The sequence below is a fragment of the Vagococcus lutrae genome (assembly GCF_003987555.1).
Classification (GTDB): domain Bacteria; phylum Bacillota; class Bacilli; order Lactobacillales; family Vagococcaceae; genus Vagococcus_A; species Vagococcus_A lutrae.
In genome coordinates, this window is the sequence record NZ_NGJW01000008.1 from 1 (window position 1) to 57,671 (window position 57,671).

General features: G+C 38.3%; 51 protein-coding genes (1 of these 51 running past the window's edge). 13 read left to right on the top strand and 38 right to left on the bottom strand.

Annotated elements, in window-relative coordinates; all coding sequences use genetic code 11:
* Positions 1 to 439 precede the first annotated feature (439 nt).
* From CBF33_RS06560 to CBF33_RS06585, 6 genes are all read right to left on the bottom strand, one after another.
* Positions 440 to 883 carry a Fur family transcriptional regulator gene (locus CBF33_RS06560; protein WP_023606534.1) on the bottom strand — a complete coding sequence of 148 codons (444 nt, stop codon included), beginning with the start codon at positions 881 to 883 and terminating at the stop codon, positions 440 to 442.
* Between the two features lie 100 nt (positions 884 to 983).
* Complete coding sequence (locus CBF33_RS06565; RefSeq protein WP_126762674.1) at positions 984 to 5,321, bottom strand: PolC-type DNA polymerase III; 4,338 nt, start codon at positions 5,319 to 5,321, stop codon at positions 984 to 986.
* Between the two features lie 94 nt (positions 5,322 to 5,415).
* Positions 5,416 to 7,119, bottom strand: coding sequence for a proline--tRNA ligase (locus CBF33_RS06570; protein ID WP_126762676.1), 1,704 nt, complete (start codon positions 7,117 to 7,119; stop codon positions 5,416 to 5,418).
* Positions 7,120 to 7,148: 29 nt separating this feature from the next.
* Complete coding sequence (gene rseP, locus CBF33_RS06575) at positions 7,149 to 8,441, bottom strand: RIP metalloprotease RseP (protein ID WP_126762678.1); 1,293 nt, start codon at positions 8,439 to 8,441, stop codon at positions 7,149 to 7,151.
* Positions 8,442 to 8,518: 77 nt separating this feature from the next.
* Positions 8,519 to 9,325 (bottom strand): phosphatidate cytidylyltransferase, encoded by an 807-nt coding sequence (locus CBF33_RS06580; RefSeq protein ID WP_126762680.1) that lies wholly within the window; start codon positions 9,323 to 9,325, stop codon positions 8,519 to 8,521.
* On the bottom strand, positions 9,322 to 10,137 hold the full coding sequence (locus CBF33_RS06585; RefSeq protein ID WP_126762682.1) for an undecaprenyl pyrophosphate synthase: 816 nt from the start codon (positions 10,135 to 10,137) through the stop codon (positions 9,322 to 9,324). The genes CBF33_RS06580 and CBF33_RS06585 overlap by 4 nt, the downstream gene beginning before the upstream one ends.
* A gap of 216 nt (positions 10,138 to 10,353) precedes the next feature.
* Here CBF33_RS06585 and CBF33_RS06590 point away from each other — a divergent pair, with 216 nt between their 5' ends.
* The gene (locus tag CBF33_RS06590; RefSeq protein WP_126762684.1) at positions 10,354 to 11,934 is read left to right on the top strand and encodes a ClC family H(+)/Cl(-) exchange transporter; all 1,581 of its coding nucleotides are present in this window, start codon (positions 10,354 to 10,356) and stop codon (positions 11,932 to 11,934) included.
* Between the two features lie 22 nt (positions 11,935 to 11,956).
* Here CBF33_RS06590 and frr read toward each other — a convergent pair whose 3' ends face one another.
* The 6 genes from frr to CBF33_RS06620 all read right to left on the bottom strand — a co-directional run bounded on the left by frr (position 11,957) and on the right by CBF33_RS06620 (position 16,510).
* Complete coding sequence (gene frr, locus CBF33_RS06595; protein WP_023606541.1) at positions 11,957 to 12,514, bottom strand: ribosome recycling factor; 558 nt, start codon at positions 12,512 to 12,514, stop codon at positions 11,957 to 11,959.
* Between the two features lie 2 nt (positions 12,515 to 12,516).
* Complete coding sequence (pyrH, locus tag CBF33_RS06600; RefSeq protein ID WP_023606542.1) at positions 12,517 to 13,239, bottom strand: UMP kinase; 723 nt, start codon at positions 13,237 to 13,239, stop codon at positions 12,517 to 12,519.
* 134 nt (positions 13,240 to 13,373) lie between these two features.
* The gene (gene tsf / locus CBF33_RS06605; protein WP_126762686.1) at positions 13,374 to 14,252 is read right to left on the bottom strand and encodes a translation elongation factor Ts; all 879 of its coding nucleotides are present in this window, start codon (positions 14,250 to 14,252) and stop codon (positions 13,374 to 13,376) included.
* A gap of 125 nt (positions 14,253 to 14,377) precedes the next feature.
* Complete coding sequence (gene rpsB, locus CBF33_RS06610; RefSeq protein WP_023606544.1) at positions 14,378 to 15,157, bottom strand: 30S ribosomal protein S2; 780 nt, start codon at positions 15,155 to 15,157, stop codon at positions 14,378 to 14,380.
* Positions 15,158 to 15,336: 179 nt separating this feature from the next.
* On the bottom strand, positions 15,337 to 15,942 hold the full coding sequence (locus CBF33_RS06615; protein ID WP_126762688.1) for a class I SAM-dependent methyltransferase: 606 nt from the start codon (positions 15,940 to 15,942) through the stop codon (positions 15,337 to 15,339).
* 1 nt (position 15,943) lies between these two features.
* Positions 15,944 to 16,510, bottom strand: a complete 567-nt coding sequence (locus tag CBF33_RS06620) for a DUF459 domain-containing protein (protein WP_126762690.1) — start codon at positions 16,508 to 16,510, stop codon at positions 15,944 to 15,946.
* A gap of 97 nt (positions 16,511 to 16,607) precedes the next feature.
* Between CBF33_RS06620 and CBF33_RS06625 the strand changes: the two genes are divergently transcribed.
* The 3 genes from CBF33_RS06625 to guaA all read left to right on the top strand — a co-directional run bounded on the left by CBF33_RS06625 (position 16,608) and on the right by guaA (position 19,733).
* Positions 16,608 to 17,138 carry an acyl-CoA thioesterase gene (locus tag CBF33_RS06625; RefSeq protein ID WP_023606547.1) on the top strand — a complete coding sequence of 177 codons (531 nt, stop codon included), beginning with the start codon at positions 16,608 to 16,610 and terminating at the stop codon, positions 17,136 to 17,138.
* A 95-nt stretch (positions 17,139 to 17,233) separates the two neighbouring features.
* A complete protein-coding gene (gene coaA / locus CBF33_RS06630; RefSeq protein WP_023606548.1) occupies positions 17,234 to 18,157 on the top strand; it encodes a type I pantothenate kinase in 924 nt (307 codons plus the stop codon).
* Positions 18,158 to 18,173: 16 nt separating this feature from the next.
* Positions 18,174 to 19,733: a glutamine-hydrolyzing GMP synthase gene (guaA, locus tag CBF33_RS06635; protein ID WP_126762692.1), complete on the top strand. Its 1,560-nt coding sequence runs from the start codon at positions 18,174 to 18,176 to the stop codon at positions 19,731 to 19,733.
* 52 nt (positions 19,734 to 19,785) lie between these two features.
* Here the strand turns inward: guaA and CBF33_RS06640 are convergent, their stop codons facing one another.
* From CBF33_RS06640 to CBF33_RS06655, 5 genes are all read right to left on the bottom strand, one after another.
* Positions 19,786 to 20,991: a dihydrolipoamide acetyltransferase family protein gene (locus CBF33_RS06640; protein WP_126762694.1), complete on the bottom strand. Its 1,206-nt coding sequence runs from the start codon at positions 20,989 to 20,991 to the stop codon at positions 19,786 to 19,788.
* Between the two features lie 16 nt (positions 20,992 to 21,007).
* Positions 21,008 to 22,030 carry an alpha-ketoacid dehydrogenase subunit beta gene (locus CBF33_RS06645; protein ID WP_126762696.1) on the bottom strand — a complete coding sequence of 341 codons (1,023 nt, stop codon included), beginning with the start codon at positions 22,028 to 22,030 and terminating at the stop codon, positions 21,008 to 21,010.
* A 30-nt stretch (positions 22,031 to 22,060) separates the two neighbouring features.
* Positions 22,061 to 23,026, bottom strand: a complete 966-nt coding sequence (locus CBF33_RS09590; protein WP_023606556.1) for a thiamine pyrophosphate-dependent dehydrogenase E1 component subunit alpha — start codon at positions 23,024 to 23,026, stop codon at positions 22,061 to 22,063.
* Between the two features lie 12 nt (positions 23,027 to 23,038).
* Positions 23,039 to 24,376, bottom strand: a complete 1,338-nt coding sequence (lpdA, locus tag CBF33_RS09595; RefSeq protein WP_211329531.1) for a dihydrolipoyl dehydrogenase — start codon at positions 24,374 to 24,376, stop codon at positions 23,039 to 23,041.
* Between the two features lie 163 nt (positions 24,377 to 24,539).
* The gene (locus tag CBF33_RS06655; RefSeq protein WP_126762698.1) at positions 24,540 to 26,330 is read right to left on the bottom strand and encodes a sigma-54-dependent Fis family transcriptional regulator; all 1,791 of its coding nucleotides are present in this window, start codon (positions 26,328 to 26,330) and stop codon (positions 24,540 to 24,542) included.
* 347 nt (positions 26,331 to 26,677) lie between these two features.
* Here CBF33_RS06655 and CBF33_RS06660 point away from each other — a divergent pair, with 347 nt between their 5' ends.
* Positions 26,678 to 27,724: an MATE family efflux transporter gene (locus CBF33_RS06660; protein WP_126762701.1), complete on the top strand. Its 1,047-nt coding sequence runs from the start codon at positions 26,678 to 26,680 to the stop codon at positions 27,722 to 27,724.
* A gap of 42 nt (positions 27,725 to 27,766) precedes the next feature.
* Here CBF33_RS06660 and CBF33_RS09565 read toward each other — a convergent pair whose 3' ends face one another.
* Complete coding sequence (locus CBF33_RS09565; protein WP_170167764.1) at positions 27,767 to 27,898, bottom strand: putative metal homeostasis protein; 132 nt, start codon at positions 27,896 to 27,898, stop codon at positions 27,767 to 27,769.
* Positions 27,899 to 27,912: 14 nt separating this feature from the next.
* The gene (gene rpsN, locus CBF33_RS06665; protein ID WP_126762703.1) at positions 27,913 to 28,182 is read right to left on the bottom strand and encodes a 30S ribosomal protein S14; all 270 of its coding nucleotides are present in this window, start codon (positions 28,180 to 28,182) and stop codon (positions 27,913 to 27,915) included.
* 171 nt (positions 28,183 to 28,353) lie between these two features.
* Here rpsN and CBF33_RS06670 point away from each other — a divergent pair, with 171 nt between their 5' ends.
* Positions 28,354 to 29,733: a polysaccharide deacetylase family protein gene (locus tag CBF33_RS06670; protein WP_126762705.1), complete on the top strand. Its 1,380-nt coding sequence runs from the start codon at positions 28,354 to 28,356 to the stop codon at positions 29,731 to 29,733.
* 47 nt (positions 29,734 to 29,780) lie between these two features.
* Here the strand turns inward: CBF33_RS06670 and CBF33_RS06675 are convergent, their stop codons facing one another.
* On the bottom strand, positions 29,781 to 31,085 hold the full coding sequence (locus tag CBF33_RS06675; RefSeq protein WP_126762708.1) for a murein hydrolase activator EnvC family protein: 1,305 nt from the start codon (positions 31,083 to 31,085) through the stop codon (positions 29,781 to 29,783).
* Positions 31,086 to 31,219: 134 nt separating this feature from the next.
* Positions 31,220 to 32,611, bottom strand: coding sequence for a glycoside hydrolase family 1 protein (locus tag CBF33_RS06680; RefSeq protein WP_126762710.1), 1,392 nt, complete (start codon positions 32,609 to 32,611; stop codon positions 31,220 to 31,222).
* A 135-nt stretch (positions 32,612 to 32,746) separates the two neighbouring features.
* On the opposite strand from CBF33_RS06680, the gene CBF33_RS06685 reads away from it, so the two are divergent.
* The gene (locus tag CBF33_RS06685; protein ID WP_126762712.1) at positions 32,747 to 33,460 is read left to right on the top strand and encodes a GntR family transcriptional regulator; all 714 of its coding nucleotides are present in this window, start codon (positions 32,747 to 32,749) and stop codon (positions 33,458 to 33,460) included.
* A gap of 345 nt (positions 33,461 to 33,805) precedes the next feature.
* On the opposite strand, the gene CBF33_RS06690 is transcribed toward CBF33_RS06685, so the two are convergent.
* The 5 genes from CBF33_RS06690 to CBF33_RS06710 form a co-directional block, all read right to left on the bottom strand.
* Positions 33,806 to 34,615 carry a metallophosphoesterase family protein gene (locus CBF33_RS06690; protein WP_126762714.1) on the bottom strand — a complete coding sequence of 270 codons (810 nt, stop codon included), beginning with the start codon at positions 34,613 to 34,615 and terminating at the stop codon, positions 33,806 to 33,808.
* Entirely contained in the window at positions 34,616 to 35,398 is a 783-nt protein-coding gene (locus CBF33_RS06695; protein ID WP_126762716.1) for a PhnE/PtxC family ABC transporter permease, read from the bottom strand.
* The gene (gene phnE / locus CBF33_RS06700; protein ID WP_126762718.1) at positions 35,395 to 36,174 is read right to left on the bottom strand and encodes a phosphonate ABC transporter, permease protein PhnE; all 780 of its coding nucleotides are present in this window, start codon (positions 36,172 to 36,174) and stop codon (positions 35,395 to 35,397) included. Before phnE ends, CBF33_RS06695 begins: the two co-directional genes overlap by 4 nt.
* The gene (phnC, locus tag CBF33_RS06705; protein ID WP_126762720.1) at positions 36,164 to 36,937 is read right to left on the bottom strand and encodes a phosphonate ABC transporter ATP-binding protein; all 774 of its coding nucleotides are present in this window, start codon (positions 36,935 to 36,937) and stop codon (positions 36,164 to 36,166) included. Before phnC ends, phnE begins: the two co-directional genes overlap by 11 nt.
* Positions 36,938 to 37,006: 69 nt before the next feature.
* The gene (locus CBF33_RS06710; RefSeq protein ID WP_126762722.1) at positions 37,007 to 37,936 is read right to left on the bottom strand and encodes a phosphate/phosphite/phosphonate ABC transporter substrate-binding protein; all 930 of its coding nucleotides are present in this window, start codon (positions 37,934 to 37,936) and stop codon (positions 37,007 to 37,009) included.
* Between the two features lie 402 nt (positions 37,937 to 38,338).
* Between CBF33_RS06710 and CBF33_RS06715 the strand changes: the two genes are divergently transcribed.
* Positions 38,339 to 39,025 carry a cyclic nucleotide-binding domain-containing protein gene (locus CBF33_RS06715; protein ID WP_126762724.1) on the top strand — a complete coding sequence of 229 codons (687 nt, stop codon included), beginning with the start codon at positions 38,339 to 38,341 and terminating at the stop codon, positions 39,023 to 39,025.
* 359 nt (positions 39,026 to 39,384) lie between these two features.
* Here the strand turns inward: CBF33_RS06715 and CBF33_RS06720 are convergent, their stop codons facing one another.
* The 6 genes from CBF33_RS06720 to CBF33_RS06745 form a co-directional block, all read right to left on the bottom strand.
* Positions 39,385 to 39,969: a histidine phosphatase family protein gene (locus CBF33_RS06720; protein WP_126762726.1), complete on the bottom strand. Its 585-nt coding sequence runs from the start codon at positions 39,967 to 39,969 to the stop codon at positions 39,385 to 39,387.
* Positions 39,970 to 39,973: 4 nt separating this feature from the next.
* Complete coding sequence (locus tag CBF33_RS06725) at positions 39,974 to 40,342, bottom strand: MerR family transcriptional regulator (protein ID WP_126762728.1); 369 nt, start codon at positions 40,340 to 40,342, stop codon at positions 39,974 to 39,976.
* 98 nt (positions 40,343 to 40,440) lie between these two features.
* The gene (locus CBF33_RS06730) at positions 40,441 to 40,848 is read right to left on the bottom strand and encodes a DUF4430 domain-containing protein (RefSeq protein WP_126762731.1); all 408 of its coding nucleotides are present in this window, start codon (positions 40,846 to 40,848) and stop codon (positions 40,441 to 40,443) included.
* Positions 40,849 to 40,863: 15 nt separating this feature from the next.
* Positions 40,864 to 41,532, bottom strand: coding sequence for an ECF transporter S component (locus CBF33_RS06735; RefSeq protein WP_126762733.1), 669 nt, complete (start codon positions 41,530 to 41,532; stop codon positions 40,864 to 40,866).
* Positions 41,529 to 43,142, bottom strand: a complete 1,614-nt coding sequence (locus CBF33_RS06740; RefSeq protein WP_126762735.1) for an ATP-binding cassette domain-containing protein — start codon at positions 43,140 to 43,142, stop codon at positions 41,529 to 41,531. The genes CBF33_RS06735 and CBF33_RS06740 overlap by 4 nt, the downstream gene beginning before the upstream one ends.
* Complete coding sequence (locus tag CBF33_RS06745) at positions 43,082 to 43,972, bottom strand: energy-coupling factor transporter transmembrane component T family protein (RefSeq protein WP_126762737.1); 891 nt, start codon at positions 43,970 to 43,972, stop codon at positions 43,082 to 43,084. Before CBF33_RS06745 ends, CBF33_RS06740 begins: the two co-directional genes overlap by 61 nt.
* 242 nt (positions 43,973 to 44,214) lie before the next feature.
* On the opposite strand from CBF33_RS06745, the gene treP reads away from it, so the two are divergent.
* Positions 44,215 to 45,642, top strand: a complete 1,428-nt coding sequence (gene treP, locus CBF33_RS06750; RefSeq protein ID WP_126762740.1) for a PTS system trehalose-specific EIIBC component — start codon at positions 44,215 to 44,217, stop codon at positions 45,640 to 45,642.
* 17 nt (positions 45,643 to 45,659) lie between these two features.
* A complete protein-coding gene (gene treC, locus CBF33_RS06755; protein ID WP_126762742.1) occupies positions 45,660 to 47,321 on the top strand; it encodes an alpha,alpha-phosphotrehalase in 1,662 nt (553 codons plus the stop codon).
* Positions 47,322 to 47,390: 69 nt separating this feature from the next.
* On the opposite strand, the gene treR is transcribed toward treC, so the two are convergent.
* Positions 47,391 to 48,101 carry a trehalose operon repressor gene (gene treR, locus CBF33_RS06760; RefSeq protein ID WP_023606574.1) on the bottom strand — a complete coding sequence of 237 codons (711 nt, stop codon included), beginning with the start codon at positions 48,099 to 48,101 and terminating at the stop codon, positions 47,391 to 47,393.
* A 147-nt stretch (positions 48,102 to 48,248) separates the two neighbouring features.
* Between treR and CBF33_RS06765 the strand changes: the two genes are divergently transcribed.
* Positions 48,249 to 48,722, top strand: coding sequence for an Rrf2 family transcriptional regulator (locus tag CBF33_RS06765; protein ID WP_126762744.1), 474 nt, complete (start codon positions 48,249 to 48,251; stop codon positions 48,720 to 48,722).
* Between the two features lie 15 nt (positions 48,723 to 48,737).
* A complete protein-coding gene (locus tag CBF33_RS06770; RefSeq protein WP_023606576.1) occupies positions 48,738 to 51,440 on the top strand; it encodes a YhgE/Pip domain-containing protein in 2,703 nt (900 codons plus the stop codon).
* A gap of 38 nt (positions 51,441 to 51,478) precedes the next feature.
* On the opposite strand, the gene CBF33_RS06775 is transcribed toward CBF33_RS06770, so the two are convergent.
* Positions 51,479 to 51,823 carry a DsrE family protein gene (locus CBF33_RS06775; protein WP_023606577.1) on the bottom strand — a complete coding sequence of 115 codons (345 nt, stop codon included), beginning with the start codon at positions 51,821 to 51,823 and terminating at the stop codon, positions 51,479 to 51,481.
* 16 nt (positions 51,824 to 51,839) lie between these two features.
* A complete protein-coding gene (locus tag CBF33_RS06780) occupies positions 51,840 to 52,421 on the bottom strand; it encodes a xanthine phosphoribosyltransferase (protein WP_023606578.1) in 582 nt (193 codons plus the stop codon).
* A gap of 170 nt (positions 52,422 to 52,591) precedes the next feature.
* Here CBF33_RS06780 and rlmD point away from each other — a divergent pair, with 170 nt between their 5' ends.
* Positions 52,592 to 53,965 carry a 23S rRNA (uracil(1939)-C(5))-methyltransferase RlmD gene (rlmD, locus tag CBF33_RS06785; protein WP_126762746.1) on the top strand — a complete coding sequence of 458 codons (1,374 nt, stop codon included), beginning with the start codon at positions 52,592 to 52,594 and terminating at the stop codon, positions 53,963 to 53,965.
* A gap of 49 nt (positions 53,966 to 54,014) precedes the next feature.
* On the opposite strand, the gene CBF33_RS06790 is transcribed toward rlmD, so the two are convergent.
* The 3 genes in view from CBF33_RS06790 to CBF33_RS06800 are tightly spaced (at most 16 nt apart) and all read right to left on the bottom strand, a layout consistent with a single transcriptional unit that may run on beyond the window.
* The gene (locus CBF33_RS06790) at positions 54,015 to 54,872 is read right to left on the bottom strand and encodes an ROK family protein (RefSeq protein WP_126762748.1); all 858 of its coding nucleotides are present in this window, start codon (positions 54,870 to 54,872) and stop codon (positions 54,015 to 54,017) included.
* Between the two features lie 16 nt (positions 54,873 to 54,888).
* A complete protein-coding gene (locus CBF33_RS06795) occupies positions 54,889 to 56,883 on the bottom strand; it encodes a putative glycoside hydrolase (protein WP_126762750.1) in 1,995 nt (664 codons plus the stop codon).
* 15 nt (positions 56,884 to 56,898) lie between these two features.
* Positions 56,899 to 57,671: the 3' portion of a glycosylasparaginase gene (locus tag CBF33_RS06800; protein ID WP_170167765.1), read on the bottom strand. 184 nt of this gene lie beyond the right edge of the window; only the last 773 of its 957 coding nucleotides appear in the window; the start codon falls outside the window, past its right edge — the gene reads right to left on this strand; the stop codon is at positions 56,899 to 56,901.

The window sequence follows — 57,671 nt, forward strand, 5'->3', positions numbered from 1 at the left end:
TTGCTAGCGAATTGACTTCACTATCAGTTTTTATAAAAAACTGTAAAATTGTGTTTGTTTTTACACTTGTAAAAACGCCCTACACATTTGGTTCGTCTTACTTTGTTCAGTTTTCAAAGGTCTACTTCGTTGCCGTTTGCGACAACTTCTAAATAATATCACAGTTGGTTGACTGTGTCAACAACTTTTTTGAAATTATTTTTTATTTTTTTTTTCGTTGTCGTTTGTGACAACTTCTAAATAATATCACGATTAGTTGAATCCGTCAACTATCTTTTTAAAAAATATTATTTATTTTTTGTCGTCTCTTTTAAAAGCGACAACTTTTATATCATATCATCGCCTCATATAAATGTCAACATATTTTTAAAACATGTTTATCATTCGTTATCGGCATTAATTACTATAGCAACTTTAAATTTAAAAAGCAAGTCTTATTTTACATTAATTGGCTTTTTTTAGCCTGACATTCTGGACAGACACCATATAGCTCCATTCGGTGTTCATGTATCTTGAAGCCTGTTAGTTGCTCAGTCGCTACTTCGACGTCCTCTAACCCTGGATAGTAGGTATCGACAATTTTTCCACATTCTTCGCATATGGCATGATAATGCGGCTTGCTTGCAAAGTCAAAGCGACTAGATGCATCTCCATATGCCATTTCTTGGACAAATCCAATTTTTGTGAATAAGCGTAAGTTATTGTAGACTGTCGCAACACTCATATTAGGAAAGCGATCGACTAATGCTTGGTATATCTCATCAGCTGTTGGATGAGCATGACTTTCAATTAAATACTCTAAAATTGCATACCGTTGTGGTGTAATACGAATGTCATTATGTTTTAACTCTGCAACAGCTTCCATTACTTTATGATTTTCCATTGAAGTCTCTCCTCCTTTCATTCTTCTATATAATATACACCAATCTACTATTTTTTTCCAATAGCAAAACCAAAAAAATAAGCCTAGAAATTTTCTAGGCTTATAGCATATCGAATAAAGATAGTTGGTTTTCATCTGGAAGTCCTTTTAAAACTCCATTTTCATCCAAATATTCAATCACCGTCTTAGATACTTTTCCTCTCGTTGCTAAATCCTCTTTAGAGAGAAATTCTCGTTCTTCTCGTGCGGCCATTATTTGTTTCGCAACGTTATCTCCTAAACTCGGTACTGCTCTAAATGGTGCAATTAACGTATTTCCTTCTATAACAAAGTCATTAGCGTCTGATTTATACAAATCTACCATTTTAAATTCAAATCCACGTTCTAACATCTCATTGCACAACTCCAAAACAGTTAGGAGGTTTTTTTCTTTCGCAGAGGCGTCCATTCCTTTGTGAGTAATTTCTTTCATTTTTTCTTTCACAGCCTCTTTTCCGTTTGCCATGGCGACTAAATCAAAGTCGTTTGCACGAACGGAAAAATAAGCAGCATAGTAAAGAATTGGGAAGTGGACTTTAAAGTAAGCAACGCGCAACGCCATCAAAACATAAGCGGCAGCGTGAGCTTTCGGGAACATATATTTAATTTTTAAACATGAATCAATATACCACTCTGGAATACCGACTTCTCGCATTTCTTTTTGCCATTCATCGGGTATACCTTTCCCCTTTCGGACGCTTTCCATAATTTTAAATGCCAACCCATCTTCCAAGCCGTTATGAATGAGGTACACCATGATATCATCACGACACCCGATAACTTCGGATAAAGTCGTTGTTCCTTGACGAATAAGCTCTTCAGCATTTCCTAACCAGACATCTGTTCCGTGTGATAGTCCAGATATTTGTAGCAATTCAGCAAAGGTTGTTGGATGCGTCTGTTCTAGCATTCCTCTAACAAACTTTGTTCCAAATTCGGGAATACCTAGCGAACCGGTTTTAGAGTTTATTTGATCTGGAGTCACACCTAATACTTCCGGTCCTGAAAAAATCTTCATTACTTCCGGGTCATCTGTTGGAATCGTGGTTGGATCGATACCTGATAAATCTTGCAGCATACGAATCACTGTAGGATCATCATGACCGAGAATATCTAGTTTTAAGACGTTGTCATGAATCGAGTGGAAGTCAAAGTGGGTCGTTTTCCATTCCGAATCTTGATCATCTGCTGGATACTGTATTGGAGTAAAATCATAAACATCCATATAATCAGGTATAACAATTATCCCACCCGGATGTTGACCGGTGGTTCTTTTAACACCTGTCGACCCCTTAGCCAAACGATCAATTTCGGCACTACGGAGTGTTAAGTTATGGTCGCGTTCGTATCCTTTAGCAAAGCCGAAAGCTGTTTTATCCGCAACGGTTCCGATGGTTCCTGCTCGATAGACGTACTCTTCCCCGAATAGCACTTTTGTATAATCATGTGCCTGTGGTTGATACGTCCCAGAAAAGTTTAAATCAATATCCGGTACTTTATCTCCATGAAATCCTAAAAACGTTTCAAACGGAATATCATGACCATCTTTAAACAAACGTGCTCCACATTTTGGACAATCTTTTTCAGGTAAGTCAAAGCCTGAACCGACTGAACCGTCTTCGAAAAATTCTGAGTACTGACATTTTGCACATCGGTAGTGCGGAGCTAGAGGGTTAACTTCGGTAATCCCCGTCATGGTTGCGACAAAACTTGAACCAACCGACCCACGTGACCCAACTAAGTAGCCATCTTGTAGACTTTTATGAACCAACTTTTGAGAAATCAGATAGATAACGGAAAAGCCGTTTCCGATAATACTGTCTAGCTCTTTCTTTAGTCGTTTCTCGACTATCTCTGGTAAGTCTTCGCCATATAAGCGGCGAGCTTCATTGTAACTCAAATCTGTAATTTCTTGTTCAGACCCTTCAATCTTGGGTGTATACAAATCGGTCTTGACAGGTGTCACTTCTTCAAATCGATTGGCAAGTTTTTGTGTTTCCGTCACTACTACTCGTTGAGCAACGTCTTCGCCTAAGAATGAAAATGCCTCTAACATCTCATCAGTTGTTCTAAATTGTACATCTGGTAATTTAAACCGATTTAACGGATTAGCGCCGCCCATTGAATTAATCAGTACTTCCCGATAGATTTTATCTGTTTCATCTAAATAGTGAACATTCCCCGTAGCAATCACAGGTTTTCCTAATTCGTCCCCTATCTTAACTAAGTTCGTAAGGATTTCTTCTAAGTCGTGCTCACTTTTTATCATTTCTTGCTCCATTAACGGGGCATAGACAGGTTTTGGCATGATTTCAATATAATCATAAAACTTCGCACGTGACAAGGCTTCATCATAGCCTTTTTGCATCATCGCTTCAAAAATTTCACCATTACTACAAGCTGACCCTATCAATAGTCCTTCTCTTAATTCATTCAATAATGAGCGAGGTATTCTAGGGATACGATAAAAATAATCGATATTCGAAGCGGAAATTAGTTTAAAGAGAATTTTTAAGCCCGCTTGAGTCTGTGCCATAATCGTGGCATGAAATGGACGCGCACGCTTATAAGCATCCCCTTCTCCGACATGCTCGTTTAACTCTGAATGTTTTAAAATACCATGTTCATCTGCTGCTTTCTTTAAAAATATCCAGCATAAGTGACTGGTCGTTTCCGAGTCATAAATGGCACGGTGATGTTGCTCTAAATTAACACCGTACTTTTTCGCTAATGTATTCAAACGGTGACTTTTCCATGCGGGATGAAGAAAGCGTGACAGTTCTAGCGTATCAATCACTGGGTTAGGAGCTTCAGGTATTTCATACTTACCATAACTTGTATTTAAGAACCCCATATCAAAACTCGCATTATGCGCGACCAAAATTGCATCGCCACAAAACTCACGAAATTGTCGGAGTACTTCTTCTTCAGACTTAGAGCCTCGTACCATCTCATCAGTAATCCCTGTCAAACTAATCGTTGTCTGAGATAAAGGATGTCCTGGGTCGATGAACTCTTCAAAAGTTTCGATGATATTCCCTTTTTGCATTTTGACGCCGGCTAATTCAATAATCGTATCATAAACCGCCGATAAACCGGTTGTTTCGACGTCAAACACGACATATGTGGCGTCACTTAACGAGCGGTCGTCGACATTGTATGCAATAGGAACGCCGTCATCAATAACATTCGCCTCGACGCCATATAAAATCTTCACACCGTGTTTTTGACCAGCGTGATGAGCGTCAGGAAAAGATTGCGCACCACTATGGTCAGTAATCGCAATTGCCGGCATGCCCCATTCCCCTGCTCTTGCGACTAAGTCACTGGCGCTGACAATTCCATCCATCGTACTCATATTCGTATGCGCGTGAAATTCAACCCGCTTTTGGTCGGCAGGTGCTGTATCTTTACGAACGGACTTTTTCACTTCTACCAAATCTTGCGCATTCATTACTAAATCACGCATGAACGTGTCTTCTTGAATACTTCCGCGAACTTTTAGCCACATGCCTTTTTTCAACGCAGCGAATACCGCTTCATCTTTCTCGCCATTAGAAAACTTTTTAACGATAAACGATGACGAATAATCCGTCATTTTTAAGATGAGAATCTGACGTCCAGAACGTAAGTCACGGACTTCAATATCAAACACATAGCCTTCAAGCGTGACACGACGTTCTTCTTCTAAGATGGTCACCATTGGCGTAATCGGCTCTTCCATTTGAATCGGACGTCCCATTTGAATTGGGCCTTCTAAAACAGGCACAGCTTGCTTTTTCTCCTGTTTTTGTTGTTCGTGTTTTAATAGTGCTTCATTAGCTTTCGCCATAATTGCTTCTTGCTGTACTCGCTGACGTTCGGCAAATGCTTGGCGGTTTTCCTCTGCTTTTTCTTGATGTAAGACTGGCGTAATTGGCAACTTAGGAAAACCTAGTTGACAATACGCACGACTAACAGCCGGTAAATAATTGTCTGTTAAGTAATTTAATATCCCATCATTTTCAATCAACACACTCAACTGATTATTTTGATAATGGGGTAATTGTGATGAAAGTGTCCCATTTACAATTGCTTCATTACATTCACTTCTTTGTAAAGCCGTTTGCCAGTATGCACGAATCAGCGCTTCATCACACACTGGATTTTCGACATGTATCGTCCAATCGACGTGCGCTATTTCAGCAAAAGCTTTCGCTAAAGCTTGCGTCATCGTTTCATATACGGCAAAAGGTAATAGCTGTTCAAATTGTAAATGAAAATGCCAACGTCGCTCATGCTTATAGACTTTCACTTTTTCAACTTTTCCTGATTGTAAAATCGGTTGCTCCTGCACATATGATGTGAGTCGTGCTTGTTCCATTAATTTTTCAAATAGCTCTTGAGCATTTAACGACAAGGTTGGTCCCTCCTACTTCTTTTCCATAAAAAGAGACAAGTAAGGCTGTATACTCGCATCACTTGTCTCCTCTTCTAACTTCCTTTAGCTAACACTACGCGTTCATTAAAATATTCAGCGTTTCAATTAATTCTTCTTTTCGTACTTCAACGGTCTCGCCTGTCGCACGAATTTTAACTTCAACGATACCTTCCGCTGCTTTTTTACCAATTGTCACACGTACTGGTAGACCAATCAAATCTGAATCGGCAAATTTAACTCCAGCACGTTCTTTGCGGTCGTCAATTAACACTTGATAACCAGCTTTTTTCATGGTGTCTTCAACTTCACTCGTTAATGCCGCTTGTGCTTCGTCATTTAAGTTGATTGGAACGAGATGTAAATCAAATGGCGCTAAGCCTTTTGGCCAGTTCATGCCATTCTCATCGGCATATTGCTCTACGATAGCAGACATTAAACGACTAACCCCGATACCATAACATCCCATAATCACTGGAATCTCACGGCCATTTTTATCTAAAACATTAGCTCCCATACTTTCACTATAACGTGTTCCTAATTTGAAAATGTGACCAATCTCAATTCCTTTAGTGAATTTAATAACGCCTTCACCATCAGGAGATGGGTCGCCTTCTTGAACAAAGCGTAAATCTTCGAATGTTTCAACTTTAAAATCACGGTCTAAGTTAACATTGATATAGTGATAACCTGATTCATTCGCACCGCAAACACCGTTTTGAACATCTTGAATGTATAAATCAGCTAAAACTTTCACGTCTTCTGGAACAGATATAGGACCAATCGAACCAAAGTCTGCGCCAAAGTAACGTATAGCTTCTTCATTTTCAGCTGGTTCTAAAAAGTCTGCGCCTAAATAGTTTTTCAATTTGATATCGTTGACTTCATGATCACCACGTACTAAAACAAGCACTGGTTTTTCATCCGCCATAAAGAGCACAGATTTAATAATACGTTTTGGATCAACTTCTAGGAATTCAGCGACTTGTTCAATCGTCTCAACATTAGGTGTTGCTACTTTTTCAAGTTCTAAAACAGACTCACGTACTTGTGAAGGCTGATATAGAGAGGTTGCCATTTCTAAGTTCGCGGCATAGTCACTTTCGCTTGAATAGCAAATGACATCTTCACCAATATCAGAAATCGCCATAAATTCTTTCGAATCGCTACCACCCATCGCACCACCGTCACCGATAATGGCACGGAAGTCTAAACCGCAACGTTCAAAGATGCGCGTATAAGCTTTTTCATAACCACGGTATCCTTCGTCTAAACTCTCTTCAGAATCATGGAAAGAGTAAGCATCTTTCATAATGAAGTCGCGACCACGTAACAGACCAGAGCGTGGACGTTTTTCATCGCGATATTTCGTTTGAATTTGATATAGTGATAGTGGTAGGCGTTTATAAGACGTCACTTCTTGTTTAATCAAATCCGTAAAGGCTTCTTCATGAGTTGGCCCTAAGATATAATCACGACCATGACGATCATTAAACTTCATCAATAATGGTCCGTATGTTTCGTAACGCCCTGATTCTTTCCATAACTCAGCTGGCAACATAGACGGCATTAACATTTCCACCGCATCGATTTCTTCAAACTCTTCGCGTAAAATCGTTTTGATTTTCTCTAAAACACGTGTTGCTAAAGGCAAGTAACTATAAACACCTGCAGAAACTTGACGAATATACCCTGCGCGTAACAATAATTGGTGACTTAGCACCTCTGCTTCATTTGGCACTTCTCTTAATGTTGGAATCAACATTTTTGACTGTTTCATATTCAATCTCCTCTATCCTTTGATTTCAATTATTTCGTAAAAAAGCGTAATATATCATTCCAAGTAACTAACACCATTAATAACATGAGTAACGCAAACCCAACAAACGTTACACGTGCTTCTAATTCCGGGTTTAACGGTTTGCGACGTATTCCTTCGATTAAGTTGAAAAGTATTTTCCCACCATCTAACATCGGAATCGGCAATAAGTTCATAATACCTAAGTTGACACTTAAAATAGCAGTAAAACGTAAAATCGTTAACAGGCTTTCATTGGCCACCTGAGAAGACGCTTGGAAAATCATCACAGGGCCTCCTAGTTTATTTAAACTAAAGTCTGACACTAAATCTTTTAATGCTCGAAAGATTAATAATGCACTAGCTGTCGTTTGATGAACGGCTTCTTTTAACTTTCCACCAATATTTAGCGGAACGAGGCGCGTTGCCGGCACGACTCCTAACATGACACGCTTAGTGCCATCTTCTTGTGTTACTTCTTTAGGCGTTAACGTTAATTGTTTTTCTGACTTTTGACGCTTGATAGTCATTTGAATTTCTTTATTTTCAGCTTTTTCAAGCTCTTTTGAAATATCGGTAAACTCACGAATCGGTTGATTATCAATCGACACGATTTCATCTCCAGCTTTCAAGCCTATCTCGTCAGCTAAACTTTCAGCTTGAATGCCACCAATTTTACCAGAATCTAACTCGGCTTCATAAATACCACCTTGCATATTCAACATAATAAAAAACAAAGTAAAGGTTAGGATGAAGTTAAATAATGGACCGGCGAAGTTCGTTAACAGACGTTGGTATAGCTTAGCCGATTGAAACTGAACATCTAGTGGTGCAATACGCACTTCCGTTCCATCTGCCTCGATAATCGTCGCATCATGTTCTACTTGATAGGTACGTTGTTCTCGACCACCTGCATAGTAAACATTCCCAACTATCATTAATTCATCTTCTAAATCAGCTTTCACTAACTCCATGGGCAATGCGTTAGGCAATTGCACTTTTTCACTCGTGTTAATTTTAACTACACGTTGCTGCTCATTAAGCACTAAGCCGATTGTTTGGCCAGCAGTTAAATCAGCCTCTTCTTCTCCCATCCCAGCCATGCGAACGTAACCGCCAACTGGTAAAAGACGTAACGTGTAGGTTGTCCCATCTTTTGCTTGATGAGCAAAAACTTTTGGCCCCATCCCGATAGAAAACTCTCTAACGAGAATGCCTGACCATTTGGCAAAAAGAAAGTGTCCCAACTCATGAATGGTCACGATTAAGCCAAATACTAAGATAAAAACAAGTAAAGCTTTCATGCACACGCTCCTGTTCTACTATTAATAAACTGTTTCTATTCTATCACAAGACGTTCGAACAAACCAAGATATGATTTTTAGATAATACCGAACAGCTTCATCAAAGGAAACACGAATAGCAAGCTATCAAATCGGTCTAAAATACCGCCGTGTCCAGGTAAAATCTTGCCAGAATCTTTAACACCATAGAAACGTTTTAACGCTGATTCAACTAAATCTCCCAACTGACCCGCTACTGATAAAACGACGGTCATCGGCAATAAAGCCCATACAGAATGTCCAAAATATGTTTTGGCCGGGTAGATTAAAAAGACGATAAGTGACGCTGCTAACGCACAGAGGATGCCACCCAAAGAGCCTTCTATTGTTTTATTAGGCGAGACATGCGGGGCTAATTTGTTTTTCCCAACTTTTCGTCCAATCATATAGGCCCCAATATCCGTACTCCAAACGATGGCTAAACCATATATTAATACACTGAAATCTTGTCCCAGTCCACGTGCTAATAAAAAACTCTTGAAGCCAATACCCACATAGAGTGTTGCCAAAACTGGAAAAGCCGCATCTTCAAATGTATACGTGTTTTTTGAAAAAACAGAGGCGCTTAGCAACACCATCACTGATAAGTAAAATAGATAAAAGTTATCTGCCGTGGCAGGTAAAAAGAAAAACCAGTCATCAATCGGTAACACTAAAAACAAAACACCTATAATTGAAATAACTCCTTCAAAACTATTAATTTTAAGTCCTCGCATACGAAACAGTTCGTATATCGCAACCGCTGCTAATAGTGCTACGGCAAATTGGAAAACAACTCCTCCGTACCAAATAATGGGAATAAAAACTAACAGGGCTATGACCGCTGTAATCACACGTTGTTTCATTCTATTTCCTCCTTTATTTCTTCCACTGATGGCGTAGAGAGACCACCAAAGCGGCGGTTGCGCTGTTGATAAGTAGCTAACGCTTCCTCTAAATGTTCTCCATCAAAATCAGGCCAATAAGCTGGCGAAAAATATAACTCGCTATAAGCAATTTGCCATAATAAAAAATTACTAATACGTTCTTCTCCACTTGTACGAATTAGTAAATCAGGATCTTGCAATTCACTTCCTAAAGCAGCTGTCATCAGTTGCTCAGAAAATTGTTCTTCTGTTACAGTTCCTTCTAAACGTCCTTCTTTTGCTTCGACAAGTAGGCGGTTGACCGCTTGTAAAATTTCAGACCGGCTTCCGTAATTTAACGCGAAATTTAAAATCATTCCCCGACAGTGAGCTGTTGCTTCAATGGCACGCTTAACTGCACCTTGTGTATGCGCAGGCAGCCCCATCACATCTCCCATTACTTGTACTTGGACATCTTCTGCTACCAATTCAGGTACAAATTCATCGAAAAAATCAACAGGCAACTGCATTAAGAAATTAACCTCGTCATCTGGCCGTTTCCAGTTTTCTGTTGAAAAAGCGTACAACGTTAATGCCTTTATTCCTAACTGACTTGCTTTTTTTGTAATCTTCTTTACCGTGTTCATACCTTCTCGATGCCCTGCGACACGTGGCAAGCGTCGATTTTCAGCCCAACGACCGTTACCGTCCATGATAATCGCTAAATGTTTTGGAACAGGTCCATTGGCTTGAAAAGCCACAGTGGAATCTGTTTTAGTATATTTATTTTTTTGCGGGAATAGTCGAAACATATTCTCCCATCCTTTCTATGAGTCTATCGTTATTATTGTAGCAAAATTACCCTTAAAAACCTATCAAAACTATAGAATACACTCTTTTTTTGCTGTTTCTTAACACTTTGTCACTTGATTTCACGTTTTTTTACAGAGTTTTTCAAAATCTTTTTGAAAGTTTTCGTTTTTATCTATATGATAGATAGAGAGGTTATTTTCAAAGGAGAGAATATTATGAAAGAAAAGGAAAAAAGTGAGTCCTTTTTAACGACTTACTTAGATCGACATCGTTTAACTTTTATTGGAAAAGGTGTGCTTGTTGGCTTACTTGCCGGACTGGTCGTCAGTCTGTTTCGCTTGGGGATACACGCTCTTACTCATCAAGTGATTCGTTTTTATCATTTTGCTACAGAACATCCGCTGTGGCTAATCCCCTGGCTTGGTTTATCGCTGATAGTCGCTATTTTTATCGGTAGACTCGTAAAACAAGAACCTGCGATTAAAGGAAGCGGCATCCCTCAAGTCGAAGGCCAAGTTGCCGGTGTCCTAACGATGAACTGGTGGTCAGTCTTATGGCGTAAAACGATTGCAGGCTTACTCAGCATTAGTTCTGGTCTGTTTCTTGGTCGCGAAGGCCCTTCTATTCAACTAGGAGCAGCTGTTGGAGATGGAGTGAATAGTTGGTTGAATGGCAATGCCACTTCGAAAAAAATATTGATTTCAAGTGGAGCTGGAGCAGGTTTAGCTGCGGCATTTAACGCTCCTTTAGCTGGACTCGTTTTTGTACTAGAAGAGATTCATCATCATTTTTCACCCATTGTTCTTTTATCTGCTTTTTCAGCTACTGTCTCAGCAAACTTTGTCTCACAAACATTTTTTGGCCTTTCACCTATTCTACATTTTGGTGCATTAGAAAAAATACCCTTACGTTTCTATCCTTGGTTAGTTGGATTAGGTATACTTTTAGGTGTCATAGGCTATTTGTATCAACTCGTTTTACTTGCTATGCCACGCTTCTACAAAAAATTACGACATCTTCCAAGTCACTACTGGGGAGTCGTCCCTTTCATCTGCGTGATTCCTATTGGTTTTTTCTTTCCACACTTATTAGGAGGCGGCAGCCAAGTCATTAGTTTATTAGAAACGCAAAGTTATTCTTTTCAACTTTTACTCGGTATTTTTCTTCTACGTTTTATCTTTTCAATGATTTCTTACGGTTCCGGTTTACCAGGAGGTATTTTCTTACCTGTACTGTCTTTAGGCGCTATACTTGGCACACTGTATGTTGCAGCGTTACCAGAAACTTGGCTCCCCGCTGACTTTAAGATTAATTTTATTATTCTAGGTATGGCTGGCTTTTTTACAGCCGTAGGGAAAGCACCTCTGACCGCTATTATTTTAATTACAGAGATGACAGGTAATTTTCAACAATTAATGACGCTTTCTATTGTGGCTTTAGTCGCATACATCACTTTAGACTTACTAGGTGGCGAACCCATTTACGAAGCTCTTTTAGAACGACTCGATACCAAAGCTGTGCCATTAACAAAAGGCACTAAAGAGTTACTCGCTTTTCCCGTTCAAGTTGGAAGTTTTCTGGACGGTCGTCCATTAATGGACGCTACCTTACCAAGCGGATGCCTAGTCGCTAGCATCCGTCGAGGCGAAAGAGAACTCATCCCTTCAGGAGATACGATTGTGACATCTGGCGATATTTTATATATTTTAAGCTATGATTTAGGTAATAAAGAAGTTCGTCAAATTATCGAGTCGCGCACGCTTGCGACTAATAAAAAAACGTTAGTTGTGGATTAAACCACATCTAACGTTTTTCTTTTTAAACTTCTAGTAATTCTTCTTCTTTTGCTGCCGTAATTTCATCGATACGTGCAGTACTTTTATCTGTAATATCTTGAACTTTTTTCTCTAACGTACGTAACTCATCTTCAGAGATTTCTTTATCTTTTTCTAACTTTTTCAATTCGTCAATCGCGTCACGACGGATATTACGAACTGCTACTTTCGCATTTTCAGCATATTTGCCGACTTCTTTTGCTAATTCTTTACGACGCTCTTCTGTTAATTGAGGAATAACCAAGCGAATCACGTTACCGTCATTTGCCGGACTAATGCCAACATCACTTGCTAAAATAGCTTTTTCAACATCTTCAAGTGAATTTTTATCAAAAGGTGTAATCATCAATACGCGCGCTTCTGGAATAGAAATTTGAGCGAGTTGATTTAAAGGTGTTGGTGCACCGTAGTACATCACTTCTACACGGTCTAAAATACTTGCATTTGCACGACCGGCACGAATATACCCAAGTTCACGTTGTAAACTTTCTTCCGATTTTTTCATACGGTCAGCTGCTGCTGTTAATACTTCTTGTGCCATTCTTATTTCCCCCTTACAGTTGTTCCAATATTTTCTCCAAGACAAACGCGTTTAATATTGCCTCGTTCATTCAAGTTAAAGACGACTAATGGAATGTCATTATCCATACTTAATGAGCTTGCTGTTGAATCCATCACAGCTAACCCTTTTGAAATAACATCTAAGTGTGTTAATTCATCAAATTTTGTGGCTGTTTTTTCATGTTTTGGATCGGCAGAATAAACCCCATCCACATTGTTTTTAGCCATTAATATCACGTCTGCATTAATTTCAGCCGCTCGAAGTGCTGCTGTTGTATCTGTTGAGAAGTATGGGTTACCCGTTCCTCCTGCAAAAATAACAACACGTCCTTTTTCAAGGTGACGTACGGCACGACGACGAATATAAGGTTCAGCAATTTGACGCATTTCAATTGACGTTTGAACGCGCGTTGGTACGCCAACATTTTCTAATACATCTTGCAACGCAAGAGCATTCATCACTGTTGCTAACATTCCCATATAATCAGCTTGGGCACGTTCCATCCCCATCTCAGCTCCAACGTTACCACGCCAAATATTACCACCGCCAACAACAATCGCGACTTCGATTCCTAAATCATGTACTTCTTTAATCTCTTCACAGATTTCTTCAATTGTTGGTGGTTGAATACCGAAACCAGCATCTCCCGCTAAAGCTTCACCACTTACTTTTAATACAACGCGTTGATATTTAGGATTAGACATCCACTTTCCCTCCATTTTCGTGCTCTCTTCAGTTTAACATATTCTATCTGTCAATGCTTCTTAGACTATTTTGCCTAAAAAAAGGGAGCGCCCTTGTTACAACAAGGTGCGTCCCTTTCTATCATTGAGATAGCTTATTTCATTTGGCTCTTAACTTCGTCAGCAAAGTTTTCTTCGCGTTTTTCTAAACCTTCGCCCACTTCAAAGCGAACAAAGTTTTTAATTTCTGTATTTTTAGACGCAACGTATTTCGCTACAGTCATGTCTGGATCTTTAACAAATGGTTGGTCCACTAAACAGATTTCTGCTAAGAATTTATGCATACGACCTTCAACCATTTTTTCAACGATTTTTTCAGGTTTGCCTTCGTTTAATGCTTGCTCAGTTAAAACTGAACGCTCGCGATCTAATTCTTCTGCTGGTACTTCAGCACTTGTTAAGTAACGAGGGTTGATCGCTGCAACGTGCATAGCAACGTCTTTAGCAACATCTTCATTATCGCCATCTACTACTGTGATTGCTACAATTGAACCACCCGCATGCACGTAAGCACCAAATGATTGTTCATCTGTTTTTTCAACTAAATGGAAACGACGGAATGCAATTTTCTCACCGATAACAGTAGTTGCTTCCATGATTTCTTTTTCAACAGTTCCTTTATCTGTTTCAATTGCTAACGCTTCTTCCATGTTAGCAGGTTTGTTTTCTGCTACAAGTTTAGCGATTTTAACAACTAAATCTTTAAATTGATCATTTTTTGCAACGAAGTCTGTTTCTGAGTTGATTTCAACAGCTGCTGCAACATTTCCAGCTACATAGACGTTTGCTAAACCTTCTGCTGCAATACGGTCGCCTTTCTTAGCTGCTTTTGCCATACCTGTTTCACGTAAATGGTCAATCGCTTTTTCCATATCGCCATCTACTTCTACTAAAGCGCGTTTAGCGTCCATCATACCAACGCCTGTTTTGTCGCGTAACTCTTTAACCATTGCTGCTGTAATTTTTTGTGCCATTACTATTGCCTCCTATTTAATCTGTATTCTCTATTCTCTCTTTAAAAAAAGTCTCAAAGGGTAGAGCGGGCTACTTCTTTCGCCAACTGATACATAGCCTTTGAGACACATTTAATTTCGTTTAATTATTCAGCGTTGTCGCCTTCTACAACTTCTACGATTTCTTCTAAAGAATCAGCATCTGTTGCTTCTGCTGCAAATGTTTCTTCGACTACTTCATCTTCACCTTGACGGCCTTCGATGAATGCGTCTGCCATTTTACCAGCAATTAATTTTACCGCGCGAATCGCGTCATCGTTAGATGGGATAACTACATCGATCTCATCTGGATCACAGTTAGTATCAACCATCGCTACGATAGGAATATTAAGTTTACGTGCTTCTTGTACTGCAATACGCTCTTTACGAGGGTCTACAATAAAGATAACATCTGGAATTCTTGGCATATCAGCGATACCGCCTAAGAATTTTTCTAAACGTTCACGTTCTTTGTTTAAGCCCGCTACTTCTTTTTTAGGAAGAACTTCAAATACGCCTTCTTCTTCCATTTTTGTAATTTCTTTTAGACGTGCGATACGTTTTTGGATAGTATCCCAGTTAGTCAATGTTCCACCTAACCAACGATGGTTAACGTAGTATTGACCAGCACGTTCTGCTTCTTCTTTGATTGCTTCTTGTGCTTGTTTTTTTGTACCGACGAATAATGCCACGCCGTCGTTAGCTGCGATGTCTTTCATATAGTTGTAAGCATCGTCTACTAAGCGAACTGTTTTTTGTAAGTCGATGATATAAATACCGTTTCTTTCAGTGAAGATGTATTTTTTCATCTTAGGGTTCCAGCGACGTGTTTGGTGTCCAAAGTGTACACCTGATTCTAGCAATTGTTTCATTGAGATTACTGCCATGTTGTGTTTCCTCCATTTTGGTTTTATTTTCCTCTCTACAACTCTTCTTTCACAGAGAACTAACAAGGTGTTAGCACCACTCCGAAAATCATTGTAGATGTGGTATTAGCCCTGTATTTTTACAGAACCTTTATAAGTATACAACAAGAACGATAACGACGCAAGTCCTTTGTACCAAATTACGCTTCTTTGATACTACGTAAGATATAGTATCCTTTATCTTTGGCGACTACCTCGACATTTCCAAATACTTCTTCTAACTTTTTCATGGCACTTGGCGCTCCTTGTTTCTTTTGAATGACGCACGTCAGCGTTCCACCTGTAGTTAAATACTGATAACTCTCACTTAAAATCTCATGGACGACCTTTTTCCCCGCGCGAATTGGAGGATTTGTTACGATTGCTGCGAAATCATTTTCTTTTACAGCTTCATACGCATGTGAATGATAAATTTCTACCTTGTCTATGCCATTGATACGAGCATTGCGTTGCGCCAACTCTAGCGCACGGTCATTCACGTCCACCATTTCTACCAAACGTCCTGTTTCTTTCGCTAACGTCAAGCCAATCGGACCATAGCCACAACCAACATCTAAGATGGGTCCTTCGGGTAACAGTGTTGTTTCAAAATGCTCTAACAACACGACACTACCATAATCGACACGGTCACGAGAAAACACACCGCTATCCGTTGTAAATTTTAAAACATGACCACGCAACTCAAACGTCCATTCCTGATAATCATGAGCACTCTGAGGGTCATTCGTATAATAATGATTTGTCATGTCAAACTCCTTTACTTTCTTTAATCGCCCGAGCCATTTCTTTCGCTAGTAAATCATACCCTTTATTTGAAAAATGTAAACCATCTTTTTGTAAATAAACGTTCGGGTCAGGTGCAGCCATCATACTCGCCATCATATTTACATAAGGCAAGTGATACTTCTTTGCTAGTTTTTTTGTCACGTCGCGATACAGCATTAAACGTTCTAATGGACGGTCATTATGACGAAGCAACTGATTGGTATACGGCGGCGAAACTAGCACCACTTTTTCTTGACCGATTAATTGAATCATCTCTTCTAAATTTCTTTGATAGCGATCGAGCGAGACAAACTTATGACGAGCGGCATCATTGGCTCCAAAAAAAATCACGACGATGTCAGGTTTATATTTTAAAACATGCGCCTCAATCCGTTTCAACCCATCTTCTGTCGTTTCACCGGGAATCCCTGCATTGATAATATCTGCTTTTGGAAAATATTCCGACATTCGACACGTTAATTTCGCTGTGATTTCTTTTTTCGTATAGCCGGCTGTAATACTATCTCCAAATAAAACAATCTTTATCATCACTTTTCGCTCCTCTCTTTTTCACATACTACGTTACTTGTGTTATAATCATAACGCATTATTTTAATCATCATAGCACGATAGGAGATCTTTTAACATGTCAAACGAATCATTACCCGAAGTCTTACATTGTAAAGACACACGGGTTGTCCAAACACATCTTATTTTACCACCCGATTTAAATTATCATCAAACACTATTTGGCGGAAAACTTATGGGCTTTATTGATAACTGTGCAGCCATTTCTGCTGCGCGCTTATCCCGCAAACCCGTCGTGACTGCTTCCACTGACCGTCTCGACTTTTTCGAACCCCTTTATGCCAATCAATCTGTTTGCCTCGAGTCTTTTGTTTCTGGAACAGGTCGTACTTCAATGGAAGTATTTGTCAAAGTAACTGGTGAAGACTTGCCAACAGGTCGCCGCTTTATCGCTGCAACATGCTTTATGACATTTGTCGCAGCTGGGGATTTACCAGAAGGGTACACATTACCACGCGTTCAACCTGAAACAGCCGAAGAAATTGCTGTCAGCAAAGACTATCTCACTCGCAAAGAAAACCGCATGCGCGATTTAAAATTACGCGAAGCATTTGCCAAAGAGATTTCACTCGACCCACCTTGGATGTAAAAATTCAAGAAAAATGAAGAAAACTCAAGCAGCTTATGATAAGATAGTATCATTGATTTAATATCATAATTCGTAAACTTGGAGGCTTACTTCTCATGAACACATCCAAAAAGTTTCACCGTTTTTCTCGGGAAGAATGGCAGGAGCTTTACCGCAATGGTATTCCCCCGCTCACGGAAGAGGAATTACAAGAAATCAAGAGTTTAAACGACCAAATATCTTTACAAGACGTACAAGATATTTATTTGCCACTGACACATTTAATTCGTGTCTATATGAAAGAATATGAATCTTTACAAGTCAGTAAAGGATTATTTATTCAATCATATCAAGGTGTCCCTCCTTACGTTATCGGCGTAGCAGGTAGTGTGGCCGTTGGAAAAAGCACGACCGCTCGCTTATTACAAATGATGTTGTCACGTCTTTTTAAACGACGTAATGTCCGTTTAATCACGACCGATGGCTTCTTATATCCTAACGCCGTCTTAGAAGAACGTGGTATCATGAGCCGCAAAGGATTCCCGGAAAGCTATGATATGGAACGCTTGATTGACTTTTTAGATGCGGTGAAAAGTGGCAAAGAACGTATCGACATTCCCGTCTATTCACATGAAAGCTACGATATCGTTCCCGACCAGATTGAAACGATTGTTGAACCAGACATTTTAATTGTCGAAGGGATTAACACGTTACAACTACCGGCAAACGAACAGATTTATGTGAGTGACTTCTTTGACTTCTCAGTCTACGTCGATGCCGACCCTGCGTTAATCGAAACATGGTATTTAGACCGTTTCGGCTCTCTCTTAGATACTGCCTTTCGTAATCCTGGAAACTTCTACTACCCGTATGCTATGGGACCTAGAGAAGAAGCCTTTGAAATGGCCCAACGTGTCTGGAAGACCGTGAACTTAAAAAACTTGGAAGAATATATCCTTCCAACCCGCAGCCGAGCTGATGTCATTCTCCGTAAAGAAGAACATCATCAAATCGCTGAAGTATTCTTACGTAAATATTAAAATTTTATAGAAAAAGGTGAAAAATGTGACAAAAGATATTGCATCTCTTGAAAAAATTATTGTCTTAGATTTCGGAAGCCAATATAACCAACTCATTACACGACGAATTCGTGAGTTTGGTGTTTTTTCAGAATTACTTAGCCACAAAACAACAGCCGCAGAAATCAAAGCGATGAACCCTAAAGGGATTATCTTCTCAGGTGGTCCCAATAGTGTCTACGCAGAAGATGCCTTTAAAGTTGACCCTGCTATTTTTGACTTAGGTGTGCCTGTTTTAGGCATTTGCTACGGTATGCAACTAATGACCGCTCAATTCAATGGAAAAGTAGAAGCCGCTTCTAAACGCGAGTACGGCCAAGCTTTTATTGATGTCAAAGAAAACAAAGATGGCTTATTCTCAGAGTTACCAACAAACCAGCAAGTCTGGATGAGTCATGGCGACTTAGTCACAGAAGTTCCTGAAGGTTTTGAAGTGACCGCAACAAGCACCGACTGCCCAATTGCAGCAATGGCTGATACAGCTCGTCAATTCTATGGCGTTCAATTCCACCCGGAAGTTCGTCACTCTGAATATGGTAATGACTTACTAAAAAACTTTGCTTTTGACGTTTGTGGCTGTAAAGGTGATTGGTCAATGGAAAGCTTCATTGATATCGAAATTGCTAAAATTCGTGAAACAGTCGGCGATAAAAAAGTACTCCTTGCCCTTTCTGGCGGTGTCGATTCAAGTGTTGTTGGCGTTCTTTTACAAAAAGCAATCGGCGACCAATTAACGTGTATCTTTGTCGACCACGGCTTGTTACGTAAAGATGAAGGCGACCAAGTTATGGATATGTTAAGTGGTAAATTTGGTTTAAATATCATCCGCGTTAACGCTCAAAAACGATTCTTAGACAAACTAGCTGGCGTTTCTGATCCTGAACAAAAACGTAAAATCATCGGTAACGAATTCATCTATGTTTTTGACGATGAAGCAGCTAAACTAGATGGTATCGAATTTTTAGCACAAGGAACTCTTTATACTGATGTTATTGAAAGTGGAACGGATACGGCAGAAGTGATTAAGTCTCATCACAATGTTGGTGGTTTACCTGAAGATATGGAGTTTCAACTAATCGAGCCTTTAAATACTTTGTTTAAAGATGAAGTTCGTGCTTTAGGTACTGAACTAGGCATGCCTGACCACATCGTTTGGCGTCAACCATTCCCAGGACCAGGTCTTGGTATTCGTGTATTAGGGGAAATCACGGAAGAAAAATTAGAAATTGTGCGCGAAAGTGACGCCATTTTACGTGAAGAAATTGCTAAAGCAGGTCTTGACCGTGATATTTGGCAATACTTTACCGTCCTACCAGGTATTCGTTCTGTTGGTGTCATGGGTGACGGTCGTACATACGACTACACTGTTGGTATACGTGCTATCACTTCTATTGACGGCATGACTGCTGACTTTGCTCGTATCGATTGGGATTTACTACAAAAAATCTCAGTTCGTATTGTTAACGAAGTCCCTCACGTTAACCGTATCGTGTATGATATTACAAGCAAGCCACCTGCAACAGTAGAGTGGGAATAAATAAACAAAAAAAGAGCACCCATTTTGGTCGCTCTTTTTCTTTATTCTCACACTATACTAATAACATATAAGGATTTTCTAAGTAGTCACAAACTTTTCCTAAGAATGCCGCGGCTGGCGCTCCGTCAATGACTTGATGGTCAATCGTCAAGCTTAAAGGTAATTCTTGAATTTCTGCTACTTCTTTTTGTTCTGTTAAAACTAAGCGACTAGTGGTTGCACCAATACCTAAGATTCCGACTTCAGGTGTATTTAAAATAGGCGTAAAATACTCAATACCTGCTTGTCCCAAGTTCGTTATCGTGAAGGTAGAACCACTATATAAGTCACCTGGCAACGTTCCATCCAATGCTTGTGAGGTCACTGTTGTAAAGGATTCTCCCAATTGTGAAAGTGATTGTTGTTGAACGTTTTGAATGACAGGCACTACTAAGCCATCTTCCACTGCTACCGCTACACCTACATGTATCGCGTCATGTAGTGTATGTGTGGTTTGATCATACCAAGCATTCATCTCAGGATAGTCTTGTAAAGCTAAGCTAATCGCTTTAATTAGTAGAGTATTAAGGCTAAATGTACTGCGTTTGACTTGTTCACCCGTTTTTACTTTCATCTCTTTTCTAAAAGCTAAGAGTGACGAAATATTCGCTTTACGGTGCAATGTTAATTGTGCACTTTGTTGTAAACTATGATGCATGCGTTTAGCAATAACTTTACGCATACCTTGTAATCCTTCTCCCACTTCAGTAACAGGAGCACTGGTGGCGGCTTTCACGGTTGGTTGATGTCGTTCAACGTCGCGGCGTGTAATACGACCATTACCACCTGTTCCAACGATTTCTGACAACTCATAACCTTTTTCTTCGGCAATTCTTCTAGCTAATGGTGTAACAAAGAGACGCTCTCCTGTTTGACGAGTTGATGGTGGATTGTTGTTCTCTGTTTCTGATACCGTTTTTGGTGTTTCAGGTTCTGGCTGTTCTACTGTCTGTTCTTCTTCCCCTGTAGGAACGAACTCCCCTTTTTCACCAATATAACCAATTACCGCCTGACACGGTACTTCGCCACCTTCTTCTACTGTAATGGCAATCAAATACCCATCTTCAGACGCTTCCACATCATGCGTCAATTTTTCTGAGCTAATTGAAACTAACGCTTCTCCTTTTTCCACTGAATCGCCAACCGCTTTATACCATTTATCAACCGTTCCTTCGGTCATTGTTAATCCTAATGTCGGCATTAAAATTGCTTCTGCCATATCTATCACCTACCTTTTATTTTAAGTCTTCTATTAGTTCGTTGGCTTCTTCTAATACACGTTCTTTACTTGGTAAATACAGTGCTTCTAAGTTTGCAGCAAATGGAACAGGTGTGTTAGGTGCGCACACACATTTAATCGGTCCATCTAGATAGTCAAATGCTTTATCTCCAACGACAGATGCAATGTCTGTTGCCGTATTATTATGTGGATTAGCTTCGTCAATGACAATTAAGCGGCCTGTTTTCTTCACTGAGTTGATAACCGTCTCTTGGTCCCAAGGTGCGACTGTGATTAAGTCTATAACTTCAACTGAAACGCCTGATTTTTCTAATTCTTCCGCAACTTCTAATGCTACATATAGCATCTTGCCAATTGTGACGATAGTAAGGTCGTTTCCTTCTCGTTTTACTTTTGCCTTACCAATCTCGACCGTGTAGTAATCTTCCGGCACTTCATCTTTAATACCGTAAAGTGTCTTATCTTCTGAAAAAATGACAATATTATCATCTTCTATGGCAGCAAGTAACAAACCTTTCGCGTCATACGGATTTGAAGGAACGACTACTTTTAATCCTGGAATAGAACCAAACATACCGTAATAAGAACCTGAGTGTTGAGCAGCGGCTGACGCTCCTGCTCCATGACATGTCCGCACAGTCATAGGTATCGTCGCTTTTCCTCCAAACATATAACGCATTTTAGATCCTTGAGATAACAACGTATCAAAACAGAAACCTAAGAAATCGTTAAACATTAACTCTGGAACGGGACGTAAACCTGTTGCAGCCGCTCCTACTGCCGCTCCCATGTACCCCATTTCTGAAATAGGGGTATCGATGACACGATCAAACCCGTGTTTTTCAACCAGTCCTTTCGTGACGCCGAAAACACCACCCCAAGCACCGCTTCCTTCTAAATGTTCAATTGTCGTACCACCTGCAATATCTTCCCCTAATAAAATGACACGCTCGTCTTTTTCCATTGCCATATCAAGGCCTTCATTAACTGCTTGCATAAAGGTTATTCTTCTACTCATTTTGGTCACTCCTTATCTTTATAATAGGTATTAAATCGAAACATCTTCAAATAATGCTTCAGGTTTTGGCACAGAGCTTTCTCGAGCAAACTGAACAGCTGCTTCGGTATCTTGACGAGATTGCTCTTCAATTTCTTTCGCTTTCTTTTCTGTTAGCCATTTATTTTTAATGGCTACTTCTCTAAAGTGAGTAATATTTTCAAAATCAGCGAATTCTTTCTCATCGCCTTCTTTTGCTTTATATTTTTGTTCATCTCCTTCAAAGTGCCCGTAATTACGATAAGTCACACATTCGATTAATGTCGGTCCTTCGCCTCGACGCGCACGTGCGATTGCTTCGCCTGCTGCTTCATATACTTCTACTAAGTCTTTACCGTTGACACGAACGCCAGGTATACCATAAGCGACACTTCGTTCAGCAATGGTTTTTGAGCCACATGAATACGTCATAGGTGTTGCTTCAGCAAATGAGTTATTCTCACAGACAAAGACGACTGGCAAGTCCCAAATCGCTGCCATGTTAATCCCTTCATGGAAAGTCCCCTCATTGGAAGCACCATCCCCAAAGAAACAAATAGCGACATCATCCGTCTTTAAGTATTTATTTCTTAAGCCGGCACCGACAGCAATTGGAAATCCTCCACCGACCATGCCGTTCGCTCCCAACATGCCTTTATCAATATCTGCGATGTGCATGGAGCCGCCTTTTCCTTTACAAAGACCTGTCTCTTTTCCAAATATTTCGGCCATCATTCCATTTAAGTCACAGCCTTTAGCAATACAGTGTCCGTGTCCTCTATGTGTACTGGTAATATAGTCGCTATCTGTTAAATGAGCACAGACTCCCGTTGCGACAGCTTCTTGACCTGCATACAAGTGAACAAATCCTGGTATTTCACCTGAAGTAAAGATGCGATGCACTTCATCTTCGAAGTTACGAATATCATGCATTGCTTTGTAAATCCATTCTGCTTTTTGTTTCGTCATTTTTTCCATTGTTGTTCCTCCTTATTCGATCATTTGATTTCCTAATTCGCCCATCATCTCAGACAAGGTAGGATGTGCAAATGTCATCTTTTCAATTTCTGCTAAGGTTCCTTCTGATTCTTTTACAGCTAAGATCGTGTGGATAAGTTCGGTTGCATTCGCTCCAACAATGACGGCTCCTAAAATTTCATCGTAACGTCGTTCAGAAATAATTTTAATGTAGCCCGTCGTTTCTTGTCCGGCAATCGCCCGACCATTGGCTGCATACGGTATTTTACCGACCTTCACATCATAGCCAGCTTCGGTTGCTTCTTGTTTGTTTAATCCAAAACTTGCAATTTCAGGATGGGTATACACACAACGTGGTATTTGTTCACGCAGTAGACGTCGTTCTTTTTTGCCAAACATATGACGGACGGCTTTTATTCCTTCTTTGCTAGCTGCATGCGCTAGCATATAGCTATCTACCATATCGCCAACCGCATAGATTGAGGGATTTGACGTTTGATAATAGTGATTGACTTTCACATATTTATCACGTTCCGTCGTTTCTAGGTGTAGTTGCTGCACTAATTCCAAATTCGCTTGGCGACCTGTCACCACTAATAACTCATCAAAGTTGAGGGACGCATCTGATAAATAAAGGGCCTTTTCTTTAACCTCTTTGATTGTCGCTTTTGTGATGACCGAGACAGATAATTCTTTCAACCGTTTTTTAATCAATGTTCTCGCTTCATCGTCTTCTGTCATTAAAATATCATCTGCTACTTCTACTATCGTGACCGATGTTCCCAGAGGTGCCATAGCAAAAGCTAATTCCACCCCTATCACTCCTCCTCCGATAATGATAAGGTTGTCTGGCTGTTTTTTTAACTCAAAGAATGTATCCGTCGTAAGATAAGAAGTCTCATCTAACCCTTTTATCGGCGGAACAAACGGACGACTTCCAGTCGCTAATAAGATGTACGATGCCTGTAAAACTTGCTCTCCCACTTGAACTTGATTCGTCTGTGGAATTTCTGCCTCCCCTTCGTAATAGTCAATCCCATGTTGTTTAAAAAGTGAGTGAATCCCTGTTTGAAGTTGCACTACAACATCGTCTTTTCGTTTAACTAGTTTTGAAAAATCAACGTCTATTTCTTTTGCGTTGATGCCAAACTGTCGTGCCGTTTGGATTTCTTCCATCCAGCTCGCATGTTTGAGGTAAGCTTTAGAAGGAATACACCCTACATTTAAACAGGTACCACCAATTGCTTTTCGCTCTACCACTGCTACTCTTTTGCCTAACTGACTTGCTTCAATCGCTGCCACATAGCCTCCAGGGCCTGCGCCTATCACGATCAAATCATACTGCTTCATTCCATCACCTTCCTTAATCTGTTCTTGCCTTACTATATGCAAATACCATGCCAATTAAGAAAACGCTTACTTTTACACGTTTTATCTTTTCACACATTTTAGCGTGCGACATTATTGCAACAGTTTGTTGCAACAACATGCAACAAAAAAAGACTAGGTTTCCCTAGTCTTTTGGTATCTCAATTTGATACTTATCTATTTTGCGATAAAGTGTACTTCTAGCAATATTTAATGCTTCAGCTGTCCGTGTCATGTGATAGTGATGCTTTTCTAGCGCGCGTTCTATCTGAGCTGGTTCACTTTCTGAATGGTTTTTAGGTTTTTCAAGTACAAGTGCTCCCATTGCAATCAACTCATGTACTTGTTGGCGATTTGGTGGCGTTGTTTCATAAAACAGAGATAAGCGATCTAAAAAATTGTGAAATTCGCGAATATTCCCTGTCCATTCATATTCTTTAGCAATGTCCAATACTCCCTCAATCCACTTTGGATACCATTGATGCTGAACGCAATAATGATGTGTTAATACACTGATATCCTCTTGTCGTTCTCTGAGTGGTGGCAGAGAAAGTGGAATAACATATAGACGATAAAATAAGTCTTCACGAAATTTTCCAGCTATTACTTGTTCTTTTAAATCACGGTTACTAGCCGTTACTAATCGAAAATCGACAGACACTTCTTCTGTCCCACCTATTGGCATGATTCTTTTTTCTTCTAATACACGTAACAAAGAAACTTGCATGCGTGGTGACATACTATCAATCTCATCTAAAAACAGCGTTCCACCCTTTACTTGTTCAAATTTTCCTTGATGACCTTTTGCTTGCGCACCAGTAAATGAGCCGGGCGCATATCCGAACAGCTCACTCTCTAATAAGTTCTCACTTAAAGCCCCACAATTAATGGCTAACATCTTTTCATCTTTTCGGCGACTATTGTAATGAATCGTCTTAGCAGAAACTTCTTTCCCTGTTCCCGTCTCACCATATATGTGTATCGGCAAATCAGAGTCCGCTGCCCTCAATAACTGCTTTAAAAATGTCTGATAGGCACTATTTTTCGATTCAATCCCAAATGAAACATATGATGTCGTAATTCCTGAAGAGCGATAGTGATAAAAATACCCTACCACTTCTCGCCCCTCTCTAACGTCCATTTTCTGATATGTTTCTGGATGTTTGGTCATAAATCGAGAAATATCCTTTCCTTGCCAGTGTTTTTCATCCACACTGAACTCCTTAGATACCGCTATTACTTGACCGTGTTTATTACAAAGTACCCCTTGCTCAAACGGCTCTGATAACAACTGCATTAAATAGTGTTTCTGTTCAGTATAGTAATCGATTGTTAGCTGGTCTTGTACGTTTTGGGCAATCATTTGTAATGCCATTAACGTGTAAGTGGTCTCCTGTAACTGTTCATTGGTAGAGATATTTAGACATGCAATAACATTTCCTTCATCGTTTAAAATAGGCGTAGACGTACAGGTAAAAGGGTGTGAGGCTTTTGAAAAATGCTCAAAACGCTCGACAGTCACACCTTGTAATGTTCGCAAAGCAATACCTATCGCATTAGTCCCTACTGCTTTTTCCGTCCAAATATTTCCCTCTAAAAAATGAATATCATTGGCTGAGTGACGAGTTTCGGTATGTCCTTCGCGCCAAATCACGACGCCATTTTTATCCGTTAAAATAAATAAGGGCTTTTTTACATCAAAAAAATGTTGGAGACGTGCGATTTCACTTTCTACCAACCGAATGACACGTTGCAATTCACTTTTCGTTTCTTTAAGTCTTTCTAAACTAACACGTTGAATTCCTTTATCTTGATAAGGGTTTACTTTGTTCGTTGTACAATAGCGCCACGATTCGACAATATGTTCAGGTAAGTTCAGTTGCGTGGACTCATTTGAGAGGATAAATGACTGCCACATGTCTTTTGTAGTCAACATTTCAAGCACCTTCCTAAAGGGGTTATTTTCTTTAGTATAACACTTTTTCACAATTTAAGGAATACGCTTACATAAACAATAATGTTTTTATGAGAGATTACTCATTGTTATTTTCACAAGTTTTTTTCTTCACATAATGTTTTTGCACTGATACTGATCAGCTCCTATTCCCCCTCGACATACCTTTTACAACAGTGATGCTACTATTGAGACACAAAAAACCCTTCTGTCATTCATTAAAGATACGTTATATTGATAAACTTTACACAAAACGTATGATTTGCATAATAAAATAACAATTGTTACAGTTAAATTGTAAGACAAAAAGAACACAAGGAGGAAAACAAATGAGACAAAATTTTAGAAGTTATTTAGGTGCTGACGAACGAGAAGCTGGTTACAACTTGTCTTGGGGTTCCGTGATTGCAGGTGTGGTGACCTTCATCGCATTGTTCTTTACTCTTTCACTTATAGGTTCTGCTATTGGTTTTGGAGTAGCCGATCCAACCTCTAATAATCCATTAGATGGCGTAGGTACCGGTTTAATGATTTGGACAATTATTACGCTTGCCTTATCTTTTCTAGGTGCTGGCTTTATTTCAGGTGTAACCGCAAGACGTGTTGGCTTAGTTCATGGCTTTTTAACATGGGGATCTAGTGTTATCGTAATGATATTATTATTTTCTTATTTAACAGTGGGGGCTTTCTCAGCTGTCGGATCTATGTTAGGAAATGTTACTTCAGCTATTGGTAGCGGTGTTGAAACTGTCGCTTCTGGCTCAGCAGATGCGATATCAAAATCATTTGATAAAATAACAGATGGAATGGGAGACGTTGATACTAAGGAATTAGAACAAAACGTTAACGATGTTTTAAAAGACACGCAAATACCTGAGTTACAACCTGATTATTTGAAAAATGAGCTTTCAGCTGCCACAGATGATGTTACAGCAGCCGGAAAAGAACTAGCACTTCACCCAGAAAACTCAGACAAAATCATTGATGATTTATCTAGCAAGTTAGAAGACCGTGCTCAAACAATTGGTGATGCGATTGATGAACAAGCTATTGCTAATGAAGTTGCGGCTAATACAGACTTATCCCAAGCCGAAGCTGAACAAGCTACCAAAAATATTACGGATGGCTTAAACAAAGCGGTAGATGAAACACAAACTCAACTTAAAAATGCTGGTGAAAACATTAAACAAGCTAAACAAGATTTAGATAAAACTATTAAAGACGCTCGTGAAACAGCTGATGATGCAACCAATGCCACAGCAAAAGCTTCTATTTGGGGCTTTATCGCCATGGTTATTAGCTTAGTTATTGCTTCATACGGCGGTTTACTAGGTGCTAACTTTGTTAAAGATTCACGCTACGAAAATGAAATGTAAACAGATAACGTTTAAAAAAGCCCTCAAAATTGAGGGCTTTTTTTACGAAGCTGAACGATTCACCTTATTCCGTTTAGCTTTATGTGCTTTTATAATCTTAAGTGCTCGCTTTCTCGTCTTGATATTAGGACTCTTTAAACGACGATAAGCACTTGAAATATCTTGCTTCTCCATATTGTTAATCCTTTCTACCAGCTTGCTTTTTTTATACCCGGTATATGACCTTTCAACGCCTCTTCTCTAAAACGAATGCGTGATAGGCCAAACTTGCCCATATATCCTCTAGGGCGACCATCAATCTTATCTCTTTTTCTCAAACGATTCGGATTAGAATCTCTTGGAAGTTTTCTTAATCCTTCATAATCTCCTGCTGCTTTTAACGCTTTGCGTTTCTCAGCATAGGATGCAATCAGTTGTTCTTGACGTTGATATTTTGCTATTTTCGATTTTTTTGCCATAATAATCCTTTCTTTTTATAAAGCGTAACGGTTACGTTTTAAATATTATCAAAAAAAAGACGATTAAGCAAGTCTTTAATTTATAAAAATTCCACCTCTTTTTGTTGCAGTTATGTTACAAATACGTTACAATATTGACAAATATGATAGAAAAGGATTCTGATACTTACTATGAAGAAAAAAATCATTTCTCTAATTCTTATTATGACATTATTAGGTGCTTATGGACGTTTCTTCGTTAAGAACCAAGAGAAAAAAGCGCGTCTCCATTATAAAGAGCAAGAAGAAACGTTAGTAAACAATCTTATAGAAAAACATCCAAATCAAACTTTCGTATCCGAAAAAATGAAACATGGTGAAATTATTCAATTTATTCCTCATACATCGGAAAAAGAACCGATTTCTTTCTACGAGGATACGATGGCTAAGGTATCTGGAGAATTAAAGTCAACGACTAAAGACGATGTTAAACACGTACTTTCAGTCGAGCAAGAACCGCTGCAAGATAATGTAGAAAAGGCAACATTTAAACATCAATTATTCACTTGGAATAAGCATCAAGAACAGTGGGAAGAAAAACAGAACGAAGCTGTTTCCTCTCATATTTTAGAGAGTCGGTCGCATAGTCCCTTAACGTTAGGACATCTCTTCCAAAATCAGAAAAATTTGATTAAAGTAAATGAACTTATACAAAGCGATTTGTTGCATCATAAAAAAGAACAATCAGTTAAACCTATCCTTTCATTGCCATTATTATCTACGGAAGAGACTAACTTTACATACGATAAAAATCATGTCGTCATTAATTTTCCTAAAAACGAGTTAGGCTTAAGTCAGTATCAAGTGGATTATCAAGACGTTGGTGATTTATTAAATCCAGAATACGTTGACAGTGCCTATATTAAGCCTGCTACTGAGGTCGATGTCCCTGTTTTAGACACTAAATCTGTCGCTCTTACTTTCGACGACGGCCCGAACGATTCAACCACATTAAAAATTCTGAATACATTAAAAAATGAAAATGTTCCAGCTACCTTCTTTATGCTAGGAACTCAAGCAGAAAGATATCCAAATGTCGTAAAGAAAATTGCTGACGAAGGACATGAACTAGCTAATCATTCTTATAATCATCCTGACTTGACCACTTTACCAGCTGAACAAGTACGCGAACAGATCATTAATACCCAAGTTGCGATTTATGAAGCGTCTGGTGTCTTACCAAAATACGTGCGTCCACCATACGGTAGTGTTAATTATGAAACGGCGGTCGCTATTGGAAAACCAATTATGAATTGGTCAGTTGACTCACTTGACTGGAAAGCTAAAGATAAGAAAAAGATTATCGAAGACGTTAAAACTTCAACACACAATCAAGGGATTATTTTAATGCATGATATTCATGAACAAAGCGCGGAAGCTTTACCTGATATTATTACTGAGTTAAAAAAACAAGGATATCAATTTAAAACTGTCTCGGAGCTAGTCAATCAGTCCGAACCGCTTACGGTTTATTATTCTTCTATGGATCAACGTGAGCTATCTCCTTCATAATAAAATAAAAAAAGCTCGTTACGTTTCGATACGTAACGAGCTTTTTATTATAATCCTAAATAAGGTGCTGGATTCACAAATCCTGACCAATACGGTGTAGACGCCATTCCAAAGTGCAAGTGAACGCCAGTCGAGTTCCCTGTTGTTCCCATCAGCCCAATCACTGTTCCAGCTGAAACAGATTGTCCTGATGACGCCATGATTTGATTTAAATGTAGGTAATAAGTATACATACCATTATCATGTTTAATAATGACATAGTTTCCTGCGCTACCATCAAATCCAGTCATTACAACTGAACCTCCACGTGCAGCAAAAACGCTTTGATTCATACTTCCAGCAAAATCGATACCATCATGATACGTTCCAGCTGTTCCCGTTGGATCAACTCGTGGTCCAAATGGGCTTGTAACGACTAAGCTTGATAACGGTGATTGATAACCATTACCCGTAGACGGTGCTGGGCTTGGAGCTGGTGTAGATTCTGGCGCCGCTGGTTTTGATTGAGGTGCTGATTCTACTACAGTGTTATTTGACACTGGTGTTGTCTCTGGTGCAACACTTGTTTGTTTTTGTGCCTGTGCTTGTTGTGCAGCTAATGCAGCCGCTTGTTTTTCTGCTTCTGCTCGCGCTTGTGCTTCTTTTGCTTGTCGTTCTCTTTCAAGACGCTCAGCTTCGCGTTTACGCGCTTCGGCTTCTTCTTTTTCTTTTAACAACGCCGCTTTTTTAGACTCTTCATTAGTTAAGCTCGCTGCTACTTCTTTTGCTAAAATAGCTTGGTCATAACGTTTTTCAGTTAAAGACTCTTGTTTACGATTTAGCTCAGCTTGCTTTTGATTAACCGTTTCAATCTTTTCTTCGATTTCTGCTTCTTTTTGTTCCAAAGCTTCTTGGTCACGTTTTTGGTCTTCGACGATTTCTTTGTTAACGTTTAAGACTTTCATATAAGCAAGTGATGCTGTCACCGCATCTGAAATATTATCTGCTTCAAAAACAGCGTTAATCAGACTTGATCCGACATCGCTAACCTGTGCAGAACGTGCTTGATCTTTAATACGTTCCGTTCTTTTTTCAATTGCTGCTTCCAACTGAGCAATTTCTTCACGCAATGTGTTGATTTCTTTTTCTAATTTTACTTTTTCAGCTAGTACTTGTGAGATTTCATTTTCTAAATGACTGATTTCACTGTCTAGTTGCTGTAATTCACGTTCAGCTGCTGATTTTTGATTTTTTAATTCTGTTATTTTATTAGTTGATTCATTAATTTTAGTATCAATGTTATCTGCCGCTACTGTTAAAGGAGTTAATGCTGTAATTGACACTGCAGTAAATAACGCGATATATTTCTTCATAGTTAGCTATACCTCTTCTTTTCCTTTTATTCGACACTAACTACTATATCACGTCCACTACTTCACCAAGTTACATTCAGATTACATTTTTTTGTTATTTTTAACACTTTGTAACATCTTGTTTTATATGTCCGTTAAAAACCATTATTTTTAGAAACTTCATTAAACCAATATCCAGACTTTTTAATCGTGCGTTGACCGTTATTTTCTAAATCAACTGAAATAAAACCGTAACGATTTTTATACGCATTCATCCAAGACCAGTTATCCATGCACGTCCACATGTGATAGCCTTTGCACGCACTTCCTTCTTGTATTGCTTGATGAACATATCGCAGATGTTCACTAACAAATTCAATACGGTAATCATCTTCTATCTCGCCTTTTTCATTAATAAAACGTTCTTCGTTTTCCACTCCCATACCGTTTTCAGAAATGTAACAAGGGATGTTTCCATAATGATCTCGTAAGTTAATTAATATATCATAAATACCTTTTTCATAAATTTCCCAACCACGATAGGGATTCATTTTTTTACCAGGCATGTCGTACATATCAAAAAAATCATCCGGCATAGGTGTCTTATCATTCGTCACAGGAGATTCTTTTTTCTTTATACGTCTCGGCTGATAATAATTAATCCCTAATAGGTCGATCGTATTTTCTTTTATCACAGTCAGCTCATCTGCGGTGTAGTCTGGTAATATATCTAATTCTTTAATAATAGATATTAAATCTTGTGGATATTCTCCTTTAATCGCAGGCTCTAAGAAAGAACGATTGAAAAAAGCATCGGCAATAGAAGCTGCTTTCACATCTTCTGGATCTTCTGGATTACGTGGATAGCTCGGGGTTAGATTTAAAATAATCCCGATTTCCCCCTCACAGGATAACTGACGAAAACGTTCAATGGCTTTGGCACTTGCCAACGCTTCATGATAAGCAACTTGCACGGCTTCTTTCATATTAACGTGATTTGGATAGTGAAATTGATATAAATAGCCACCCTCTACAGGAACAATTGGTTCATTATGAGTGAACCATTTCGTCACCTTATCACCAAATAATTTAAAGCAAGTTTCTGCATAATTTGCATAGGCTTCTACGGTTTCTTTATTGAGCCAACCGCCTTTTTCCTGTAAAGCCATAGGCATGTCAAAGTGATATAAGTTAACAAATGGTTCAATATCGTTTGCAAGCAACTCATTGAAATAATCACGATAAAATGCTATTGCTTTTGGATTTGGTTCGCCAGTTCCTTCTGGGAAAAGTCTGCTCCACTGTATCGATGTGCGAAATGTATTATGTCCAGTTTGTTTCATTAATTGGATATCTTCTTTGTAATAGGATAAAACATTGGAAGTTATTTCTGGTCCGACTTGGTTGAAAAATTTTTCTGGTTCTTGTTGATACCAATAATCCCAAATACTATCTCCTTTGCCGTCACCTTCATGTCGACCTTCAGTTTGAGGACCACTTGCCGCAGACCCCCACCAAAAATCTTTCGGAAATTGATACGTTGTCATGTTCATCATCCTTTCTATACGATTATCATAAACCACATTTATAAAAAGAGCAATCTTTCAATAATAAAAGACTAGTCTTTTTATCAACTTGTCTATTCTTTTATTTTTAGCTATACTTTGGAAGAGGTGATTTCATTGACAAAGTACGAACAAATCGCTGATATTATCCGCGAACGAATCAAAAAGAATGAGTATCCTGTTCACTCACAATTACCGAAACAAAGTTTATTAGCGGAAGAATTTTCTGCAAGTAGAGAAACGATTAAAAAAGCGATAGACCTTCTTACGATGGAAGGCCTTGTTTACGCTCAGCGTGGTTCTGGAACGGTCGTTTTAAATCGACCATTTTCTCAAAAAGAAGCATCACCTGCTACAGAGTATTACGGGTTAACGGCGCTTATGGAAAAAGAAGAACGTTCGGTCGATAGTGATATTATTTTATTTGATGTCACATTTCCTAATCAACACATTCAAGAAAAACTACACATCACATCCACTCAAGCCGTTTATCACATCATTCGCTTACGTCGTGTAGATAATCAACCCTACATCTTAGAACATATTTATATGCCCGTTCACTTAGTGCCACATTTAACAGAAGACATTTTAAAACAATCTATTTATGACTATCTGAAAAACGAGTTAGACTTAAAATTTGCAGGTGCCTACCGCATGATTCAAGCAGATAAAAGTGACTCGTTTGATCAAAGCTATCTAAATTGCGAGGTAACCGACCCTATTTTAGAAGTGGAACAAGTTGTCTACTTGAAAAACGGACAATTACTCGAGTATTCTCGCAGCCGCAATCGCTTTGATGTGCGTGGCTATTCTGTCTTAGACTTACAATAAAAACAGTTGGTCTCTAAAAAAGAGAAGGTATAATTTAGGCTCTATAATTTAAAGGACTGATGAATCAAATAAATGATTCATCAGCCCTTTTTTAATTTTCTTAATTTTAGGTATTAAAAAGCATACCGTTCTCCTATATGATTAATTTACTATAAAAACAAACAGGAGACGATATGCTCATTTCAAACGATATCAATCTTTGCTCAAGTTAAACGATTAGTCACAGATATGAATGTGGGTTACTTCCACTTCACCAGTAATGTCTTCCTGTCAGCAAAGGTTTATATCGATTGCTTTTATGTGAGCTCATTTTGCATTATCAAGTCTCTTTGCCAAGGAGCTGTTTTAGATATTATTTTTCATATCAACTCTAGCAATGGTTTTTCCTGTGAAATAATTTTCAGATATTTGTTTTTTAACCACACCATGTTCAATCTGGTAAATATTATATCCATACTTTTGTTCAAATCTTACCCAACCATCTCCCTCGTCTTCTCCCACAAATGACATTCCATTCACCGTAAAATAAGGAATTCCGTGAATATCTCCATTAAAAATATGATGAGTATGACCATTAACAAAAGAAGAAATGGAGTATCCTCTAATTAGATTTATTAATCTGTTCGATTCTGGTAAAACAGGAGTACTACTTTGTTTTTTTAGTATATGGTGGTGTGTCATTAATATAACTGGTTTATCTTTGCACGTATTTAATTGTTTTTCTAACCAATTAAACTGGTCATCTGACATACTTCCATCAGCTAAACCATATACCGAACTATCAAATGAAATCAAATAAAAATCTTCAAATGTTTCGACTAGATTATAAGGGTCATTAGAGGGCGTTTTGTCTAGCCAACCTTTATAAAAATTTTCTTTAATATCATGATTGCCTAGTGTCACAATAATTTTTATATCCGGAACTTGCTCTTTAAACCATTTTTTTAAGTAGACATAGTCTTCAACACTACCATCTTCTGTTAGATCCCCACTAATTAGCAACAAGTCAATTTGTCGCTTTTTTTCCGCTTCTTTTAAACATTTTTCTAAATGAATAAGCGGATTATCCATTTTATAAATCATCCCTTTATATCTTGTTGAATCCATCTTATCATTTTGACAATAATGTATATCTGAAATATGTAGTATATTCATCTATCTCAATTTCCTTCTTATCATTCCTGTCATTAAATCTAATGTAAATACAGTTAAAATAACACCTAACAAAATAATACTTACCTTTTCCCAACTACGTGTTTGGATTGCAAAAATGAGTGGCGCCCCGACTCCACCAGCTCCAACCAATCCTAAAGTAGCTGCACTTCGAACAGCTATTTCAAAGTGATTTAAAGAAAGTGAGCTGTAGATTGCTATCAAGGTTGGTATTCTAACAAAAAATAGAGTTTGCCAAAAGTTAGCTCCTATTGCTTCGGCTTCTTCGATTAATTTTTCATCCATCGCTTCTAATTCTTCAGTGTACAACTTACCTAACATACCAATATGATGAACACCAATAGCCATAACTCCAGCAAATGGTCCTGGTCCCACAACTTTAACGAAGATAATCGCAAAAACCAGCTCTGGAAATGCTCTTAAAATATTTAAAATAAATTTACCTACAAATGGTACAACTCCAAAATTTTTCCACAGGTTAAAAGCACTTAATAAAGTAAATGGGATAGCCAGTATAGTCCCAATTGTTGTTCCTAAAAAAGCAATACCCATTGTTAAAAAAAGCAAGCTAATTAAATCTTCTCCACTACCATCATAGACAAAAGACCAATCTGGGTGACTAAGTCCTTTTAAAACATCTAAGCCCATTGATAATGAAAAAGTACTTAAACCTGAATAGTCAATACTTATTGCTGAATAAGCTAGAAGGACTCCTAAAACACTTAGAAAGAAAACTGTTTTTTTACTTATCTCGTTAATCATCATGCCAGTGTTCTCCTCACTTTTCCACTTATTTTATCAACAATTACAACAGATACTAAGATAGTTAAGATAATAATCGAAACTCTTTCGTACATCATTAAAGCCATAGAAGAATTTAATATAACACCAATGCCACCTGCTCCTAAATAACCAAGCACAGTTGAAGCTCTAACATTGACTTCAAAGGCGTAAAAAGCGTAACTAGCAAACTGGCTGAAAACTTGAGGTGCAATTGCCCAAACTGCCATTTGTGTTCTTGTTGATCCGACTGCAAGTTGAGCTTCTATTGGTTCAAAATCAATCGTTTCAATAGCTTGAAACAGTAATTGAGAAACCATTCCAAATGTGAATATAGTAATGGTTATGACACCAGTTGCTTCACCTATGCCAAAAACAGCTACTAAAAGAGCTGCTAGTAAAAGAGTTGGTATAGTTCTAATAATTCCTAAAATAGATCTAAAAACAACAGAGATGTATTTGTTTCCTGTAACAACTGGAGTGGCTAAAAAACTAATAGGGACTGCTACTAATAATCCTAGAAAAGTTCCTAATAAAGACATTTGTAAAGTCTTTATTAGAGGAACAATTAATTTAGAAAAGTAGGCGAAATCTGGGTGGATTAATCGTGATAAGAAAACAACAATTTGATTTGAATTCGTAAAGACTTGTTTAAAATCGGCATTTGTTATGATCCGACTGAATTGAAATAATAATAGTAATACAATAATTGTTATTAGATTTTTATGCCATTTAAAGTGAACTGTATCTTTAATTTTCACTGATATCCCCTTGCCTTTCATCAAAGATACTTTGTCCATATATTTTTTCGAGTCGCTCATCTGTCAACTCACTTGGCACGCCATCAAAAACAATTTCACCGGCTTTTAAGGCTATTATGCGAGTAGAATAATCTCTAGCAAGTGAAATTGAGTGTAAATTGATTAAAATAGTTTTATTTAAAGTCTGATTGATTTCTTTCAAATCATCCATCACTTTTTGTGTTGTGATAGGATCTAGTGATGAAACAGGTTCATCAGCCAAAATCAATGGTGCTTGCTGAACTAATGCTCTTGCAATCAGCACACGCTGTTGTTGTCCACCACTTAATTCATCACTTCTTGCATGCAATTTATCTAACAGACCAACATTTGTTAAAGCATTAACAGTTCGCTCATAATCTTCTTTTGTAAATAAACCCAAAATACTTTTAAGTGTACCGTAATAACCTAAACGACCTGATAAGACATTTTTTTGGACGGTACTTCTTTTAATCAGATTAAAATGTTGTGAAATCAAGCCGATTTCTCGTCTTATTTCTCGCAATTCTTTTTTACTCGCACACGTAATCGAACGATTGTTTACTTTAATCTCACCTGTTGTAATAGACTCTAAACGATTAACAGCACGCAGTAAGGTGCTTTTCCCAGCTCCACTTAATCCAATAATAGATACAAATTCTCCTTTATTAATTCTCAAATTAATATTTCGAAGTCCTTTTACTCCATTAGGATAGGTTTTTGAGACATTTTCAAAAACAATCATTTTATCACCCATTTCTTTATATAAAGAGCCATGAACGAAAAAGTGTCCGTGGCTCTTTGTTTAGTCTTTTTATTCTGATGCTTTTTCTATGTATTCATGAATCGTGTCATAAGCTGATTCAGCTGATTCTTCATATCCTTTATGGCTCCACAAAGTCATTGCTTCAGCACCTTTTTCGTCATCTTTCATTTTTAAGAACGCTTCTTTAACTTGTTCTTTTAATTTGGCATCCATTGATGGCTGTACAGCTATAGCATCATTTGGAATATCTCCTTCAGTTAAGTATAAAACACGTAATTCTTTAAACAAATCTTTATCCACAAATGCTGAAGCAAAAACATTTCTTGCTCCCTCAAATACAAACGCTGCATCCATTTGACCGTTTAAAACTGCTGTTATTTCACTCGGAATATCATTAACTGTTGTTAAAGTTGATTCTATTGTCGGGTCAACACCAGCGTGTCTCATTTCAGCTACTGGATAAATATAACCACTCGCGGAATTTGGACTTAGTGTCGCAATTTTTTTGCCTTTTAAGTCTTCCAATTCCATAATATCACTATCTGCTTTAACTAAAACTTCACCTTTAAATGTATTGGTTAACTTACCATCGATTGGTAAACCTGTTTCTAAATCCATATCTCCAATTTGAGAAGTAAGAAGAGCTTCTGCAGCGTTTATGTCTCTTGCTTGTACATAAGCTGCTGGTGGCATAATCCCAATATCAACTTGACCAGACGCCATTGCTTCTACAATGGTTGAATAATCTGTTGCTAAGGTTACTGTCACTTCTTTGTCTAACGCTTTTGATAAATACTCAGCAAAGGGTTTGGCTTTAGCTTCCATTGAACCATCATTATTTGTTGGTACAAATTGAACGGCTAGGCTTTCTTTTTTAGTACTTTCAGTATCCTTCTTGTTAGTTTCTACCCCACAACTAGCTAATAAACCAACTGTTAATAGACTTAGTGCTACTATTGCTAATTTTTTAAAACTCATTTTCTCCTCCTATGGAAATATCGTTATGTTACATTTACAGAATAACAAGATTTCTCTTTTTTTAAAATGACATACGTCACATTTATTGCAGTTTTACCTAGGTTTTACATTCATTTTACATATAGTTTACATACAAAACTATGAAGCATTTATCGAGTCAGTTTTATTAGAATTATAAGAAGTACTTATTGATGAAACGCATGTTAAATTCCTAGTGAATTATTGGAGTTCAGTACTGCTGTATTGTTCTTTTTTCTACTACCCGGAAATCTATAGCGAATAATAAAAACACTCACTTGTGAGTGAATAGGACAATATGTTAGTCGTATGGTTCGGATTGTACCTAAATCTATTCTGAGCTATAATAAATTTAATTCTAAAAGATAGGAGGTTTGAAAACTAATGAAAATAATTTCAGATCCCTTACGTTTAAAAAACTATATTGAAACCTGTAGCTTACAATCGTATTTAGATAATGATTTAATCCCTATTTCTAACCTTCACACCTTTGAAAAAAACGAAGCTCTTATTCATCTAGACAATCCTTCTAACTATTTATACTTTTTAGTTGAAGGTACTGTCAGGGTTTATTCTTCTGATACTCAACAGATTGTTATCAACCGCAGTAAGCCGGTCTCATTAATCGGTGAAGCCTCTTCATTATGGGAGTTAACACCAAAAAGTAATGTCATCGCTGAAACAAAGTGTATCTGTGTTGGGATTAATCTAAAAAAGTATCGTTCTCTTTTACAACATGATATTAGTTTTTTACAAAATGTCTGCCAGATTCTTAGTTATCGTTTAAATTCTAACATTACATTGGCAAATTCTTTAACTGAACCTGTCGAAACAAGATTAGCCAAATTTATTTTAGAAAACGCATCTAATCAGGTTTTTTCTTTCAAATTAACAACGTGTTCGGTGATTTTAAATGTTAGTTATAGACACCTTCTTAGAACCATTAATAATTTTAAAGAAGAAGGTCTTTTAGAAAAGCAAAAGAATCACTTACTTATTAAAAACGAAAAAAGGCTAAGAGAAATTGCTGAAAATATATCATCTATCAAAAAGAATGACTCTATAGTTTAAAAGGACTGATGAATATAAAAATGATCCATCAGTCCTTTTATTTTTTATTAACAGATTACGATTGAATTAAAGTAAATAAGTAGAACCATTCCTAGATTTTTAAAATCATTTCTTTAAAATTCTATCAACCTCTCGTGTACATCTATGAAGAATTAAGATAATAGTAGTTATCAAAAAAGAACCTAGTATATTCTTATCTATAAAAATTTATTTTATAATAATATATCGCTTATATTAGCACCGTGCTTCATTTAAAAATCCTCAAATCTTTTTATATTATTTACCATCCCCCCTGGTTTAACATGAATCCATTATCACTCTTATTTCAATAACTATCTAATATTACATACCTTATATTATTAGCTGACTGGATGAATCACGTCAACAAATTCAAAGCGTCCTGCTTCATAAGTGAATTTTAAAATGCAACAATTGGTAAATTGAATCTGTGCCACTTTTTCCCATTCTAACCACTGTTGCGTAAACATAAAGACAGCACCACCATGACTAACGGCTAAAACCTCTTGATGGTGTGAGCGATTCATCACTTCTGTCAAACACGCCGTCATTCTAGCTTGGACTTGCAAATCCGATTCGCCACCATAATCTAAAAAATAGTCACCGTAAGAGTGGCGTGTTTCATCACGTGGCGGATTCAAATCTTCACTCTCTCCCTCAAACAAACCAAAGTTCCACTCTTTTAACCCTTTTAAGCGCTCATAGGATTGGTTATTGGTGACAATTTCAGCTGTGTCACACGCACGTTCTTGTGTCGAACTATAAACGTAATCAAATTGAATTCCTTGTGCTTTAAAGTAATCGCTCGCAGCTTGCGCCTGTTCTCTCCCTAGTTGCGTTAAGGGTGAATCACACGCGCCTTGAATTTTTCTCCGTTGATTAAAGAGTGTCTGTCCGTGTCGCATTAAATATAATACTTGCGTCATACTATTACTCCTTTCCTTCATAACGAGTTAAATTTTGTTTCGTCAAATCAATCTTATAGGCGACATAGTCTATAGATTCTTGTAATTTTTTTAAACGTTGTTGCGACTGCTCATAATGCGCTTCTAGTAATTCTAATCGTTGCAAAAGTGTCGCATCTCCTTCACGAAACCAAGTTTGGTATTGCTTGATCTCAGCTAATGTCAAACCCGATGTTTTCATACATTGAATGAAAGTCAAATGTTCTAAACTATTTTCATCATAGACGCGCTGACCGCTAATTTTAGGGACAGGTGGAATCAGTCCAATTTTTTCATAATAACGTAGCGTGTCCGCACTCATGTCATACTGTTCGCTGACTTCGCTAATCTTCATTTCATCACATCTTTCTTTCTATTTACTTGATTGTAACACTTGGAGTTGACTCTAGGTCAAGACTAAAAAAAAGTGCCTTAAACAAGACACTTTTTTAGCTATTCTATTTCCAATTCTTTTAATTCCCACACAATTTTGTCATCTTTTTGAGGAAAATACTCATTTGCTCCAACATCAGGCATTTCACCGTTGACTTCATACAGCCAGTATTTATCCGCTTGACTATCACTCTTATGTCCATCGATTTCCATAATCATGCCGTTTTCTTCACCAATATCATGTTGTTCTGACATTAGTGACATGAGACTTTCTCCTTCTTTGATAACTAAAGTTTCATTTGAAAATGTTTCCCCATCTTCTTTCAACTCCAGTGTAAATTCCGCTTGACTCACTTCTGAAACTGCTGTTTGCTTACTTTCCTCTGAAGTTTGACTAGCTGGTGTGCAAGCTACTAGCACCAACGATGTTACGCAAGTCATCCCGACTACTAACCATTTCTTTTTCATCTCAACACGTCCTTTTTATTTTTCAATTAGCTCGTCACGTATGTATATGAAACGTTCGGCTAACGGTTTTTGTAATACTTTTAAAAATATAATGTTACTGATACTATACTTTATTGTAAATGGTAACGCCTGTCCTATCAATATAAAATAACGATAAAAAGAAAAATAACCGTCAATGGATAGTGTCGTCCATATATCCATTAGTAAAGAATAACCGACGCCCGAAAAGACTGCTAGTAGGCTCAAACAAAGAAAAGATTGCTTGACAAGCTTCGCAACAAAAGGTTGTCCCGCTAATCCACCAATGATAAGCATGGCTAACATTTGAAATGGCGTCCAAGGTCCCTGTGTAAAGAAGAAATTTGAAACAAAAGGTAACATTAATCCGACTATCATACCTTCTTTTCGACCTAAATATAAACTCGTTAATATCACTATCGCTGACATAGGATTAACACCCGGTATAAAGAAAAAGATTAAACGTCCGATTGTTCCCATCGCAATCATCATCGCCATGACGACTAATTGATTCAATGACAAGAAACGCTGTTCGAACTCTTTTATTACAATATATAGCGTGGTCAATACCCCTAAGTAAAACCCATATGCTGCATAAGTTTGACTTAAACTATAAGCGCCGAATAACAGCCCTACATAGATACCCCATTTTAAATACTTCTTCATAAATTTTGCCCCTGTGTTTCTAACTGCTCGGGGACGACTACCTCGTCGGCATAGTCACGCAATAATGACGCAATCGGCGTTCGATAAAAATAATGCTTCGAAAAGAAAGTGACTGGATTTTCTTTTTGTGTTAATTTTCCATGAAACATCATACAACAACTGCTACCATATAGCGCCGCAAACTCACGGTCATGCGTTGCGATAACAATCGTCACTCCTTCACTCGATAACTGGCGTAATATTTGACCAAGACGGTGTTTTTCATGTTCATCCAAATGTTGTGTGGGTTCGTCTAGTAGAAGCAATTTAGGTTGGCTTAACATTAATTTCCCCAGTGCAATCAACTGTTGCTGTCCAGCACTTAGTTGATAATACGGTCGGCTCATCATCGTATTTAACTTTAATTTAGTCACAACCTCTTGAATTTTCGCTGAAATCATCTCGGCAGAAACGCCTAAACTATTCAAATATTGCCGATACTCAGCGTCTGCATTGGTTTCAGTTAAAATATATAACGCATGTTGTGGTAACCATTTGACAAAATGACGCCATTCGCGTTTTTTAAAAGCTGGACTAGACAGACTTCCTTGATAGAGCGGTAGCTGACGAGCTAGCAATTTCAAAAGAGTCGTTTTTCCGACACCATTCGCTCCTAATAACATCAAGCGCTCACCTGTTTCAATCGTTAACTCTGCTTGGTTTAAAATCATCTCGCCTGTTCGTTCATAACGAAATATAGCGTCCTTCAACTGTATCAGAACAGGATGACCTGTTTCAAAGTCTTGTTGATAGGGGTGCGAACATCCTTCAACTACCACTGAATCTCTCTCTAGCCAGTGGCGTGTTTCTTTGAGCGAAAGTTCTCCTATTTCTTCGTATCTTAATCGTCGAGCCATAGTTAAAGGAATCGGTAACTGAAAGGCTGCGTCTGACGAAGAGTGATATACGGATTTTATAAATTCTTGACGATTTAAATAAACGGTTTTCTCGTTTTCTTTTAACCAGATAAACGCATCGCTTTTAGCCATTACTTGGGAGATATCATGTGTACTCATTATAATCGTCAGCGACGTGACTGCCTGTATCTCACTTAATAAATCTAAATAACGGCGACGTATAATGTCATCAAGATACGTTAAAGGATTATCTAATATAAGGACGTCTGGTCGTGTTATCAAGCAGGCCATCAGTTGAACTAATTGTTTTTGTCCAGCAGATAGCGACGAGAGCGAACGAGATAGCCAAGACGAAATGCCCATAAAGTGAACCATTTCTCCGACACGCCAATCAATTTCACTGGCTGATAGACCTAGATTTTCTAAAGGAAAGACTAACTCACTCCACACATCTTCTGTCACAAACTGTCCGTCTGGATTTTCAGGAAGATACGCGATCACTAAATCCTCGTCCGCTGTTATCCGACCTGACAAATCACCTTTAGGCTGACGATTTCTTTTCAACAAGCGTAACAAGGTTGTCTTCCCCACTCCTACCGCTCCTACCACGGTAGTCCACGTGTTTTTCTCGATTGCAGCGTCTAGCTGGCTCACTAATTTTGTCTTGGATTCTTTATACTGAAACGAGAGAGTTTCAATGTGAATAATTGCCATTTTAAACGCTCCTTTCCTAAGGTTAAAAGTGGAAGTGACACATACAGTGTGGCAAACGCTAACCAATAGACTTGCGCCATACTAAACCGTCGAAGGATGATAGCCCACGTGAGTTTAGGATAATAATAAAAAGTCATCACACCTTGACGCGCACCATAGCTCAGTGCTACCACTATCATAATTAATAAGCCTAATTCAGCGTATTCCTGAAAACGCCAGCGATAAGTCGTATAAGGTCGTCGCTTTTGAAAATCTAAACATTTTTCCTCTAAAGCATTAGCCAAACCTAGGCTTTCTGCAAAACCTACATCCCAAACTTTCAACCATTTTTGCTGATAGGGATAGAGTCGCGCTTTAAAAGACCGTGGTGGTCGGTTACTAGCACCCAAACCATCTAATGCGTATTGAATCTCGATGAGTAGTGCATTAAATCGATGAACTAGTCGGAGGCTTAGCGTTAATAAAAAAGAAAACATTGGTAATCGTTTGCCAAAAAGAAACACAATATCACGACTGCTTAACGCTTGGCTGAATAGATAAAACCAATTTAACATGGCTGCCATCATCACACCAAAAAACAGTCCGTAAAGCGCAGCTTCTAGCGATAATGGGAAAGAAATACTGTGATGACCGATATGAACAGTCGGTCGCCAAAGAACTGTCAAACCTTGACGAATGAATAGAAAATTACTTAAGCTACTCACGATAATCAATCCTAGTTGCCATTGACATAGTTTTTTTAAATGATCTCGATCATGGTTTGTCACTTTTATTAATAACAAACTTACCAACCAAGCGACTAAACGCCAAACGGGATGCGTGATTGTCATCAAAAGACTCAACACGGTGAGGTAAAAAGATAATATAATAAAAGGATGTCTATTCATCACACCTCTCTCCTTCTTTTTCATGCTCTTATTACTTTATCATAGTTTCGATTATTTTCGATAAATGAAAAATATTTTATCTGTGTTTACATGCTAAAAAATTAAATCGCTTGCATTCTTTTAAGAAAAGGTTTACACTTATCTCGACTTGTATATACAAGTAATAAAATTTTGGAGGAATTAAAATGGGAAAATTTAAAAACGATGCACAGCAGTTGCTCGATTTAGTTGGAGGGACAGAAAATATTTCAGCGGTAACACACTGTGTGACACGTATGCGCTTTGTCTTAGAAGATCCAAGCATTGCCAACGAGCAAGCAATAGAAAAAATTCCAGCTGTTAAAGGGACATTTACTCAAGCGGGCCAGTTTCAAGTCATTATTGGAAATGATGTTGCAGAGTTTTACAATGATTTTATAGCACTTTCAGGTAAAGACGGCGTATCAAAAGATGCGGCTAAAGTGGCAGCAAAGAAAAATATGAATCCACTACAACGTGCTATGGCGGTTTTAGCAGAAATTTTTAGTCCGCTTATTCCTGCCCTTGTCGTTGGAGGGTTAATCTTAGGGTTTAGAAATATTCTAGAAGGCGTTCCCTTTGAAGCTTTAAACAATCAAACGATTGTCGATGTCTATCCTTTCTGGAGTGGTGTCAATGCTTTCTTATGGCTACCAGGTGAAGCGATTTTCCATTTCTTACCAGTCGGAATTACTTGGAGTATCGCTAAAAAAATGGGAACGACACAAATTTTAGGAATCGTTCTCGGGATTACCTTAGTATCACCTCAATTATTAAATGCGTATGGCGTTTCAGGAGCTGCCGCAGGTGATATTCCACAATGGGATTTCGGTGCTTTTCAAATTGATATGATTGGATATCAAGCGCAAGTAATTCCAGCAATGCTTGCCGGCTTCGTCTTAGCTTACTTGGAAATCTGGCTGCGAAAAGTTATTCCAAACGCTGTTTCAATGATTCTAGTGCCATTCTTTGCTCTTATTCCTGCTATTATGGCAGCACACGTAATTCTTGGACCAATTGGTTGGAAGATTGGATCATTTATTTCTTCTATTGTTAACGCTGGTTTAGAAAGTACGTTCAATTGGTTATTCGGTGCTATTTTTGGTTTCCTATATGCACCACTGGTTATCACTGGTTTACACCATATGAGTAATGCCATTGATTTACAATTGATTGCAGACTTTGGCGGTACTAATCTTTGGCCGATGATTGCTCTTTCTAACATCGCACAAGGTTCTGCTATTCTAGGAATCATCTACTTACATTGGGGTAACAAGGAAGAAGAACAAGTATCCATTCCCGCAATGATTTCTGCTTATCTCGGTGTTACCGAACCTGCAATGTTTGGGATTAATTTAAAATATGTTTATCCTTTCGTCGCAGCTATGATTGGTTCATCTGTCGCGGGCTTAGTCGCAACGCTTACGAAAGTAACCGCTAACTCGATCGGTGTCGGTGGCTTACCGGGAATTATTTCTATTCAACCTCAATCTGTTATATGGTTCGCTCTATGTATGGTCATTGTGATTGTTGTACCATTCCTATTAACTATTTTATTTAACAAGAAAAATTTATTTACTAAAACAGCACACTAATATAAAGGAGTTTTAATGTGACTTTAGATTTTAAACAAAAAGTAATTTATCAAATCTATCCAAAATCTTTTCGCGACAGTGACGGCGACGGGATTGGTGATTTACGTGGTATTATAGAAAAAATACCGTATTTAAACGAATTAGGAATCGATATGATTTGGTTAAATCCGATTTTCCCGTCACCTCAAAAAGATAATGGATATGACGTATCTGATTACTGTAAGATTGACCCCCTATTTGGCACAATGGCTGATTTTGAAGAGTTAGTCGCAAAGCTAAAGGCAGTCAATATTGATATCATGTTTGATATGGTCTTTAATCACACGTCGACAGAGCATGAATGGTTTCAAAAAGCGTTAGCGGGCGTTCCAGAATACCAAGATTTTTATATTCGTCATCCTTTAAAAACTGACGGTTCCTTGCCAACTAATTGGGAATCAAAATTCTCAGGGCCAGTCTGGGCACCTTTTGGCGATACTGGTGATTATTACTTACATCTCTTTGACCCGTCACAAGCCGACTTAAATTGGCGTCACGAATCTGTACGCAAAAAACTTTATGACGTCGTTAATTTTTGGTTAGACAAAGGCGTTAAAGGTTTTCGTTTTGATGTTATTAATCTTATAGGAAAAGATAAAGAGCTACGTGATGCTCTTCCTGGCGAAAATGATAAATTGCTTTACACCGATCGACCAATCGTTCATGATTATCTACATGAAATGAATCAAGCTTCATTTGGTCAACATGACGGCATTATCACGGTAGGGGAAATGTCCTCCACGACAGTCGACCAAGGGATTCTCTATTCACAACCAGACCGCCAAGAGCTTTCAATGGTCTTTAGTTTTCATCATCTAAAAGTAGATTATGAAAATGGAGAAAAATGGACGGATATGCCTTATGACTTTATGGCATTAAAACAGATTTTACATGAATGGCAAAAAGGAATGAACGACGGTAACGGCTGGAATGCACTTTTTTGGAATAATCACGACCAACCACGCGCGCTAAATCGTTTTGGCGATACTGGGCGCTATCGTGAAAAGTCAGCTAAGATGTTAGCAGCGAGTATGCACTTATTGCGCGGTACTCCTTACATTTATCAAGGTGAAGAAATCGGAATGATTAATCCAGAATTTGATTCGCTAGAAGACTATCAAGATGTTGAGTCCCACAATGCCTATCAGCAATTACGCGATGACGGACTTTCTGAGGAAAAAGCTTTACGAATGCTACGTGCTAAATCACGTGATAATGGGCGGACACCAATGCAGTGGAATGGTGGAAAACATGCAGGTTTCTCTAACGAAAAACCTTGGCTAAGTGTAGGAAAAAGTGCTGAAAGCATTCACGTTGAGCAGTCTTTAAACGAACCTGACTCAGTCTTTTATTTCTATCAACAATTAATACAATTACGTAAAGATTATCGTGTGATTTCACACGGCTCCTATGAAGCTTATCAGTTAGAGCATCCGGAAATTATGGCCTATGAACGCACTTATGAGTCTGAACGCCTTCTTGTGCTTAATAACTATCAAGATGTAGAAGCGACTATTACATTGCCTGATGATTATCTGAATGACCATACAACGTGGCTCATTGGAAATGGTACAAAACGACCACTTACAAAAGAGATGACACTAGAACCTTATGAAACACTAGCACTTTATCTCGCTTAACAGAAACAGCTCACTTCCTTTTTGACAAAAGGCGTGAGCTGTTTTCTACTATTATATGGTGATAAACGACTATACATTTCGACGACGTGCAAATTCTACAAATTTAAATCGGTCTAGGCGATGTCTTGACTCTGTGTGTTGAAACAGACGCGTATCATCTAGATAGACATCACTTCGAACAACGACGACAAAAGGCTCTTGCAACTGCATTAACTCTTTATCCTCCGTTGTAGCCGGCTCTACCGTAATCGTTTTTTTAGCGTAACTTATATCTAAATGATGTACTCCTTCAAGATAGGCATAAATAGAGTCTTCTGCTACTTCTGTTGGAATGTGTGGGACAATCGCAGGATCAAAATAATCTTTATCTAAAATTAAGACCTCACCATTCACTAAGCGTTCTCTTAAAATATACTGAACTTCTGCCACCTCAGGCATATCACTTTCTTCTCTTAACACATCTGGAAAAGAAAGATAGTCGTTCACTATTACTTTTGTGTTTCCTTTAATCCCTTGTGAGCGTTCAAGTTCTTTATAACTTGTTAATCCAGAAACAGGAAATTGATATTGACCAGTCGGTAAGACGATAGACCCTTTCCCTTGCTGTTTTTGAATATAACCGTGTTCTAATAAGAGATTCAAGGCTTTACGAACTGTTTCTCTGGAAACATCATACGTTTTGGTCAGTTCATTTTCACTAGGAAGTAAGTCTCCTTCTTGATAAATTCCCTGTCTTATTTTTTCTTCTAAGTCTTTAAAAATTAAATTAAATTTATTCATAACCCCAACCTCATCCTCTTTTTTTCCTCTCTATCGTACCATACTATTAAGGTTCCTTAAAATTTTAAAAAAGTGGTCGAATTGGTTGCATCATAGATAAAAAAAATCTATAATGATTTGTGACCTATTATTAATGGAGTGATTTAAATGAAATTAACTAATGCGACCGAACAAGCCGTCGCGATTGTCGCCATACTTGCGACACAATCGCATGAGACTCTTGTCTCATCTGAAACAATTTATCGTAAACTATCTGTTTCACAGTCTTACATAAAAAAACTATTACGGAAATTAGTCGTAGCGGAAATTGTCTCTAGCGTTTCAGGAAACAGTGGTGGTTTCCAATTGAACAAGGCATTACACGATATCTCGCTTTATGATGTCGTGAAAGCTATTGAAGGACCGTTTCATTCTTTCCCAGATATTGGGGTACTCAAACAGGCGTTTGCTGAATTTGATGAAGAAGCACAAAACGGCCACTATGTTATCGCTAATTTTTTTACACAAGCTGATGAGTCTTGGAAAAACTCTTTAGCAAACATATCCGTAGCAGACGTTTTTACAAAAGTTTTTCAAGGTTATGAAACCTTTCCAGTGCATGATTGGAACTTAGAACATTGATAAGGAGTGAGTGCTATGAAGCAAAAATTTAAAAACGTCTTCGAACTATATAAGTTAGATTGGCGACGTATTTATGATAACAAATTAACTTTTTTACTAATTATCGCCTTGATGATTATCCCATCACTTTACGCATGGTTTAACATTGCGGCACTATGGGATCCCTACTCAAATACAAAAGATATCGCGATTGCTGTTTATTCGGACGATGAAACTGCCGAAGTACTAGGTCAAACAGTCAATATTGGGGATAAAATTATCGATGGCTTGAAAGATAATGATAAGGTAGGTTGGCAATTCGTTAAGTCTAAATCTGAGCTAGATAAAGGCGTTCAAAGCGGAAAATATTACGGAGGAATTTACCTACCGAAAGATTTCTCTGAAAACCTCGTCAGCTTTGTCAGCGGAGATATTCAAAAGCCTAAAATTGAATACTCCGTCAACCAAAAAATCAACGCCATTGCACCTAAGATTACAGATAAAGGGGCAGCTGGTATCAAAGACACCATCTCAACAGAGTTTGTCGCAACAGTCAGTGATACGTTATTAAAAGTATTCAATGACATCGGGTACGATTTAGATAGTAACCTTGTGACTATTAACAAAATTAGCAGCAAAATTTTAACATTAGATGACAATCTTGATAATATTGACGGCTATGCTCAAAAGGTCGTACAACTCAACCAAGATTTCCCTGAATATAAGAAGAAAATTGATAAAGCACATGAAGTGATGGATTACATTCCAGAAGTTGATAAACTCGGTGGGAAAATCGTAGAGTTAAATGACAAAATGCCAGAGATTAAAAAACAAGGGAAAATCGTCTATGACTTGCAAGACAAAATTCCAGAAATACAAGACGCAGGCCGACAAATTGCTATGGTCGATGAAGATTTTGAGCAAGTGGAAGAAGGTATGAACAAAGCAATTACTGAAGCTAAAAACAGCCTTGTTATAATTGATAATCTGATAAAAATCATGCCTAAGGTAGCTCAATTAACAAAAGATTCCAACCAATTACTGCAAGATTTGAACAAGCAAGCGGAAAACTGGCCAACAGAATTTGATGAAATTGCCAATACCGTTCAGACAACTGGTACTCTTATTATCAATACATTAGATAGTGTTATTAAAGAACTAGAAGATTTACAAGATATTAAAATTATTGAACAAAATAAAGATGAAATTGCCAATGTCCTTTCTTCAATCGCTAATGTATTAAGTAAACAAGCTAAGTTGATTGATACAAATGCAAACATTTTAGAAGCTTTGAGTCATATTATCAATACAGATAAATTTGATGCTAAGATTCAGGATTTAAGAAATAAAAGCAATCGTTTAAAATCAATAGCTACTGATTTAACTAATACCGCTAATGGTATTAGAGATGGTTCTATCACTGATCCTGATTTCACACCGTATATCAATGCCATAAAAGATGTAAGAAATACTGTGGAAAAAATCATAAGTCCTGAATTAATCAGTACTTTAAAGAAAGACTTACAAGCAGTTATTAACATTATTAATGAGGGACAATCTATCACAGGTGAAATAATTGATGAAAACATTATTGATAATATTTCTTCTTTACTAAGTAATACGAAAGTCCTTGTAGAAGAGACGATTCCTGTACTCGAAAAATACCAAAAAGAATTACCTGCTATCAAGAAAGAAATTCATGATGCCAATCTCATGTTAAATGGCAACATGGACAAAATCGTTAATGGCATTAATAAAGCCGTCGCTATGTATGAAAATGACTTACCTGAAGCGGAAAAGAAACTAGCCTTAGCAGCTAATTTTGTTAAAAATGACTGGCCAGGCGTCAAAAAAGATTTAAACAAAACGATGAAGTTGGTGGATGAAAAAGTCCCAGAAGTTGAAAAAGCTTTAGCTTCAGCCACGACGTTAATCCAAAATGATTGGCCTAATATCAAGAGCGGTATTCATAAAGCAGCAGGCTTTATCCGCGAGGGTCAAAAAGATGTCGATTTAGCAGAATTAATCAAACTTCTTAAATCCGATGCTCAATCAGAAAGTGATTTTATCGCCAATCCGGTCATGATTAATCAACACGATGTCTACCCAGTACCAAATAACGGTTCTGCCAGCGCACCTTTCTATACAGCGCTATGTTTATGGGTCGGTGCTGTACTATTTTCAAGTATCGCAACAACCGATTTCCATTTATCAAAAGATGACCAAAAACGTTACAGCAAACGTCAACAGTTTTTAGCTCGTATGCTTACATTCCAAACTGTTGCCTTTTTCCAAGCATTGATTGTAGCATGTGGAAACTTGTGGTTATTAGGTACGTATGCATTTAACCCTGTGTATAATGTATTGTTCGCATTATTTATCGCATTTGTCTTTATGATGATGGTTTATGTACTTGTCGCCTTGCTTGGCAACTTAGGTAAAGGGGCAGCCGTCATTATTCTCGTGCTTTCAATTTCCGGTGGTGGTGGTAACTATCCAATTGAAATGTCTGGTAAATTCTTCCAGTTCATTCATCCGTTTCTACCATTTACCCATGCCGTTAACTTACTACGTGAATCAGTCGGAGGCATCTATTGGCCAAACACGATTAAAGCCATGGTTATTTTACTCATTTTCGGTATTGCCTTCTTCTTACTAGGTGTCTTATTCTTCCCTGAAGTAAGAGGCTTTACGAAAAAACTAAATGAAAAATTACAAGAAGGTCATATCCTTCACTAACAAAAAAAGTTATTCCAAAATTGGAATAACTTTTTTTATTATGGGCGAATGTAAGCATAGCCTTCCTGTTGCTTTTCTGCTAATGCGACAACTCCTGCCGGTACGACTTCGTGCGTAATGGTCTTTAAATTAGCATGTTCGAGTAAAGCATGTCCTTTTAAAGCGTTACGGCAAAGTAATAACGCCACACGCGATTCATCTAAAACAGCCTTGACTTTGTCGACAGTCTCTTTACTCTCTAAAAAGCGTACTGCCGGTCCATTCGCTAAAATCAGAATATGATATGTCGCTGCTCGTGATGTCATCTCATTAGCAAAGTTTTGGACGTTAGCCAGAACTAATGGCCATTTCTCTTGCTCATCAATATGGAATATGACGTTCATCTATACTCACTCCTTTTTAAATATCGGCTTCTGTAAAGGTAATTTCATTTTCTTTTAGTGAGGCAATACGTGCAAGTGATACCACAGGGAATGGATATTTTTCTAATAGTGAGCGACCGTCTTGGAACGACTTTTCTATCACAATTCCTAAACCAGCGATTGATGCACCGGCTTGTTGACATACTTCGATTAATCCTTCTGCTGCCTGTCCATTCGCTAAGAAATCATCTATTAACAATGCATGGTCATCGGCTGTTAAAAATTTATTAGAAACTGACACTTGAAAGGTCGTTTGTTTTGTAAATGAATAAACCGAGCTAGTCAATAACTCTTCTTTCATCGTTAAGCTTTTTGATTTTCGAGCAAAAATCATCGGCACTCCTAATGCTTGAGCCGCATACAAAGCGGGCGCAATGCCTGACGTTTCGATTGTTACAACTTTTGTAATACCTGCTTCTTTAAAATAATCAGCAAATGTTTGGCCCACTTTCATCATTAAGTCAGGATCCACTTGGTGTGTCAAAAACTGATCGACTTTTAAAACACCGTCAGCAATAGCGTTGCCATCTTTTAAAATACGTGCTTCTAATTCTTTCATCTGTTTTCCCCTTTTCCTCAAGTCAAGTACTTTCTTCTACGTTACGGATAAACTGACAATTTGTCAACAGTTGCCCTTTAAATTCTTATGATTCTCTGTCTTAATTTTTACTTTCTAAATGATAAAAATATGGTAAACTGAGCTAAACAACTATAAAAGGGTGAAAAACAATGGCGGTAAAAACCGAAAGTAACCCCAATCAAATCATCACACTACCAATTAAACGTCTAGGTATTAATGGTGAAGGTATTGGTTATTATAAGAAAAAAGTAGTCTTTGTCACGGGAGCTTTACCAGATGAAACGGTAAAGGCAAAAATCACTCGCGTGACCCCCACATTTATCGAAGCAAAGATGATTAAAGCACTGAAACCGTCAAAGAAACGTGTCATACCTCCTTGTCCTTTTTACGACCGCTGTGGTGGTTGTCAGCTTCAACACTTGGCTTATGAAGGACAGCTAGTTTATAAACGTGATGTCGTGAAACAGGCTCTCGCTAAGTTTAAACCAGCAGGCTATCAGTCGTACACATTACATCCTACTATCGGAATGAAAAACCCTTGGCGCTATCGTAATAAATTACAATTTCAAATTCGTGAAGAACACGGAGAAGTCGTTGCCGGCCTATATGAGCCAAATTCACATCAACTAGTCGCAATAGATGATTGTTACATTCAACAACCTACATCGATGTCGCTTTTAAATCAAATTATTAAAAAAATTCAAACTATTCATATACCTGCATACAACGAACGCGATCACAAAGGGATTTTAAAGACGGTCATGATTCGAGAAGGACTCGCTTCTAACGAGATACAAGTCGTGTTTATTACTCATAGTCAGCATTTGCCAAAATCACGCGTGTTAATCGATATGATAACTTCTGAGTTCCCACAAGTCGTCTCTATCATGCACAATGTGCAACCAACACGTGACTCTACTATTATGGGAGATGTCACGCATCATCTGTGGGGAAAAGAAAGCATTGAAGAGACCCTACGTGATGTGACCTTTGACTTATCTGCTCGCGCTTTTTTCCAACTAAACCCCGCTCAGACGGAAGTACTTTACAAAGAAGTCGAAAAAGCTCTTAACCCAAAACAACATCATCATATCGTGGATGCTTATTGTGGTGTTGGAACGATTGGTCTGAGTTTAGCCAAAAAAGTGAGGGGGATCTGGGGAATGGATATTATTCCTTCAGCCATAGATGACGCGAAAGAAAATGCACGGCGACTAGGTGTAACCAATACACACTATGAAGTAGGAACGGCAGAAGCCTTACTACCTAAATGGCTCAAACAAGGTCAGACATTCGACGGGATTATTGTTGACCCACCACGTACGGGCCTCGATAAATCCCTGTTAGATGCTCTTTGTCGCTATCCGACACCAACATTGGTTTACGTTTCTTGCAACCCGTCAACCTTAGCACGTGACTTAGTCACCCTTTCCAAATTTTATCACGTCGCCTATCTACAATCGGTCGATATGTTCCCTCAAACCGCTCGTTGTGAAGTGGTTGTAAAACTCACATTAAAATAGTGAGACAAAAAGACGACTTAACTCTTCTGAGATAAGTCGTCTTTTTTTATTAAAGATATGCCAATCCAATGAGATTCGCATCATTGTAAAAATCACATGTTTGCACGTTGGGCGTTAGGGGAGAACGTTGGCCATAAGACATTATTTTTGTTAAATGACGGTTGATATGAGCAATCAAATCAGGATTTTGCGAAATACCGCCCCCGATAAGAATCACTTCTGGGTCGAGTATGTATTGCAAATTATAACACCCTAATGCTAGATAATGATACCATTCTTCGACGGCCTCTTGTGCTATATTGTCACCCTGTTCAGCTAAAGCAAAAACTTCTTTTCCAGACAGTGCATGCATGTCGAGTCCTTTGGCTATCGAAACTTTGCGTGCCATATGAACTGCAGAGCCTAACTCTGCCCATTCTCGTCGGCCATCAATCAACATCATGCCAAATTCGCCTCCATAAAGATGATGCCCTTGACGAATTTTACCGTCTATCACCATTGTACCGCCAATCCCCGTTCCTACTACTACAAACACAACATTCTTTTTACCTTTGGCAGCACCTTGATGACACTCTGCCAAAGCTGCACAGTTCGCATCATTTTCCATTTTTACAGGAGCGCCGATTAACTTCACTAATCGCTCACGAATAGGAACCCCATGCAAAAATGCTAACGAACTAGCTCCCTCTAGATAGCCGGTTTCCTGATTTACAACTCCAGGTAAGCTAAGATGAAGAGCTTTTAAGTCATATTTCTCTCGATACCTCTGCCATTTTTCAAAAAGAGCTTGTTCTAACAACTCCCAGCTTGCCACCATCGGCTCCGTCTGTTTATCAACTAAAGAAGCATCGTGCCAAATCGCTGTTTTTAATGCACTTCCTCCTATATCAACTACTAATAGCGTCATACCAACCACTCCTTATCTATTCAAATTCAACGGCAATCACAAGATGTCCGTCGATCCGGTCGATATCAAGAAGGAGCTTGCCTGCTTCTTCTTTTGCAAATATCGTTTCGCCAGTCAAAGCATTTGTGACTCGTTTGACTGAGCGAGAGCCGATTTGATAAGTTAGATGAATATCGTGAAGTGGAATAACTTCATCAATGGTATAAATCGTTTCTGTATTCTTCTGTGTAATATAGTGTAAGCAATGTATTAGAGCCAACTGGGAGTCCTCACTTTGATTCACGGTCGTTAATAACGTACTTGGGCCATCGTGTGTTAATAACTTGTCTGGCAGTAACTCGGCTAATTGTTCTGCCAACAACACTTTTATCCAACGAGGTGCATTGTGACGATAGCTTTCAAAAATAGGGTGTGAAAAATAGACCCGGTTTTGGTAGCGTGTCAGTGCAGGTCTTCCTAATTCATTCTGAGCAGGTGCATGTTGATGCGAACAAAATGTTTCACCCTCACGGTTAAAGTAACTTTTTACCGTCGCCATTAATGTTTCTGCTTTCGTCGTTTTTACCGATGCTCCTTGTAAATACATGACATGAGGTTCTTGAGGGAGTTCACGACCATAACGGTCATTTGGTAAAATAAAATCACGGTGATAAGGACTTAATCCTTCAAACTCTATCCCAAAAAACTCTGCGCCTGCTTGGTTTTCGACCAATGATTTAAAACTTCCTATGACTGCGCCACCACGACTTGTAAAGGTAGCTAATTTCTCTACTAATGACGGTGTCACCTCCACAATATCTGGTAAGATTAGCACACGATAACGGTCAAATAACATCTCACTGTCGATAATATCAAATTGATAGTTTAATTCTTGTAACAAACGGTTGACACCGATTATTGAAGGCGAAATACGTAAGCTGTGACTACCAGGTCGCCACGTTTCTTCTGGCGTTAATACCCCTATCTCTACTTGCGCTTGATTTGCCTGACGACACCATTTTTCAATTCCTGCTACTTCTTCATAAACTTTACCAATCAACTCATAGCTAGCTGGTGACAAAGCACCATCAGGATGAAGTTGATCGCCAATCGAACAGCCTGCTCCCAAAGCCAACATATTAAAACACTCAAATTGTAGGGCTGGCAAGTTTTTATATGAGTGAAAATCTCCCCAATAAGTATGGAATTTTCCTGTCATACCAATCACTGGTTTCCCTAAATTTCGAGCATAACGCATGGTAATCGGAAAATGGTCGTATCCCCAACCACCACTTGGTAAACTTTCCAGTTCTAAATGTGAGTATGCCTCTAAATGATGTTTATCTGCAAACCCAACATGCGAACCATTATAAAAAATACTCGCTTTAGGTGCTTTTTGACGGATTAATTCGCTAATTTCTATTTTAAAGATACGTAGCATTTCATCAGAATACGCCAAACGGTCTGACTTATTCGTCACGTCATAGCCATGCTTTTTCATCTCTTTTTGACAATGCTCACATTGGCAATCTGTGCGGAATAATATATCCATAAATACACCGTCCAACTTATCTGGCGTGACAGACTCAATCATATCCACAAGGTGCTCTTTAAAGTAAGTTCGATAATCACTATTTAAACAAAGCGTATAATAAAAATGCGGTTCTGGCACTCCCTGACTATTAATCGGCTCCCCTTTTTCGTCACGACACAACCATTCTGGATGATGTTTTGCCACATAGCCATCCCATTGAACAGTTGTATAAACAGGCACTTTAATGCCTTCCGCATGACAAGCATCGATTTGATCTAATAATAGTCGTTCATTTTTCAAATTAGGATGAATCATTTCAGGTTGTGCTTTCGACGGGTAATAAAGCCAACCGTGATGGCATCTACCAAAACACGTTATCGAATCAATATGCGCTTCTTTTACTTGTTTCGCAAATAAACGGGCATCAAAACGTTCCGCAATATTTGGAATATGTTCACTTGTATGAAAATCTAAATGTACTTGACGATAATTTAACATAGGACACTCTCCTTTTTAGTCTTCGATAGGGGCTTTAATACGTTTTTCATAAGCATCTAACCACTCTTGAGTAATCGGTGCAATAGACGTTGTATGATTTTCTCCGGGATGAGCGATATAGATAGCTGCTTCCTCCTTATGATTCACGACTGAGAATGTAAACTCGACATTAGTAGCCACGCCCCACTCTCCTTGATTATTCATCGCGACAAGACTCATCGCACCTGCTTTGCCATAACGTTTTTTTAACATATCAGCAAAGTCGTAAACAGCTCGATCACATGCGGCTTGTGGAGTAAGTCCTTCTTTCATTAACCGTACAATCTCATAGGAAAGGCACCCTTTCATCAAGTCTTCTCCTAATCCTGTTGCGCTAGCTCCTCCAACTTCACTGTCTACATAAAAACCAGAGCCTGATAAAGGGGAGTCTCCGACTCGTCCTGCTTTCTTCATAAAAAGACCAGAGCTCGACGTCCCCACAGCCATACTTCCTTGACTATTTAAGGTGACCGCCCCTACGGTATCATGTCCGTCATAAGGGTTTAGTTGGTTTTCTTGTACTTCTTTCAATCGTTTTTTCCATATTTTATGAGCGCGTGGTGTTAACATGTTTTGCTTTTCAAATCCTGCTAGCGAGGCGTACTTCGTTGCCCCTACCCCCACGCGAAAACTATTAAAATGGTCATGACTTAATTGACGTGCCACTGATATGGGATTTTTAACATCTTGAATTCCTGCGACACCACCAATTGCAAACGTATCTCCATTCATATACGCAGCGTCCATTT

Bases quoted from the DNA above. Each gene is read 5' to 3' on its own strand.
- CBF33_RS06560 (WP_023606534.1), bottom strand. From the start codon at position 883: ATGGAAAATCATAAAGTAATGGAAGCTGTTGCAGAGTTAAAACATAAT.
- CBF33_RS06570 (WP_126762676.1), bottom strand. From the start codon at position 7,119: ATGAAACAGTCAAAAATGTTGATTCCAACATTAAGAGAAGTGCCAAAT.
- rseP (WP_126762678.1), bottom strand. From the start codon at position 8,441: ATGAAAGCTTTACTTGTTTTTATCTTAGTATTTGGCTTAATCGTGACC.
- CBF33_RS06580 (WP_126762680.1), bottom strand. From the start codon at position 9,325: ATGAAACAACGTGTGATTACAGCGGTCATAGCCCTGTTAGTTTTTATT.
- CBF33_RS06585 (WP_126762682.1), bottom strand. From the start codon at position 10,137: ATGTTTCGACTATTCCCGCAAAAAAATAAATATACTAAAACAGATTCC.
- CBF33_RS06590 (WP_126762684.1), top strand. From the start codon at position 10,354: ATGAAAGAAAAGGAAAAAAGTGAGTCCTTTTTAACGACTTACTTAGAT.
- frr (WP_023606541.1), bottom strand. From the start codon at position 12,514: ATGGCACAAGAAGTATTAACAGCAGCAGCTGACCGTATGAAAAAATCG.
- pyrH (WP_023606542.1), bottom strand. From the start codon at position 13,239: ATGTCTAATCCTAAATATCAACGCGTTGTATTAAAAGTAAGTGGTGAA.
- tsf (WP_126762686.1), bottom strand. From the start codon at position 14,252: ATGGCACAAAAAATTACAGCAGCAATGGTTAAAGAGTTACGCGACAAA.
- rpsB (WP_023606544.1), bottom strand. From the start codon at position 15,157: ATGGCAGTAATCTCAATGAAACAATTGCTAGAATCAGGTGTACACTTT.
- CBF33_RS06615 (WP_126762688.1), bottom strand. From the start codon at position 15,942: ATGACAAATCATTATTATACGAATGACCCTCAGAGTGCTCATGATTAT.
- CBF33_RS06620 (WP_126762690.1), bottom strand. From the start codon at position 16,510: ATGATAAAGATTGTTTTATTTGGAGATAGTATTACAGCCGGCTATACG.
- CBF33_RS06625 (WP_023606547.1), top strand. From the start codon at position 16,608: ATGTCAAACGAATCATTACCCGAAGTCTTACATTGTAAAGACACACGG.
- coaA (WP_023606548.1), top strand. From the start codon at position 17,234: ATGAACACATCCAAAAAGTTTCACCGTTTTTCTCGGGAAGAATGGCAG.
- CBF33_RS06640 (WP_126762694.1), bottom strand. From the start codon at position 20,991: ATGGCAGAAGCAATTTTAATGCCGACATTAGGATTAACAATGACCGAA.
- CBF33_RS06645 (WP_126762696.1), bottom strand. From the start codon at position 22,030: ATGAGTAGAAGAATAACCTTTATGCAAGCAGTTAATGAAGGCCTTGAT.
- CBF33_RS09590 (WP_023606556.1), bottom strand. From the start codon at position 23,026: ATGGAAAAAATGACGAAACAAAAAGCAGAATGGATTTACAAAGCAATG.
- lpdA (WP_211329531.1), bottom strand. From the start codon at position 24,376: ATGAAGCAGTATGATTTGATCGTGATAGGCGCAGGCCCTGGAGGCTAT.
- CBF33_RS06655 (WP_126762698.1), bottom strand. From the start codon at position 26,330: ATGTTGACTACAAAAGACATGTGGCAGTCATTTATCCTCTCAAATGAG.
- CBF33_RS06660 (WP_126762701.1), top strand. From the start codon at position 26,678: ATGAGACAAAATTTTAGAAGTTATTTAGGTGCTGACGAACGAGAAGCT.
- CBF33_RS09565 (WP_170167764.1), bottom strand. From the start codon at position 27,898: ATGGAGAAGCAAGATATTTCAAGTGCTTATCGTCGTTTAAAGAGTCCT.
- rpsN (WP_126762703.1), bottom strand. From the start codon at position 28,182: ATGGCAAAAAAATCGAAAATAGCAAAATATCAACGTCAAGAACAACTG.
- CBF33_RS06670 (WP_126762705.1), top strand. From the start codon at position 28,354: ATGAAGAAAAAAATCATTTCTCTAATTCTTATTATGACATTATTAGGT.
- CBF33_RS06675 (WP_126762708.1), bottom strand. From the start codon at position 31,085: ATGAAGAAATATATCGCGTTATTTACTGCAGTGTCAATTACAGCATTA.
- CBF33_RS06680 (WP_126762710.1), bottom strand. From the start codon at position 32,611: ATGACAACGTATCAATTTCCGAAAGATTTTTGGTGGGGGTCTGCGGCA.
- CBF33_RS06690 (WP_126762714.1), bottom strand. From the start codon at position 34,615: ATGAATATACTACATATTTCAGATATACATTATTGTCAAAATGATAAG.
- CBF33_RS06695 (WP_126762716.1), bottom strand. From the start codon at position 35,398: ATGATGATTAACGAGATAAGTAAAAAAACAGTTTTCTTTCTAAGTGTT.
- phnC (WP_126762720.1), bottom strand. From the start codon at position 36,937: ATGATTGTTTTTGAAAATGTCTCAAAAACCTATCCTAATGGAGTAAAA.
- CBF33_RS06710 (WP_126762722.1), bottom strand. From the start codon at position 37,936: ATGAGTTTTAAAAAATTAGCAATAGTAGCACTAAGTCTATTAACAGTT.
- CBF33_RS06715 (WP_126762724.1), top strand. From the start codon at position 38,339: ATGAAAATAATTTCAGATCCCTTACGTTTAAAAAACTATATTGAAACC.
- CBF33_RS06720 (WP_126762726.1), bottom strand. From the start codon at position 39,969: ATGACGCAAGTATTATATTTAATGCGACACGGACAGACACTCTTTAAT.
- CBF33_RS06725 (WP_126762728.1), bottom strand. From the start codon at position 40,342: ATGAAGATTAGCGAAGTCAGCGAACAGTATGACATGAGTGCGGACACG.
- CBF33_RS06730 (WP_126762731.1), bottom strand. From the start codon at position 40,848: ATGAAAAAGAAATGGTTAGTAGTCGGGATGACTTGCGTAACATCGTTG.
- CBF33_RS06735 (WP_126762733.1), bottom strand. From the start codon at position 41,532: ATGAAGAAGTATTTAAAATGGGGTATCTATGTAGGGCTGTTATTCGGC.
- CBF33_RS06740 (WP_126762735.1), bottom strand. From the start codon at position 43,142: ATGGCAATTATTCACATTGAAACTCTCTCGTTTCAGTATAAAGAATCC.
- CBF33_RS06745 (WP_126762737.1), bottom strand. From the start codon at position 43,972: ATGACAATCACGCATCCCGTTTGGCGTTTAGTCGCTTGGTTGGTAAGT.
- treP (WP_126762740.1), top strand. From the start codon at position 44,215: ATGGGAAAATTTAAAAACGATGCACAGCAGTTGCTCGATTTAGTTGGA.
- treR (WP_023606574.1), bottom strand. From the start codon at position 48,101: ATGAATAAATTTAATTTAATTTTTAAAGACTTAGAAGAAAAAATAAGA.
- CBF33_RS06765 (WP_126762744.1), top strand. From the start codon at position 48,249: ATGAAATTAACTAATGCGACCGAACAAGCCGTCGCGATTGTCGCCATA.
- CBF33_RS06770 (WP_023606576.1), top strand. From the start codon at position 48,738: ATGAAGCAAAAATTTAAAAACGTCTTCGAACTATATAAGTTAGATTGG.
- CBF33_RS06775 (WP_023606577.1), bottom strand. From the start codon at position 51,823: ATGAACGTCATATTCCATATTGATGAGCAAGAGAAATGGCCATTAGTT.
- CBF33_RS06780 (WP_023606578.1), bottom strand. From the start codon at position 52,421: ATGAAAGAATTAGAAGCACGTATTTTAAAAGATGGCAACGCTATTGCT.
- rlmD (WP_126762746.1), top strand. From the start codon at position 52,592: ATGGCGGTAAAAACCGAAAGTAACCCCAATCAAATCATCACACTACCA.
- CBF33_RS06790 (WP_126762748.1), bottom strand. From the start codon at position 54,872: ATGACGCTATTAGTAGTTGATATAGGAGGAAGTGCATTAAAAACAGCG.
- CBF33_RS06795 (WP_126762750.1), bottom strand. From the start codon at position 56,883: ATGTTAAATTATCGTCAAGTACATTTAGATTTTCATACAAGTGAACAT.